Source organism: Amycolatopsis sp. NPDC052450 (assembly GCF_044547565.1).
In the GTDB taxonomy this organism is placed as follows: Bacteria; Actinomycetota; Actinomycetes; order Mycobacteriales; family Pseudonocardiaceae; genus Amycolatopsis.
In genome coordinates this window covers 266828-322283 of sequence record NZ_JBIUAQ010000002.1, presented here as the reverse complement: position 1 = coordinate 322283, position 55456 = coordinate 266828, and the positions used below count along the sequence as shown (strand labels likewise).

The 55456-nt window shown below is 69.1% G+C and carries 53 protein-coding genes and 2 pseudogenes (1 of these 55 only partly in view); 28 read left to right on the top strand and 27 right to left on the bottom strand.

Translation table 11 applies throughout. The features are described from left to right. Nucleotides 1-763: the 5' portion of a sensor histidine kinase gene (locus tag ACIHAO_RS06390; protein ID WP_396555071.1), read on the bottom strand. The gene continues 350 nt to the left of window position 1, outside the view; only the first 763 of its 1113 coding nucleotides appear in the window; the start codon lies at nucleotides 761-763; its stop codon lies beyond the left edge, outside the window. Nucleotides 764-956: 193 nt separating this feature from the next. On the opposite strand from ACIHAO_RS06390, the gene ACIHAO_RS06385 reads away from it, so the two are divergent. Continuing rightward, complete coding sequence (locus tag ACIHAO_RS06385; RefSeq protein ID WP_396555070.1) at nucleotides 957-1316, top strand: DUF6223 family protein; 360 nt, start codon at nucleotides 957-959, stop codon at nucleotides 1314-1316. Here ACIHAO_RS06385 and ACIHAO_RS06380 read toward each other — a convergent pair. Together ACIHAO_RS06380 and ACIHAO_RS06375 are read right to left on the bottom strand one after the other, a co-directional pair. After that, a complete protein-coding gene (locus ACIHAO_RS06380) occupies nucleotides 1267-1911 on the bottom strand; it encodes a carbonic anhydrase (protein WP_396555069.1) in 645 nt (214 codons plus the stop codon). The genes ACIHAO_RS06385 and ACIHAO_RS06380 overlap by 50 nt on opposite strands. Before the next feature lie 74 nt (nucleotides 1912-1985). Continuing rightward, on the bottom strand, nucleotides 1986-2435 hold the full coding sequence (locus tag ACIHAO_RS06375; protein WP_396555068.1) for a MarR family winged helix-turn-helix transcriptional regulator: 450 nt from the start codon (nucleotides 2433-2435) through the stop codon (nucleotides 1986-1988). 82 nt (nucleotides 2436-2517) lie between these two features. Between ACIHAO_RS06375 and ACIHAO_RS06370 the strand changes: the two genes are divergently transcribed. Continuing rightward, a complete protein-coding gene (locus ACIHAO_RS06370; protein ID WP_396555067.1) occupies nucleotides 2518-2988 on the top strand; it encodes a cupin domain-containing protein in 471 nt (156 codons plus the stop codon). A gap of 165 nt (nucleotides 2989-3153) precedes the next feature. Here the strand turns inward: ACIHAO_RS06370 and ACIHAO_RS06365 are convergent, their stop codons facing one another. Continuing rightward, nucleotides 3154-3687 carry a hypothetical protein gene (locus ACIHAO_RS06365; protein WP_396555066.1) on the bottom strand — a complete coding sequence of 178 codons (534 nt, stop codon included), beginning with the start codon at nucleotides 3685-3687 and terminating at the stop codon, nucleotides 3154-3156. Between the two features lie 164 nt (nucleotides 3688-3851). On the opposite strand from ACIHAO_RS06365, the gene ACIHAO_RS06360 reads away from it, so the two are divergent. Further along, complete coding sequence (locus ACIHAO_RS06360) at nucleotides 3852-6137, top strand: ATP-binding protein (RefSeq protein ID WP_396555065.1); 2286 nt, start codon at nucleotides 3852-3854, stop codon at nucleotides 6135-6137. Here the strand turns inward: ACIHAO_RS06360 and ACIHAO_RS06355 are convergent, their stop codons facing one another. Next, nucleotides 6138-6995 (bottom strand): dienelactone hydrolase family protein, encoded by an 858-nt coding sequence (locus ACIHAO_RS06355; protein ID WP_396555064.1) that lies wholly within the window; start codon nucleotides 6993-6995, stop codon nucleotides 6138-6140. It abuts the gene before it with no gap. A 183-nt stretch (nucleotides 6996-7178) separates the two neighbouring features. After that, nucleotides 7179-8369: an oxygenase MpaB family protein gene (locus tag ACIHAO_RS06350; RefSeq protein WP_396555063.1), complete on the bottom strand. Its 1191-nt coding sequence runs from the start codon at nucleotides 8367-8369 to the stop codon at nucleotides 7179-7181. Between the two features lie 261 nt (nucleotides 8370-8630). Between ACIHAO_RS06350 and ACIHAO_RS06345 the strand changes: the two genes are divergently transcribed. Further along, nucleotides 8631-9794 (top strand): TetR/AcrR family transcriptional regulator, encoded by a 1164-nt coding sequence (locus ACIHAO_RS06345; RefSeq protein ID WP_396555062.1) that lies wholly within the window; start codon nucleotides 8631-8633, stop codon nucleotides 9792-9794. Between the two features lie 10 nt (nucleotides 9795-9804). Here ACIHAO_RS06345 and ACIHAO_RS06340 read toward each other — a convergent pair whose 3' ends face one another. After that, entirely contained in the window at nucleotides 9805-10566 is a 762-nt protein-coding gene (locus ACIHAO_RS06340) for an IclR family transcriptional regulator (protein ID WP_396555061.1), read from the bottom strand. Nucleotides 10567-10621: 55 nt separating this feature from the next. On the opposite strand from ACIHAO_RS06340, the gene ACIHAO_RS06335 reads away from it, so the two are divergent. From ACIHAO_RS06335 to ACIHAO_RS06305, 7 genes are all read left to right on the top strand, one after another. After that, nucleotides 10622-11602, top strand: a complete 981-nt coding sequence (locus tag ACIHAO_RS06335) for a 2-dehydro-3-deoxygalactonokinase (protein ID WP_396555060.1) — start codon at nucleotides 10622-10624, stop codon at nucleotides 11600-11602. After that, nucleotides 11599-12195 carry a 2-dehydro-3-deoxy-6-phosphogalactonate aldolase gene (locus ACIHAO_RS06330; protein ID WP_396555059.1) on the top strand — a complete coding sequence of 199 codons (597 nt, stop codon included), beginning with the start codon at nucleotides 11599-11601 and terminating at the stop codon, nucleotides 12193-12195. Before ACIHAO_RS06335 ends, ACIHAO_RS06330 begins: the two co-directional genes overlap by 4 nt. An 11-nt stretch (nucleotides 12196-12206) precedes the next feature. Further along, nucleotides 12207-13355, top strand: a complete 1149-nt coding sequence (dgoD, locus tag ACIHAO_RS06325) for a galactonate dehydratase (protein ID WP_396555058.1) — start codon at nucleotides 12207-12209, stop codon at nucleotides 13353-13355. Nucleotides 13356-13360: 5 nt separating this feature from the next. After that, a complete protein-coding gene (locus ACIHAO_RS06320; protein WP_396555057.1) occupies nucleotides 13361-14680 on the top strand; it encodes an MFS transporter in 1320 nt (439 codons plus the stop codon). 100 nt (nucleotides 14681-14780) lie between these two features. Then, on the top strand, nucleotides 14781-16217 hold the full coding sequence (locus tag ACIHAO_RS06315) for an MFS transporter (protein ID WP_396555056.1): 1437 nt from the start codon (nucleotides 14781-14783) through the stop codon (nucleotides 16215-16217). 153 nt (nucleotides 16218-16370) lie between these two features. Continuing rightward, on the top strand, nucleotides 16371-16841 hold the full coding sequence (locus ACIHAO_RS06310) for a carboxymuconolactone decarboxylase family protein (RefSeq protein ID WP_396555055.1): 471 nt from the start codon (nucleotides 16371-16373) through the stop codon (nucleotides 16839-16841). Between the two features lie 25 nt (nucleotides 16842-16866). After that, nucleotides 16867-17301, top strand: a complete 435-nt coding sequence (locus tag ACIHAO_RS06305) for an ester cyclase (RefSeq protein ID WP_396555054.1) — start codon at nucleotides 16867-16869, stop codon at nucleotides 17299-17301. Nucleotides 17302-17304: 3 nt separating this feature from the next. Here ACIHAO_RS06305 and sigJ read toward each other — a convergent pair whose 3' ends face one another. Both sigJ and ACIHAO_RS06295 read right to left on the bottom strand, forming a co-directional pair. Beyond that, on the bottom strand, nucleotides 17305-18231 hold the full coding sequence (sigJ, locus tag ACIHAO_RS06300) for an RNA polymerase sigma factor SigJ (RefSeq protein ID WP_396555053.1): 927 nt from the start codon (nucleotides 18229-18231) through the stop codon (nucleotides 17305-17307). A 96-nt stretch (nucleotides 18232-18327) separates the two neighbouring features. Next, nucleotides 18328-19146: a hypothetical protein gene (locus tag ACIHAO_RS06295; RefSeq protein ID WP_396555052.1), complete on the bottom strand. Its 819-nt coding sequence runs from the start codon at nucleotides 19144-19146 to the stop codon at nucleotides 18328-18330. Nucleotides 19147-19688: 542 nt separating this feature from the next. On the opposite strand from ACIHAO_RS06295, the pseudogene ACIHAO_RS06290 reads away from it, so the two are divergent. Both ACIHAO_RS06290 and ACIHAO_RS06285 read left to right on the top strand, forming a co-directional pair. Continuing rightward, nucleotides 19689-19916 (top strand): annotated as a pseudogene (locus ACIHAO_RS06290) (response regulator transcription factor); the annotation flags it as partial. A gap of 10 nt (nucleotides 19917-19926) precedes the next feature. After that, on the top strand, nucleotides 19927-20802 hold the full coding sequence (locus ACIHAO_RS06285; RefSeq protein WP_396555051.1) for an alpha/beta fold hydrolase: 876 nt from the start codon (nucleotides 19927-19929) through the stop codon (nucleotides 20800-20802). A 15-nt stretch (nucleotides 20803-20817) separates the two neighbouring features. Here the strand turns inward: ACIHAO_RS06285 and ddaH are convergent, their stop codons facing one another. The 6 genes from ddaH to ACIHAO_RS06255 form a co-directional block, all read right to left on the bottom strand. Next, complete coding sequence (ddaH, locus tag ACIHAO_RS06280; RefSeq protein WP_396555050.1) at nucleotides 20818-21618, bottom strand: dimethylargininase; 801 nt, start codon at nucleotides 21616-21618, stop codon at nucleotides 20818-20820. Between the two features lie 24 nt (nucleotides 21619-21642). After that, on the bottom strand, nucleotides 21643-22305 hold the full coding sequence (locus ACIHAO_RS06275) for a DUF6875 domain-containing protein (protein WP_396555049.1): 663 nt from the start codon (nucleotides 22303-22305) through the stop codon (nucleotides 21643-21645). Further along, nucleotides 22302-23681, bottom strand: coding sequence for an FAD-binding oxidoreductase (locus tag ACIHAO_RS06270; protein ID WP_396555048.1), 1380 nt, complete (start codon nucleotides 23679-23681; stop codon nucleotides 22302-22304). The genes ACIHAO_RS06275 and ACIHAO_RS06270 overlap by 4 nt, the downstream gene beginning before the upstream one ends. Further along, on the bottom strand, nucleotides 23681-24004 hold the full coding sequence (locus ACIHAO_RS06265) for a hypothetical protein (protein WP_396555047.1): 324 nt from the start codon (nucleotides 24002-24004) through the stop codon (nucleotides 23681-23683). The genes ACIHAO_RS06270 and ACIHAO_RS06265 overlap by 1 nt, the downstream gene beginning before the upstream one ends. Then, a complete protein-coding gene (locus ACIHAO_RS06260; RefSeq protein WP_396555046.1) occupies nucleotides 23997-24398 on the bottom strand; it encodes a cupin domain-containing protein in 402 nt (133 codons plus the stop codon). Before ACIHAO_RS06260 ends, ACIHAO_RS06265 begins: the two co-directional genes overlap by 8 nt. Before the next feature lie 107 nt (nucleotides 24399-24505). Then, nucleotides 24506-25144 carry a LuxR C-terminal-related transcriptional regulator gene (locus tag ACIHAO_RS06255; protein ID WP_396555045.1) on the bottom strand — a complete coding sequence of 213 codons (639 nt, stop codon included), beginning with the start codon at nucleotides 25142-25144 and terminating at the stop codon, nucleotides 24506-24508. A gap of 605 nt (nucleotides 25145-25749) precedes the next feature. Between ACIHAO_RS06255 and ACIHAO_RS06250 the strand changes: the two genes are divergently transcribed. From ACIHAO_RS06250 to ACIHAO_RS06235, 4 genes are read left to right on the top strand one after another with little or no spacing between them, the layout of a single operon-like run. Then, on the top strand, nucleotides 25750-27027 hold the full coding sequence (locus ACIHAO_RS06250; protein ID WP_396555044.1) for a SidA/IucD/PvdA family monooxygenase: 1278 nt from the start codon (nucleotides 25750-25752) through the stop codon (nucleotides 27025-27027). Beyond that, a complete protein-coding gene (locus tag ACIHAO_RS06245) occupies nucleotides 27027-28553 on the top strand; it encodes a class I tRNA ligase family protein (protein WP_396555043.1) in 1527 nt (508 codons plus the stop codon). Before ACIHAO_RS06250 ends, ACIHAO_RS06245 begins: the two co-directional genes overlap by 1 nt. Further along, nucleotides 28553-29587, top strand: coding sequence for an NAD(P)/FAD-dependent oxidoreductase (locus ACIHAO_RS06240; RefSeq protein WP_396555042.1), 1035 nt, complete (start codon nucleotides 28553-28555; stop codon nucleotides 29585-29587). The genes ACIHAO_RS06245 and ACIHAO_RS06240 overlap by 1 nt, the downstream gene beginning before the upstream one ends. A gap of 16 nt (nucleotides 29588-29603) precedes the next feature. Then, complete coding sequence (locus tag ACIHAO_RS06235; RefSeq protein ID WP_396555041.1) at nucleotides 29604-30908, top strand: FAD-dependent oxidoreductase; 1305 nt, start codon at nucleotides 29604-29606, stop codon at nucleotides 30906-30908. A 227-nt stretch (nucleotides 30909-31135) separates the two neighbouring features. Here the strand turns inward: ACIHAO_RS06235 and ACIHAO_RS06230 are convergent, their stop codons facing one another. From ACIHAO_RS06230 to ACIHAO_RS06210, 5 genes are all read right to left on the bottom strand, one after another. Then, nucleotides 31136-32392 (bottom strand): ATP-grasp domain-containing protein, encoded by a 1257-nt coding sequence (locus ACIHAO_RS06230; RefSeq protein ID WP_396555040.1) that lies wholly within the window; start codon nucleotides 32390-32392, stop codon nucleotides 31136-31138. Next, a complete protein-coding gene (locus tag ACIHAO_RS06225) occupies nucleotides 32385-33644 on the bottom strand; it encodes an acyl-CoA dehydrogenase family protein (protein WP_125795177.1) in 1260 nt (419 codons plus the stop codon). Before ACIHAO_RS06225 ends, ACIHAO_RS06230 begins: the two co-directional genes overlap by 8 nt. After that, nucleotides 33641-34957, bottom strand: coding sequence for an acetyl-CoA carboxylase biotin carboxylase subunit family protein (locus ACIHAO_RS06220; protein WP_396555039.1), 1317 nt, complete (start codon nucleotides 34955-34957; stop codon nucleotides 33641-33643). Before ACIHAO_RS06220 ends, ACIHAO_RS06225 begins: the two co-directional genes overlap by 4 nt. Further along, nucleotides 34954-36213, bottom strand: a complete 1260-nt coding sequence (locus ACIHAO_RS06215; RefSeq protein WP_396555038.1) for an MFS transporter — start codon at nucleotides 36211-36213, stop codon at nucleotides 34954-34956. The genes ACIHAO_RS06220 and ACIHAO_RS06215 overlap by 4 nt, the downstream gene beginning before the upstream one ends. Nucleotides 36214-36964: 751 nt before the next feature. Then, nucleotides 36965-38089, bottom strand: coding sequence for a S1 family peptidase (locus ACIHAO_RS06210; protein ID WP_396555037.1), 1125 nt, complete (start codon nucleotides 38087-38089; stop codon nucleotides 36965-36967). A 208-nt stretch (nucleotides 38090-38297) separates the two neighbouring features. Here ACIHAO_RS06210 and ACIHAO_RS06205 point away from each other — a divergent pair, with 208 nt between their 5' ends. The 5 genes from ACIHAO_RS06205 to ACIHAO_RS06185 are packed head-to-tail and all read left to right on the top strand — an operon-like array spanning nucleotide 38298 to nucleotide 43971. Then, on the top strand, nucleotides 38298-39947 hold the full coding sequence (locus ACIHAO_RS06205) for a fatty acyl-AMP ligase (RefSeq protein ID WP_396555036.1): 1650 nt from the start codon (nucleotides 38298-38300) through the stop codon (nucleotides 39945-39947). Further along, nucleotides 39940-40203 (top strand): acyl carrier protein, encoded by a 264-nt coding sequence (locus ACIHAO_RS06200; protein ID WP_396555035.1) that lies wholly within the window; start codon nucleotides 39940-39942, stop codon nucleotides 40201-40203. The genes ACIHAO_RS06205 and ACIHAO_RS06200 overlap by 8 nt, the downstream gene beginning before the upstream one ends. A 5-nt stretch (nucleotides 40204-40208) precedes the next feature. Further along, on the top strand, nucleotides 40209-40520 hold the full coding sequence (locus ACIHAO_RS06195; RefSeq protein ID WP_396555034.1) for a hypothetical protein: 312 nt from the start codon (nucleotides 40209-40211) through the stop codon (nucleotides 40518-40520). Further along, nucleotides 40520-43549: a WXG100 family type VII secretion target gene (locus ACIHAO_RS06190; RefSeq protein WP_396555033.1), complete on the top strand. Its 3030-nt coding sequence runs from the start codon at nucleotides 40520-40522 to the stop codon at nucleotides 43547-43549. Before ACIHAO_RS06195 ends, ACIHAO_RS06190 begins: the two co-directional genes overlap by 1 nt. Before the next feature lie 20 nt (nucleotides 43550-43569). Then, nucleotides 43570-43971 carry a hypothetical protein gene (locus ACIHAO_RS06185; protein ID WP_396555032.1) on the top strand — a complete coding sequence of 134 codons (402 nt, stop codon included), beginning with the start codon at nucleotides 43570-43572 and terminating at the stop codon, nucleotides 43969-43971. Between the two features lie 67 nt (nucleotides 43972-44038). On the opposite strand, the gene ACIHAO_RS06180 is transcribed toward ACIHAO_RS06185, so the two are convergent. Then, nucleotides 44039-44863, bottom strand: a complete 825-nt coding sequence (locus tag ACIHAO_RS06180; RefSeq protein ID WP_396555031.1) for an arylamine N-acetyltransferase — start codon at nucleotides 44861-44863, stop codon at nucleotides 44039-44041. 79 nt (nucleotides 44864-44942) lie between these two features. On the opposite strand from ACIHAO_RS06180, the gene ACIHAO_RS06175 reads away from it, so the two are divergent. Beyond that, nucleotides 44943-45536: a TetR/AcrR family transcriptional regulator gene (locus tag ACIHAO_RS06175; protein ID WP_396555030.1), complete on the top strand. Its 594-nt coding sequence runs from the start codon at nucleotides 44943-44945 to the stop codon at nucleotides 45534-45536. Between the two features lie 12 nt (nucleotides 45537-45548). Here ACIHAO_RS06175 and ACIHAO_RS06170 read toward each other — a convergent pair whose 3' ends face one another. Beyond that, entirely contained in the window at nucleotides 45549-46610 is a 1062-nt protein-coding gene (locus ACIHAO_RS06170) for a hypothetical protein (RefSeq protein WP_396555029.1), read from the bottom strand. Between the two features lie 81 nt (nucleotides 46611-46691). Then, nucleotides 46692-47647, bottom strand: a pseudogene (locus ACIHAO_RS06165) (zinc-binding dehydrogenase). A 76-nt stretch (nucleotides 47648-47723) separates the two neighbouring features. Between ACIHAO_RS06165 and ACIHAO_RS06160 the strand changes: the two are divergent. After that, the gene (locus tag ACIHAO_RS06160; protein WP_396555028.1) at nucleotides 47724-48344 is read left to right on the top strand and encodes a TetR/AcrR family transcriptional regulator; all 621 of its coding nucleotides are present in this window, start codon (nucleotides 47724-47726) and stop codon (nucleotides 48342-48344) included. 1 nt (nucleotide 48345) lies between these two features. Here ACIHAO_RS06160 and ACIHAO_RS06155 read toward each other — a convergent pair whose 3' ends face one another. Beyond that, on the bottom strand, nucleotides 48346-48987 hold the full coding sequence (locus tag ACIHAO_RS06155) for a TetR/AcrR family transcriptional regulator (RefSeq protein ID WP_396555027.1): 642 nt from the start codon (nucleotides 48985-48987) through the stop codon (nucleotides 48346-48348). Nucleotides 48988-49049: 62 nt separating this feature from the next. Between ACIHAO_RS06155 and ACIHAO_RS06150 the strand changes: the two genes are divergently transcribed. Further along, on the top strand, nucleotides 49050-49409 hold the full coding sequence (locus ACIHAO_RS06150; RefSeq protein ID WP_396555026.1) for a nitroreductase/quinone reductase family protein: 360 nt from the start codon (nucleotides 49050-49052) through the stop codon (nucleotides 49407-49409). 92 nt (nucleotides 49410-49501) lie between these two features. Next, a complete protein-coding gene (locus ACIHAO_RS06145) occupies nucleotides 49502-50671 on the top strand; it encodes a serine hydrolase domain-containing protein (RefSeq protein WP_396555025.1) in 1170 nt (389 codons plus the stop codon). A 78-nt stretch (nucleotides 50672-50749) separates the two neighbouring features. Here ACIHAO_RS06145 and ACIHAO_RS06140 read toward each other — a convergent pair whose 3' ends face one another. Beyond that, nucleotides 50750-51664, bottom strand: a complete 915-nt coding sequence (locus ACIHAO_RS06140; RefSeq protein WP_396555024.1) for a LysR family transcriptional regulator — start codon at nucleotides 51662-51664, stop codon at nucleotides 50750-50752. A gap of 72 nt (nucleotides 51665-51736) precedes the next feature. Here ACIHAO_RS06140 and ACIHAO_RS06135 point away from each other — a divergent pair, with 72 nt between their 5' ends. Next, nucleotides 51737-52705 (top strand): DMT family transporter, encoded by a 969-nt coding sequence (locus ACIHAO_RS06135; protein WP_396555023.1) that lies wholly within the window; start codon nucleotides 51737-51739, stop codon nucleotides 52703-52705. Here the strand turns inward: ACIHAO_RS06135 and ACIHAO_RS06130 are convergent. Beyond that, entirely contained in the window at nucleotides 52619-53092 is a 474-nt protein-coding gene (locus ACIHAO_RS06130; protein WP_396555022.1) for a universal stress protein, read from the bottom strand. The genes ACIHAO_RS06135 and ACIHAO_RS06130 overlap by 87 nt on opposite strands. 7 nt (nucleotides 53093-53099) lie before the next feature. After that, nucleotides 53100-54677, bottom strand: coding sequence for an MDR family MFS transporter (locus tag ACIHAO_RS06125; RefSeq protein WP_396555021.1), 1578 nt, complete (start codon nucleotides 54675-54677; stop codon nucleotides 53100-53102). An 81-nt stretch (nucleotides 54678-54758) separates the two neighbouring features. On the opposite strand from ACIHAO_RS06125, the gene ACIHAO_RS06120 reads away from it, so the two are divergent. Beyond that, complete coding sequence (locus ACIHAO_RS06120) at nucleotides 54759-55340, top strand: TetR/AcrR family transcriptional regulator (protein WP_396555020.1); 582 nt, start codon at nucleotides 54759-54761, stop codon at nucleotides 55338-55340. Nucleotides 55341-55456 lie beyond the last annotated feature (116 nt).

Genomic DNA, 55456 nt, shown 5'->3' with positions numbered 1-55456 from the left:
CCCGGTCCACCAGGTCGGCGATCCGGTCGAGTCCGTGCGGCGGGTTCGTCTCGTCGTCACGCAGGGCTTCCAGGGTCGCCCGTAATTCGCGGGTCGCTTCCCGGCCAGCCTCCCGGATCGCCAGCAACGATTCCGGCACCGGCTCGCCCCGTTTGGTCGCCAGGTGGACGGCGACTTCGGCCTGCACCTTGATGACGGAGATCTGGTGGGTGAGGGAATCGTGCAGTTCCCGCGCGATGTGCAGCCGCTCCTCGTCGGCCCGGCGCCGCGCGGCCTCCTCCCGGGTGCGCTCGGCCTCGTCGGCCCGGCGTTCGGCCTGGCGCAGCGCCTCGCCCGCCGCGCCGGCGGCGATCAGCCAGGCCAGCTGGAGAGTGTCCCGGCTTTGGGTGAGCGCGTCGCTCACGGTGGTGGCGTTGCCGGACACCAGGATCACCAGTGGGAGCGCGCCGACCATGAGCAGCGATCCGGCCACGGCGACGATCCAGTGACCGGCCCGGACGGCGGCGTAGACGGCGACCAGAAAGGCGATGATCGGCACGGTGGAACCGGCGGCCTGGTATCCCAGCGCGCACACGCCGGTCACGGCCAGCACCGTGAGCGGAGCCCGGCGGTGCGCGGCGAGCGCCAGGCCACCGGCGGCCAGCAGCACGTAGCCCGGCGGGTCGAGACTCGCGGAGGAGCCGGACAGTTCCGTGACCAGGAGAACCGCCGTCACCCCGGCGGCGATCGCCCAGTCCCAGATCCCGATCCGGCCCTTGCTCATGCGTGCACACTAGCCAGCCGTCCGGCCGCGCGACTCCTCCGCGGGGACGATCCCCGGCTACCGCGCACGCGGTAGTCCCGGAGCTTCTACGGCGTCGGCGGCAGTCCGGATTGTCTGCGTCCACGGGACGACCGGAGGCAGGCGGACGGACACCATCGACGGGGCATCCAGTCATCGAGCGAAGGAGTACCCCATGTCGGTCCACCAACTACTGGCCGCGAACGAAGCCACCGGCGCCTACCTGACCGCCGGCCGTCTCTGGTCGCTGGTGGCCGTGCTCGCCGGCCTGATCGGGGTGATCGCGGGCGGCCTCGCTCGCTTCCGTTCCGGCGGCAACCGGCGCGGAGCGTTCGTGGCCCTGACGGCGGGCCTGCTCGGCATGGCGGGCGGCGGTTTCGTGGTGGTCGCCGCCAAGGGTGGCCCCGGCACCGGCTACGGAATCGTCGGCGGCTTCATCGCACTGGCGATCGGACTGCTCGCCGCGGCCCTCGGCGTCCTCAGCCTCAAGCAGGCTGGACGTCCGCCGGTCGCTCGCTCAAACCACGGGTCGTGACGACGCGCGCGTTGCCGTCGGCCAGGTGATAGGACAGTCCGACGACGGCGGTTTCCCCGGCGTCGATCTTGTCGGCGAGCAGCCGCGAACGGTCGACCAGGAGGTCGACGGTGTGCCGGATGTGCTCGTCGATGATCTCGTCGTCGCCGGTGAGCCCGGCGGCGCGGGCGGCGAGGACGCTCGGGGTGACCCGTTCGATGACGTCGCGGACGAAACCGTTGGTGCCGAGTCCTTCGGTCAGCGCCGCGCGAGTCGCGGCGACGGCGCCACAGGAGTCGTGGCCGAGCACGACGACCAGGGGACAGTCGAGAATGCTGACGGCGTATTCGATGCTGCCCAGCACCTCCGAACCGGCGACGTGCCCGGCGGTGCGGACGACGAACAGGTCGCCGAGCCCCCGGTCGAAGATGATCTCGGCGGCGAGCCGCGAGTCCGAACAGCCGAAGAGGACAGCGAACGGACGCTGTCCCGGGGCTGTTTCGGCGCGGCGGACGGCGTCCTGGTTCGGGTGCTCCGGGGTGCCGGCGATGAAACGCCGGTTACCGGCGAGCAGAAGGTCGAAGGCCTCGGAAGGGCTCGGCGGCGCGTCGCTCATGAACCGGAGATTACCGGCTGTCGCCGCGGGTGGCAGAGCGTGTGGTCCGGCTCATAACGGCCCGCCGCCTCGCGTCACTGATCGAGCCTGCCGGCGACGGCGCGCATGGCGCGGCCGACGGCCTGGAGGTCTTCCGGCGCGATCACGTCCACGAAGTGTTCGCGGACGGTGCGGAGGTTGTCCGGTGCCGCGCGGCGCAGGGTCTCGTGCCCTTCGTCGGTGAGCCGGGCGCGCACGCCGCGGCCGTCGTCGGCGGTCGATTCCCGCTGGACGAGGCCGCGGGTCTCCAGCCCGCTGACGCGATGCGAGAGCCGGCTGCGCGAGTAGTACGCCGATTTCGCGAGGTCCGCCATGCGCATCGACCGGCCGGTGGCTTCGGACAGTCGCACCAGGAGTTCGAACTCCGCCAGGGAAAGCCCGTGCTCCTCGCGCAGCCGCCGGTCGAGAAGGTCGATGAAGCGCACCGATCCTTCGATGAACGCCCGCCAGTCACGCTGCTGTTCCGTGTCGAGCCAGTTGGTCACGGCCACACCGTAACAGTTGACGCCTTCAACCACTTCGGTCTAGCTTGGTTGAAGACTTCAACCAGATGGGGAGCGAGACACGATGGCGAACGAAGCCTGGGTGATGCAGGAGAAGGACGCGGAGGTCATCGAGAAGCCCGCGTTGTGGTTACTGGCCGACGGCGAGCACACAGGCGGATTCCTCGGCGCGAACCGGCTGTCCCTGCGCGCCGGGGAACCCGGCACGAAACCGCACTATCACCGGAAATCCGCCGAAGCCTTCTACGTGCTGGAGGGCGCGTTGCGGATGCTGGTGGGCACCGAGACGATCACGGTCGAGCGGGGTGGTTACGTGGTGGTCCCGCCGGGTGTCCGGCACGCTTTCGCCGCACCGCCGGACGTCGACGCGGACGTCCTCATCACGCTGGCGCCCGGCGTCGAACGGTTCGGCTATTTCCGTGTCCTGCCCGAGATCCTGCGCGGGAACGTCGCACCGGAGGAGGTCGAACGCCTTCACGAACGGTATGACGTCCACTTCGTCGACGCGCCGGAATGGGACGAGCGCGGCCGCTAGTGTCGCGTGACCCTGCTTGCCTTACGCCGCTGCGGCCCACGCGGCCCCTGGCTGCGCCGGAGAAAAGCCCAAGTACATCCAGTACGAGCTGCTTTTCTCCGACTTGCCAGGAACCACGTGGATCCACAGCGCCGCAAGGCAGCAGGATCACGCGACACCAGCCGTTCAGTTCGGCCGGACCAGGCGCGGGAACCCGGCCGCGTGGAGCCGACGGGTGGCTTCGTCGTCGATGCTGACCCTCCTGACCGAGCCGGCACCCAATCCGGTCATCACCATCGCGACGAGCATGAGGGGGGCCAGCACCGTGCGCACGAGCATGGCCCAGCAGGCCGCCGCGCCGATCCGGCCGCCGTCCTTGAGCCGGACGAGCCGGGTCCCGGTGAGGGCGGCGCCGAGAAGGCGGCCATTGCCGAAGAACAGGCCATAAAGCACCGGAACGGCGATCAGCAGCCCGAGCAGCGTCAGGAGCGGCGCCTCGTCGGGCAACGCGCTGTTACGGGTGGCCACCGCGAACACGATGAAACCGAACGCCGCGATCAGCAGATAGACGGCGAAGTCCACGAACCAGGCCGCCAGTTCCGCCCAATCACTCGCCGAGACATAGAGAGTCCCGTCGTCGAACGCGCCGAGTCGTTTCGCGACCTTCGGGCCGAATACGTCTTCGACCTGCTCCTTGGCGACGTCCAGCCGTCCGGTCATGGCGTGCCCCCACCTGCCTCAAGTCGTCGCCGCGTGCGCGGACACTATGCGGGAGAGCCCGGGCTGTGGTGTGAACAGCCCACAGTGACCGCTCGTTCCGGGATTCGCCCGTGCGGCGGACATGCTTCGATATGAGCCCGGCGGTTTCGCGGGTGAGGAGGTCCATGGCGAGCGGAAGTGAGGTCCACCGGCGGCCGCTGACGAGTTATGTCGGCCGCGCGGACGACGAGAACGAGGTACGACGGCTGCTCGGCGCGGGACGTTCGGTCACCTTGACCGGGGCGGGCGGCGTGGGCAAGACACGGCTGGCCGCTCAGGTGGCCAGTTCACTCACCCGGGCCTTCCCCGGTGGCGTGGCGGTCGCCGGATTGGGGGAGTTGCGGGACGAACGTCTCGTCGCGCGCACGGTCGCCGACGCCCTGGGCCTGCACGACACGGCGGGGCGGACCGACCTGGAGGCGCTGGTGTCGTACCTGCGTCCCCGGCGGTCGTTGCTGGTGCTGGACAACTGCGAACATCTCCTCACCGGAAGCGCGGACCTGGTGACGGCGTTGCTGCGTGACTGTCCGGACCTCGTGGTCTTGGCCACCAGCCGGTGCTCGCTGGGGATCCCCGGCGAGCACGTCCTGTCGATCCCGCCCCTGGCCGTACCCGGCGAAGAGAGCATGACCTCCGCCGAAGCGCTCACGTTCGGCGCGGTGCGGCTGTTCGCGGAGCGCGCCGCCGTCGTCGTGCCCTCGTTCGAGGTCACCGAAAGCAACGTCGCGGACGTCGTCGTCCTGTGCCGGCGGCTCGACGGCCTGCCGCTGGCGATCGAACTCGCGGCCGCCCGGATCCGCGTCCTGTCGCCGTCGCAGATCGCGGCCAGGGTCGAGGACGACCTGGGTGTACTGGCCACCGGTCTCCGGGCGCCCGTCGAGCGGCATCGGACGCTGCGCGCCACCCTCGACTGGAGTCACTCCCTGTGTACCGCGACCGAGCGGACCGTCTGGGCGCGCTGTTCGGTGTTCGCCGGGCAGTTCGACCTGTCCGCGGCCGAGGACGTCTGTACCGGAGACGGCGGGCCGGCCGCCATGGCCGTGCTGGACGCGGTGGACGGCCTGGTCGACAAATCGGTGCTGGCCCGCGTCGACGGCACGGACAGGGTGCACTACCGGATGCTCCGGCTCATCCGCGAATACGGCGGCGGGCGGCTCGCCGATTCCGGTGACGAGCTCGCCATCGCGAGGAAGCATCGTGATCACTACGCCCGGCTGATCGAACAGGCCGCCGGCACCTGGTTCGGACCGGGGCAGGACGAGGCGTACGAGCGCCTGATCGCGGCGCACGCCGACATCCGCGAGGCGCTGTCATGGTCGCTCCGCACTCCTGGGGAAAGCCCGGTGGCGTTGGAGATGGCCACCGGCGTGATCGAGTACTGGGTGGCCCGCGGCGCGGCCTGGGAAGTGCGTGACTGGATCGATCGGGCCCTAGACGCGGTCTCACCGGATACCCCTGGCCGGGCCCGTGGCCTGGCGATCGCGGCCCTTTGCGCCGCGCTGCACGCGGATCTGCCGCGTGCCCGGCGGCGGCTGACCGCCGCCGAGGCGATCGAGGACGACGAAGCCGTGCCGTACATCGCCCACGCGCGGGCCTTCGTGCGGATGCTGGCCATCGAATCGAACTCGATGACTCAAGCGGCGGAGGCCGTGCGGATCTTCGGTGAGCGAGGCGATGTACGGCGCCAGATGCACCCGATGTTCCTTCAAGGGGTCGCACTGGCTTACCTGGGCGACCTCCCGGGAGCGCGGGCGCTGCTGGGTTCGATGCGCTTGCTGTGCGAGGAAGCCGGGGAGTTCCGGTATCGCTCCATGGCCCTGTTCGGGCTGGGGGTCGCCGAGATCTGCTTCGGCGGCGATCTCGACGACGGCGAACGCTTCATCCGTTCCGCGCTGGAGATCGACCTCCGCACGTCCGACGTGCTGTCCGCGGCGTACCGGGTGGACGGTCTGGCCTGGGTTTCCGCGCGGCGCGGGGAATGGGTCCGGGCGGCGGAGCTGTTCGGCACCGCCGCCACGCTCTGGGACCGCTGCAACGCCGTGCCCGACGTGGCCGTCACCGCGACGCACACGACGTTCTCCGAGGCCACCCGGAAAGCCTTGGGAGCCGAGAAGTTCGACGCCGCGTTCGCCGAAGGACGCCGTCGGAACCCGCACGACGCCCTGGCAGGCCCGCGGGTACGCCCGGAAGTCCCGTCCGGCGTCCTCCCGCCGCTGACGCCGCGCGAGTCGGAGATCGCGCGGCTGGTCGCGGCGGGGCTGAGCAACCGGGAGATCGCCGCGCGACTGGTCATCGCGCGGCGCACGGTGGAGACACATCTGCAGCACATCGCGCACAAGCTCGACTTCGCCAACCGGACGCAGCTGGCCGTCTGGGTCGAGCAGCGAGACGCCGCCCGTAGGACGCGGTGATCAGTCGATCGGGCAAGTTCCCCGGTATACGGCGATCTTCGGATCGTTCGCTGGAAGCGGGCACAGGAACCGGTCGTACCTGGTGTCGTCGTCCACGAAGCGTTTCATCCACGAGATGCTGTACTTCGCGATGGTCACGTTCGGTTTCGTCGGCACCAGATGGCCCGCCCCGGCCAACAGCACGTACGCCTTGTCCAGCGACTCGGGAAGGCTTTGGTAGAACGGGCGGGAATAGGTGCCGTCCGGCGCGATGAAGTCGTTCTGCGCACTGACGACGAAGGTGGGGACTTTCAGATCCGAGAACGTCGTGTTCGGATTCCAGCCCGTCAACGGGATCGCCGCCTTCAACGCCGGTGCCTTCTGTGACGCGATCAAGGCACCGCCGCCGCCCATCGAGTGGCCCATGACGGCGAGCCTGTTCCGGTCGACGCGGCTCTTGGCCTGACTCGTTTCGGTGACGTAGCGCAGTGCCGCGAGCAGTTGCCCGGACCGGTTGTCCGGGGTGTCCAAGGTGCTCTTCGTCGAGAACGTGATGACGACGAAACCCTGGGAGGCGAGGCGCGGGCCGTACCACGCGATCGCCGCCTCGGATTCCAGGAAGCCGGGGGCGATCGCGATCGCGCCGAACGTGCCCTGACCGGTGTCGGTCGGATAGTGGATCGTCCCGGCGCCGAAATCCTGTCCGGCCGGGACCTTCTCGGTGGCGATCTCGAACGATCCGCGGTCCGCTTCGATCGTGGCCGTGGTCGGCTCAGGGCCGCGGGCGTAAGGACTTTCCTCGGCGGCGGCCGGCACCGACACCAGGAGTGCGGTCACCGCGCCGACGACCGCCGCGGTCCATTGTGGTCCACGCTTCATCGCGCTTGTCCTCTCGGGAGAACCGTTCCGAGGATGGAACGGTTTCCCAGATATAGCGGGACCGCGGCCGGGCGCGCGTCGTGGAAACTACTGAGAGGTGACGGCCTCCTCGGGTCGCTTTCTCGAAATTGTCACGCGAAGGGGAATTCCGCGACGTGCGGGTGTCATGCCGGTGAGATCGGTTCAGGCTCCGGGCCGGTTCCCGGTGGGGATCGTGATGCGGGTCGTCGTCGGTGAGGTCCCCTTGTTGAGGAACAACATCGCCAGCGCGCGCACCATCTGGTCGAACAGGTGGAAGCCCGCGGGCATGATGGGGATCAGGCCTTCCCGGAACGCGATGTAGGCGGGCCACGTGGTGCGGATGAGGGCGGCGGAAGCGTAGTCGCGGCGCAGGCCGAGCCAGTCGCCGATCGCGTCGCTCAGCACGTACCGCACGAACTCGTTGAGGAATCCGCGCGTGACGCCCAAATCGACCTGCGCGGTCAAGCCGAGCAGGTCTTCGGCGAGTTCCTTGCCTTCGTGCGACGGGGAAAGGATCGGGGTGAGCACCTGCGCCGACTGCGCGTGCGCGGCGGCCCACGTCTGCGGGATGAACTCCTCCCGCACACCGAGCAGATGGATGGCGACCTGCCACATGTGGAGGAAAGCGGCCTCGTCCGCGGCCGACATCGGGACCTTCCATTCGCGCAGCTTCCGGTGCACGAAGGTGCCGAGACTGTGGAAGGTGACCAGGATGTCGCCGTTGCTGATCGGGATCCGTTCGTCCGCGACGGCCTTCCAGTGCGCCGACTGCGGCAGCAGGTGACGTACCGCGGCGTGCACCAGCCGCGTCTTGTTGGCGGTGACCACGAACTGGCCGCCGGGCTCGAAAGCGTTGAGGTCGCTCAGGTCGTAGCCGAAAGTGAAGGTCTTGGCGGCGCGGTCCTGCATGTCGGCCCCGCCCGCGGACCAGTAGACGGATTTGGCCTCGCGCGGGATGACCGTGCTCATGATGCCGCTGCCGAGCCCGTACAGCATGAACAGATAGGTGTCCTTGCGCCGGTTGAAATCGGCCGCGCGGCGCAGCTTCGCGGGATCGGCCCAGGACGGCAGCTTGTTGACGCGCTGAAGGTATTCCGCCAGATCGGCGGGAAGGCCGCCGGGCAGCGGATCGTTGTTGTCCACCCACGGACCGATCGCGGCGTTGACCGACGGAACCTGGCCTGCTTCGAGGACCGCCGCCATGATGCGGTCGATTTCGTCGTCCCAGACCCACCAAGGATCGGCGGCCGACCCTGCCCGGGTCTCGCCCCAGGCGGGCGCGACGCTCGCCGCGCCGACAAGGCCCAGTGCGACGCCGAGGGACAGGACGTTCCTCCTGCTGAGATCGCTCATTTACTTACCTAACTTCCTTGGTAGGTTCGGGACGCTTCCGGCGCGTCCGATGAGTGATTCCTGATTAACATAACGAAGCGGTCAGGTGGTCGGCAAGGGAAGCGCCGACCTGAATCGGTCCCCTTCGGCCGAGGTCGGACCCGTTCGGCGTTCACGGACCTGGATGCCGCGTGTCACGCGGGAGCCGAAGTGTGGTGATCCGGTTCGTGGTTGACTTCCCCGCATGGCCCTGTTCCCGCCCGCAGCCGTCCGGATCCGGCGATGAGCGCCGACTCGACCGCGGCCGTCCGGCCCCGCAACCGCAAGCAACTGATCGTCGACGCGGCCGGGCGGATCTTCAGCGAACACGGGTATCACGCGGCTTCGATGGAGGAGATCGCCGCCGACGTGGGCATCACCGCGGCGGCCCTCTACCGGCACTTCCCGAACAAGTACGCGCTGTTCGCCGCGTGCGCGAACGTGATGGCGGACCGGCTCGCCGCCACCCTCGACGAGGTGCCGCCCGGCGCGCCGGTGGCGGACGTGCTCGCCGCCGTCACCCAGGGGACGGTGACCCACCGCGCGTCGAGTGGCCTGTACCGCTGGGAGTCCCGGTATCTCGACAGCGACGACAGGCACGCGCTGGGGGAGAAGTTCGCGAGGGTCGTCGACCGGGTGACCGAGGCGGTGCGGCGGGAGTATCCGCTCCCCGGCCCGGGATTGCGGGCGGTGGCCGCGCTCGGGGTGATCGGGTCGATCACGATGCACCGGACGTCGATCGCCCAGCGCCGTGTCGAAGAGGTGCTGGTGGAGTCCGCCCTGCGGGTGGTCGCGACCGACCCGACGACGAGCGTCGCGGGCGCGGGCGCCGTCGAGCTGCCGTCTCGTCCCGTGCCACGCACGCGGCGTTCGGAGATTCTCGCGGCCGCCATCCCGCTGTTCGAGCGGGATGGCTTCGCCAACGTGACGAACGGGCGGATCGCCGAAGCCGTGGGGCTGGTCCCGTCCGCGCTCTACCGGTATTTCCCCGGCAAGGCCGACATTCTCGCCGCCGCCTGTCTCCAGGCCGCGGGGATACTGACCCAAGCGGTGGAACAGAACCTTCACGGGGTCGACGGCCCGCACGACGCCCTGCTCGCGCTGGCGCGGACCTATGTGGCCTACAGCTTCGAACACACCGCGCTCACCAGTGTCGCCAACGCCGAACTGGCGGGTCTGCCCCCGGCTCTGCAGCGGCCGTTGGTCAGCGCGCAGCGTGAGCACATCGCCGTCTGGGAACAGCAACTGCGATCGGCGCGGCCGGAACTCGATCAGCGTCAGGCGAGGGTGCTCGTGCACGCCGGTTTCGGCGTGGTGGTCGAAGCAGGCCGGAGGGTGCGGTGGGAGGACGTCGCCGCCAACCGTGACGCCGTCAGCGCGCTGCTCGTGGGCGCCTTGGGGGTCTGACGCCCGGCTGTCAGGGTTCGCGGTGGCCGAGGCCGGCGGAAACCTGTTGCGCCGCACGGCCGACGACGCGGTTCAGGCCGCGCATCCGGGCGGCGGGCATGTACGGCCGGGTCGCCGAAACGCTGATGGCCCCGGCGATCGCGCCGGTGGCGTCCCGGATCGGCGCCGCGACGCAGCGGATCCCCGGCTCGTTGTCCTCGAGGTCCATCGCCACCCCGGCCTCCGCGTACTCGCGCATCCGCGCCAGGAACGCGTCGAGGTTCTCCGGGTGTACCCGGCCCGGTTCCGCCGGGGTTTCGGCCAGGTACAGCTCCCGCCATTCCGGCGAGGAGTCCAGCAGGAGCGCCATGCCGACGCCGGTGCGGGTCAAGGGCATCCGGTGCCCGATCCGGGAGCGCATCTCCGCGCCCCGTGTACCCGGCAGCTTGTCCAGGTACAGCACCGAATCCCCGTCTCGGACGGCGAGGTGCACCGTGTCGCGCAACTGGGCGGCCAGTTCCTCCAGCACCGGCCGGGCGACCACCGGCAGCGGACTTCCGTGCAGGGCCTGGAAACCCAGTTCGATCAGGGTGGGACCGAGCGTGTACCCGTCCCGTCCGCTGCGCAGGTAGCCCTCGCTCACCAGCAGCTGGACCAGCCGGTGCGCCGTGCTGCGGCCCAGCCCGGTGCGCTCGACCAGGGTGCGGAGATCGGTCGCGCCACCCGCGACGGCGCGGATCACCGCGAGACCGCGGGCGAGGGTCTGGGTGCCGGGCGGAGCTGGTTCGGACATGCCCGAATCCTACATATAGGGACGGCGATCGCATTATCGGGAACGCCGCCGCACGATGTCGCTCGTGACGGACATCGGACCCGCCTTGATCGCGCTCGACTGGGGAACCTCCGGTCAGCGTGCCTGGCTGCTCGGCAGGACCGGCGAGATCCTGGCCGCCCGCGACACCGGGCGCGGACTGCTCACCACGACCGAGGACGTGGACCCAGGTGACCCGCGAGCCAGGGCCGCCGCCTACGAGTCGGCCTTCCGGGAGACCTGCGGCGACTGGCTCACGGAGTTCCCCGGGCTGCCGTCCATCGCCTCCGGCATGGTGGGCAGCGCGCAGGGCTGGGCCGACTCCGGCTATCGCACCGTCCCGGCGAAACCGGATTCCTCCTCGCTCGTCCCGGTGTCCCATCGCGACGGCGTGCTCCATCTCGTGCCGGGACTGCGGATCCCGTCCGGTGAGCGCCCCGGTGACGTGATCCGCGGTGAGGAAACGCAACTGGCCGGCGTGCTCGAAGCGCTCGGCGAACCCGCCGGGCCGCTCACGGTGGTGCTGCCCGGCACGCACAGCAAATGGGTCCGTGTCGAGAACGGGCTCGTGACGGACTTCGCCACCGCGATGACCGGCGAACTGTACGGATTGCTGACCACGCACGGCATCCTCGCCCGCACGGCCGCCGGTCCGGTCCCCGACGACGAGGCGTTCTCGCGGGGGTTGACCGCGGGACGGCGTTCGCGGGGGCTCGCCACCGAGGCGTTCGGCGCCCGTCCTCTCGTGCTCGACGGCGTACTCGAACCGGCGTCGCTGCCGGACTACCTCTCGGGAGTGCTGATCGCCGACGAGGTTTCCCATCTGCTGCGTGACTCGGATACCCGCGTGGTGCTGTGCGGAGCGAGCGAACTCTGCCGTCGCTACGCCGCCGCACTCGCCGAAAGGGGAGTGGAGGCGACCGTGCTGTCCGAGGAGATCACCGCCAGGGGGCTGTGGCGGATCGCGAAGGCCGCCGGACTGCTCGAAGACCGTCTCGAAAGGACAGTGAAGCCGTGACCGGTTTGATCGCGATCCTGCGCGGAGTGATCCCGGCCGAGGTCGTCGGCATCGGCAGGGCGCTCGTCGACGCGGGCTTCCCCGCCATCGAGGTGCCGCTGAATTCGCCGGAACCGTTCGAGAGCGTCCGCCTCCTCGCCGACGCGTTCGGACAGCGGTGCGTGATCGGCGCGGGCACCGTGCTCACCACCGAAGACGTCGGGCGGGCGCGCGACGCCGGCGCGCGGATGATCGTGGCGCCCAACGGCGATCCCGCGGTGATCTCCGCCGCCGTGGCCGAGGGCATGACGCCGTATCCCGGCGTGGCCACGCCCACCGAAGCGTTCGCCGCGCTGGCCGCGGGCGCCCGGCACCTCAAGCTGTTCCCCGCCGGCGCGGTCGGGATCGAAGGGATGAAGGCGTGGCGCGCCGTGCTGCCGCGCGAGGTCGGACTGCTGCCGGTCGGCGGCGTCGACGCGACGAACCTGGCGGCCTGGGCCGCCGCCGGTGCGGCCGGGGCGGGGCTGGGTTCCTGCCTCTACCGGCCGGGCGACAGCGCGGACGCGGTCGCCGTCCGTGCTCGCGAACTCTCCGAAATCTGGCACCAGGACTGAGGAAGAAACCGATGAAGATCGTGTCAATGACGACATATCAGGTGCCGCCCCGCTGGTCTTTCCTGAAGATCGAGACCGACGAGGGCGTCACCGGCTGGGGCGAACCGGTCCTGGAGGGCCGGGCCGCCTCCGTGGCCGCCACCGTGGAGGAGCTTTCCGATCACCTGATCGGCAAGGATCCCTCGCGGATCGAGGATCTGTGGACGGTCCTCTACCGCGGCGGGTTCTATCGCGGCGGTGGCCTCCACATGAGCGCGCTGGCAGGCATCGACCAGGCTTTGTGGGACATCAAGGGCAAGGCGCTCGGCGTGTCGGTCCACGAACTGCTCGGCGGCCGGGTGCGCGACCGGATCAAGGTGTACTCCTGGATCGGCGGAGACCGTCCCGCCGAGACCGCCCGCGCCGCGCGTGAGGTGGTGGACCGCGGGTTCAGCGCGGTGAAGATGAACGGGACCGAGGAACTGTCCTATCTGGACACCTGGGACAAGGTGGACCGCTGTGTGGCCAACGTCGACGCCGTCCGCCGGGCGGTGGGCCCGAACATCGGCATCGGGGTGGACTTCCACGGCCGCGTGCACAAGCCGATGGCCAAGGTCCTGCTGCGCGAACTGGAGCCGTACCGGCTGATGTTCGTCGAGGAACCGGTGCTGTCCGAGCACGTCGACGGCTTCGCCGACGTCCTGCGCAACTCGCCGATCCCCATCGCGCTCGGCGAACGGCTGTACTCGAGGTGGGATTTCAAGGCGGTCCTGGCTTCGGGCGCCGTCGACATCATCCAGCCGGATCCGTCGCACTGCGGCGGCATCACCGAAGCGCGCAAGATCGCGCACATGGCCGAGGCCTACGACGTCGGACTGGCCCTGCACTGCCCGCTCGGCCCGATCGCGCTGGCGGCCTGCCTGCAGATCGACGCGGGCTGCTACAACGCCACGATCCAGGAACAGAGCCTCGGCATCCACTACAACACGAGCAACGACCTCCTCGACTACCTGGTGGATCCGTCGGTGTTCGCCTACGACGACGGGCAGGTCGCCATCCCCGCCCGCCCGGGGCTCGGCATCAAGATCAACGAGGAGTACGTCGCCGAACGGGCGGCCGAGGGTCATCGCTGGCGGAATCCGGTGTGGCGGCACGCCGACGGCTCGTTCGCGGAATGGTGAGCGCGATGATCACCTCCGTCCACACAGGACTCGCCACTCGGCCGTCCCGGTACCGGGTGCTCATCGCGGTGATGCTGTTCATCACCGTCGTCATCAACTATCTGGACCGCTCGAACCTGTCGATCGCGATGCCCGCGATCGCCGGCGAACTCGAGCTGTCCAAAGCGGAACAGGGTCTGCTCCTGTCGGCCTTCGGCTGGACGTATGCCGCGTTACAGCTTCCCGGCGGCTGGCTGGTCGACAAGATTCCGCCGCGGCTGCTCTATCCGGCCTGCCTGATCCTGTGGTCGCTCGCGACCTTGTTCATGGGGGTGTTCGGCGGGTTCGTGGCGCTGATCGCGTTGCGGCTGATGGTCGGTGTCTTCGAGGCGCCCGCTTATCCGATCAACAGCAAGATCGCGACCGTCTGGTTCCCGGAACGCGAACGCGCCACGGCGATCGGTTTCTACACCTCCGGCCAGTTCATCGGCCTCGCCCTGCTGACGCCGGTGCTGTCCTGGTTGCAGACCGCGCTGTCGTGGCACTGGGTGTTCATCGCCACCGGCCTGGTCGGCATCCTCTGGGCGGTGCTCTGGTACGCGAAGTACCGTGAGCCGCGCGATTCGCGGGCCAACGAGGCCGAGGTGGAGCTGATCCGCTCCGGTGGCGGCCTGGTGGACCTGCCGAGCGAGCGGCCGGAGCGGGCGCGGATCACGCGTGCGGATCTGGCGACCGTGCTGGGCAGCCGGAAGCTGTGGGGAATCTACTTCGGACAGTTCTGCCTGACCTCGACGCTCTGGTTCTTCCTCACCTGGTTCCCGACGTATCTCGTCGAATACCGGGAAATGGACTACATCAAATCCGGCTTCCTGGCGTCGTTGCCGTTCATCGCGGCACTGATCGGTGTGCTGGCTTCCGGTGTGCTGTCGGACTTCCTGGTCCGGCGCGGCGCGTCGCTCGGGGTGGCGCGCAAAGGCCCGATCATCGCCGGGCTGCTGCTGAGCACCGTGATGGTCGCGGCCGGGTTCACCGACTCGACCACGCTGGTCATCGTGATCCTCTCGGTCGCCTTCTTCGGAAACGGTCTCGCGTCGATCACCTGGTCGCTCGTCTCCGCGCTGGCGCCACGACGGCTGCTCGGGCTGACCGGCGGGATGTTCAACTTCATCGGGAACCTGTCGTCGATCGCCACCCCGATCGTGATCGGCCTGATCGTCACCGATGACAGCTTCGCGCCCGGCTTCGCCTACATGACCGTGATCACGGTCGCCGGGATCCTGTCGTACGTCTTCCTGGTCGGCAAGGTCGAACGTGTCGCGGAGCGGGGTGTGACCAGCACTACATAGATACCCCCTAGGGGTACTTGCGCCACACACGTCCAGCGGCCTAGGTTCATCTCCGTCAGATACCCCCTAGGGGTAATTAGGTCTCGAAAGGACGGAAGTCATGGCGGAGACAACCCCGGACCCACGACGGTGGTGGGCGCTGGGACTCATCGCGTTGGCCCAGTTCATGGTCATCATGGACACCTCGATCATCGGCGTCGCACTACCCGCCATGCAGCAGGACCTCGGGTTCTCCCCAGGGGATCTGTCGTGGGTGTTCAACGCCTACGTCATCGCGCTCGGCGGGCTGCTGCTGCTCGGCGGACGCCTGTCGGACCTGTTCGGCGCGCGGAAGATGTTCACCGCGGGCTGGGTGGTCACCCTCGGCGGCTCGGTGGTCGCCGCGGTCGCGGGCACCGCGTGGGTCGAACTGCTCGGCCGGGTGTTGCAAGGCGCGGGCGCGGCGCTGATCGCGCCGTCCGCGCTGACCCTGCTGATGATGCTGTTCGGCGCGCGTCCGCGTGAGCTGACGAAGGCGCTCGCGCTCTACGGCGCGGCCGCTCCCGCCGGTGGTACCGCCGGGGTGTTCCTCGGCGGCGTGATCACCGAGTGGCTGTCGTGGCCGTGGATCTTCTGGCTCTACGTCCCGATTTCCCTGGTCGCCATCGTGGCGACGGGCAAGCTGATGCCGTCCGCCCCCGCCCGGCGTGGCTCGGTCGACCTGGCCGGCGCCGTCGCGGCGACCGCGGGTCTCGGGCTGACCGTGTTCGGCGTCGTGCGGGCACCGGAAGCGGGCTGGGCCGCGGCGGGCACCTGGGGTGCGCTGGCAGGCGGTATCGCACTGCTCGCGGTGTTCGTGCTGATCCAGCGCAAGCGGGAAGTTCCGCTGGTGCGGCTCGGGATCTTCCGGACGCCGAACCTCGGTGGCGCGAACCTCGCGCAGTTCCTGCTCGGGGCGGCGTGGATCCCGATGTGGTACTTCCTCAACCTGTACCTGCAGCAGGTCCTCGGGTACGGGGCCTTCGCCGGCGGTGCGGCGTTGCTGCCGATGACGGTGCTGATCGTGGTGCTGATGGTCGCGGTCGCGCCGCGGTTGATCGGCCGGTTCGGGCCGAAGAAGATGATCATCGGCGGCCTGTGGGCGCTCGCGGCGGGTCTGGTGTGGCTGTCGTTCGTCAGCCCGACCGGCAACTTCGTCGTCGATGTCCTGCCCGCGTCGCTGGTCGCGGCACTCGGCCAGGCGCTGGCGTTCATCCCGTCGCTGGGCACCGCGATCTCGAGCGCGAAGCCGGAGGAAGGCGGGCTCGCGTCGGGCATCGTGAACACCTCGTACCAGATCGGGTCGGCACTCGGTCTCGCCGCGATGACCGCGGTCGGCGTGTCCTTCGGCGCGGGGCGGATCGGTGACCCGATCGCGTTGACCGGCGGGTACTCGGCGGCGTTCCTCGGGGCCGCGGGCATCGCGATCGCGGGCGGCTTCCTCGCCATGACCACCCTGCGCGCTCCGAAGCCCGAGCCCAGTGACGCCGGCGGAGGTGAACCGGCGGTGCTGCGATGACCGGCTGTATCCCCGTGTGGAGGGCGAGACCGTTCCAGGTCCGCCCTCCACACGGCGTTTCGGCACCTGGACGAAAAGTGTGTGACGGCCTCACATCTCGCTGGGCTGCTTCGTCGGATGGGCAGAACACCCCTTACGGCAAAGGAGATCGCGATGAACGCCCGGCTCGACTATTTCGGCAACCCGGTCGGTGGCAAGTTCCTCAAGGCCCTCGTCTCGGCGAACAGGGCGCTGGTCGACTCGCCGCTGCCGCTCACGATCCAAGAGCTGGTACGGATGCGCGCGAGTCAGATCAACGGATGCGCGGTGTGCCTGGACATCCACACCAAGGAAGCCGCCGCCGCCGGCGAGACGGACGTGCGGATCAATCTGGTCGCGGCGTGGCGGGAGGCGACCGTCTTCACCGAACCCGAGCGGGCCGCGCTGGAGCTGGCCGAGCAGGCCTGCCGGATGGCCGACGGTGGCGTCGTCACCGATGAGGCGTGGGCGAACGTCGCCAAGCATTTCGACGAGGACCAGCTCGCCGCGCTGGTGGGCGTGATCTCGCTGATCAACGCCTTCAACCGGTTGAACGCCATCGTCCAGAACCCCGCCGGGGACTACCGGGTCGGCCAGTTCGCCTGACCGGCCCATACGACTTGGGGAAGACATGACCATCACAGAGACAGCGCGCAACCGGGCGGCGTTCGCCCGCTTCCACGACGCGACCAACACCGGCAGCGTCCAGCTCATCGAGAAGACGATCGACGACGTCGTCGCTCCGGACGTGGTGTTCCACGCGCCGGTGCCGATGGACAAGACAGGGGCGGAGGCGCTGAAGCAAGTGTGGACGGTGCTGCTTCGCGCCTTCCCCGATCTGCGGGTCACGGCCGAAGACGTGCTCGCCGACGGAGACAAGATCGTCTGCCGGAACACCGTCACCGGCACCCACCAAGGTGAGCTCCGTGGCCTGCCCGCCACCGGAAAGACGGTCTCCTACGGCGAGATCTTCATCTTCCGGTTCACCGGAGGGCGGATCACCGAGATCTGGGGCGTCGTCGACGTCCTCACCCAGCTGCGGCAGCTCGGCGCCCTCCCGGCGTAGCGGTCACACGTCTGTCCAAGGCCGGAGTTTCTCGGGATTCCGTACTCCCCAGATGTGCCGGATCCGGTCTTCGGCGACGTGGAACGCGAATACGGCGACGGTCAGCTCGGCCTGCCGGAGCACCAGGCCGGGCCGGCCGTTGACGGTCTGCTCCAGAAGTTCGAGGCCGGACGTCTTCTCCGCCACCGACATGAGATAGGACGCGACCTCCTCGCGGCCTTCGAACGGGTGCAGCGCGGCGCTGACGAGTCCTCCGCCGTCGCCGACCGCCCTGACGTCGGGATCGAGGAGACCGATGAGCGTTTCGATGTCCTTGGCCTCCCAAGCCTTCTTGAAATCCTTGATGAGATCGGCCTGCCGGGCGATCGGGGCCGCGGAAACCCGGGTCGCCCGGATGCGGCGGCGCGCCGAAGAGGCGAGCTGACGGCACGCGGCCGGGGTGCGGCCGACGATCTCCGCGACCTCGGCGAAGGCGTAGCGGAACACGTCGTGCAGCACGAACGCGACCCGCTCGGCCGGGGTCAGCGATTCGAGTACGACGAGAAACGCCATGTTGATCGACTCGTCGAGGGTGATCCGGTCGGCGGGGTCGGTGGCCGGAGGCCGGCCGGTCGTCCACTCGACCCGCCCCGGCAACGGTTCGGGAAGCCATTCGCCGACGTAGCGTTCCCGTCGCGCGCGTGCCGAACCGAGGAGATCCAGGCAGATACGGCTGGCGACCGTCGTCAGCCAGGCGCCGGGAGACTCGATCGCGTCCCGCCGGGCGGGGGACAAGGCGTACCAGCGGGTGTAGGTCTCCTGCACCACGTCCTCGGCCTCGGACAGGGAACCGACCAGGCGGTACGCGAGCCCGATCAGCTGACGCCGCTCACTCACGATCGCCTTCAGGCCCGGATCGTGCTCTTGTTCTTGTTCGGATGGCTGGTTCACGGGATTCGCCCCCTTGTTCGCGTGCGCTGTCCCGGGTACGACGAGACACCGCCGCCGGATGTGAGGTCGCCTCACCTCCGGCGGCCTTCTCCGGGCCTACGCGGTCGCCATGCGGGGGAAGTCCTTGCGTTTGATCTTGGCGCGGCGCCCGTCCGGATGGTGGAAGACGACGCCTTCGGCCGTGTGCCCCGGAGAGAACCGGCTGTCCAGTGTGGCGAGGAAGTCCCGGAGTTCGTGGTAGCTGCGCGGTACCTCGGGCAGGGCGGGTGCCTGGAAGTCGAAGGGGACGCACCGGTGTTCTTCCAGCCCCAGGGGGTTGCCTTGGATACGGGGACCGAGCGCCTCGCTCGGATGCTCCCCGTCCGGCCAAGCGGAGACGTCGGTGTTCCCGGCCGCCGCGAGGATCCACTTGTCGTCGGCGGATTCGCTGTCGGTGTCGACGTACCAGCCGTCCACGATGCCCTGCTGTTTCTGCGCCTTGCTCGGATTGCGGCGCTTCTCGACCCGGACCACCTGACCAGCGCGCACGGTCAGCCGGACGTTGGTGCCGTCGAGCTTCTCGGTGCCGACCCCGGCGCCTTCGAAGACCCACGCGCACTCGGCGCGAGGTCTGTCGACGACGTGGAAGCGATCGTCGCGCTCGAAAAGCGTGGGGATCTTCTCCATGACGGTCTTCCCTTTCACGACTTGCCCGATGAGTTCCTCCGGAGTGATGGCGCCGACGGCCAGGCCGCCGGCGAGCGCCCGTATCAGCTCCGCCACGGGAACGTCGGCTTCGACCGCCACATGCTTAAGCGCCTTCTTCTCTTCCGGGGAGATCCAGGCGACCAGCCGCGACCATCCCTCGGGAGGCGTCCATCGGGCCGGCGCCGCAGGGTCCTTGCGCGGCCTGCCCCGTCCTCGTGCCTGCTCCACGGCCGAACCGTAGCCAGCCGCGAACACTTGTGTCAATTGGCATAACAGAAAATGATTCGAGGCCTGGCGTGGTGACGCTGGGTGAGGTGTGTGTGGAAATGGGGACGTTGAGTGTCCCTATTTCCACACACCCCCTCACGACAGGACTCCTGACGGCCTGATCGGCTCGGCAGGGCGGGACCGGGTGGATTTCGGGACCTCAGATGTCCTGAAATCCGCACATTCAGGGGCCTGGCGTGGGCGGGTGCTTGGGCCCGGCCGCGTGTCGCGAAAGCCACTTTCGGGACGCCTGGTGTCGTGAAAGTGGCTTTCGCGACGCGCAGCCGTTGAAGGCTGGTAGCTCCAGACGTGCGTGGCGATCCGGGAGGTTCCCAATGTCGCATTAGAGACGCCGGACCACCAGGGTGCCGGGCCAGCGTCGCTGGCAACGGCACCTTTCCCTTGCCCCTCAACGGAACCGTGTCCAGGGTCAGTGGGCTCCCGCCTCTCGGAGGATCTGGACGACGGTCGTCTGGCCCTTGGCCCTGGCGTGGGCGAGAGGGCGGCTCTTCGGGCACATGCGAGCCCCGGCACCCGCGTTGAGCCCGCGTGAGACAGAGATCGTGCAGTTGGTGGCGGAAGGATTGATCAACCGGCAGATCGCCGCGCGCCTGTTCATCTCCGAAGCAACGGTGAAGACACATCTGGTCCACATCTACGACAAACTCGGCGTCGACAGCCGTGCCGGTGCGGTGGCCGTCGCCACGGAACGGAGGATCATCCGCAACTGAAGGAGCACCCATGTTCCAGCCGCAGTTCGTGGACGTCGACGACGTCACGCTCCACCTCCAGGCCGGCGGTCGCGAAACCGGTCCGGCGGCGCTGTTCCTCCATGGCTGGCCCGACCTCTGGTTCACGTTCGAGCCGCAGATGACCGCGCTCGCCGAGCGGGGTTACCGGGTGCTCGCGCCGGATCAGCGAGGCTACGGCCTGTCGTCCAAACCCGGCCTGGTCGCCGACTACCGGATGCCCGAGCTGGTCAAGGACATCGTGTCGCTCATCGAGCGGCAGGACGCGGCGCCGGTGCATCTGGTCGGGCACGACTGGGGCGGGGCGGTGGCCTGGATGGTGGCGATCGAGCGACCCGACCTGGTCCGGTCGCTGACCATCGTCAACTGCCCGCATCCGCATGTCTTCGCCGAGGCGCTGATCCGCAAACCCGCCCAGCTGCTGCGGAGCTGGTACATGGTGGCGTTCCAGATCCCCGGCCTGGCCGAGACCGTCCTCGGTGCCCGTGACGGCGCGGTTCTCGCGGCGATGCTGAAACACGGCGCCCGGCTGAGCGACGCCGACGTCGACCGGCATCGCGCCGCCTGGCGCCGCTCAGGCGCGATCCAGCGGCCCCTGTTCTGGTACCGCGCGCTGTTCCGGACGATCTCGCCGTTCGATCGCGCCGCGCGCGCCGAACTCGACCGGCCGGTCGACGTGCCGACCCAGCTCATCTGGGGACGACGGGACGGCGCGTTCAGCACGCGTCTCGTCGAACCCAGTGCCGCCTTGTGCGACGAATCCGAAGTGCACTGGCTCGACGCGAGGCACTGGCCGCACCACGAAGAACCCGAGCGTGTCACCGAGTTGCTGGAAACCTGGTTCGCGCGGCACGCGGACCGGACCTGATCCGGCCGGCGTTCCTCATGGGGTGGCGGGGCGGAGTTCCAGCGTGCAGCATTTGACGCTCCCGCCGCCCTTGAGCAGCTCCGAAAGATCGGCGCCGATCGGTTCGAAGCCGCGCTCGCGCAGCTGTGCGATCAGTCCCGTCGCGGCCTGCGGCAGGACGACGTGCCGCCCGTCGGAGACCGCGTTCAGGCCGAACGCCGCGGCGTCGGTGGCCGAAGCGGTGATGGCGTCCGGGTACAGCTCTTCGAGCCGCTGCCTGCTTTCTTCGGTGAAGGCCCGCGGGAAGTACATGATCAGGTTGTCGTCCAGGACGGTCAGGGCGGTGTCCAGATGGTAGTAACGCGGGTCGGTCAAGGTCAGTCCCACCACCGGCACCCCGAAGAACTCGGCGCTCTCGTCGTGTGCGCGGCGGTCGGTGCGGAAACCCGAACCCGCCAGGATCCGGGAGCCCGCGACCAGGAAATCGCCTTCGCCCTCGTTGTGCCATCGGGCCTGCCGCACGTCGCGGTAACCGTGCTCGGTGAACCAGTTCAGGTACGCCTCGGACTCCCGGCGGCGGTGCCGGTGGTGGAAGTGCGCGACCAGCACCTTGCCGTTCACCACGGTGGCACCGTTGGCCGCGTACACCATGTCCGGCAGACCCGGGACCGGATCGAGCAGGTCCACCCGGTGGCCCAGCTCGACGTAAAGGTCACGCAGCCACTCCCACTGGGTGATCGCGAGCCGGGTGTCGGTGGGTTTTCCGGGATCCATCCAAGGGTTGATCGAGTACTCGACGTCGAAGTACGCCGGCCGGACCATGAGGTAGTGCCGCATGAGAGTGTTCTCCCCCGGGGGTGATCAGGCTGTCTGCAAGGATTTCTTGGTGCCCACCAGCCTGCTGACCAGCTGGTCGCGGATGCGGGGCGGGATGTCCGGGGCGAACCGCCGGAGGTAGCTCTCGGCGTGCACCGCGTCGTCCATCAGGAACGGCAGGTCGAAGACGACCAGTTTGCGGATGGCCAGCAACGGCACCGGCGCGCGCAGCGCCTTGAACTTCTCGTTCCACAGGCCGGGCTGTTCGCAGACCGGATGGAACTGCCCGATCATCAGGCCGTCGTTGACGAACTTGTCCTTCGCCTCACGCTGCAGATCGTCCAGCCCCGTCGCGTCCTGATAGTCCAGTTGTGGCAGCACGAGGAGGATCGTCAGCAGTTCCCGGTCCGCGGGCGAGGTCCTGGCGGAAAGCCTTTCATACCAAGAACGCAGGCTTTCGATCGCGTCGCGGACGTCGGTCTCGCCGTTCGTGGCGGTCAGCGCCGCCAGATGAAAGAGTCCTTTGTGGATCGACGGTTGCGTGTACGGGCACACCGGTCCGTTCCGGCCCAGCTCGGGATGCGGCGACACCAGGTAGCGGCCCGCCCAGGCCAGGATCTCCTGGGCGTAGGGCCGATGCTCCGCCGGCATGGCGCCGTTCTCGACCTCGGCCGCCGTCCAGATGAGGACCTTGTCGTCGCCGATCATGATCCGATGCTTTGCGAGAAGGTGAAGACGCCGTCGGGATCGAACCGATCCTTGATCGCCTTCAGTCGTGGGTAGTTGACGCCGTAATAGGCGGTGCGCCAGTCTTCGAGATCCGGGTCGATGAAGTTCTGGAAGGCGCCGTCCGTCACATACGGCGACAACGCGTCGGCCAGTTCCGCCAGCCAGCGGAGGTTGGCGTCGACCACGGCCGGCTCGTCGTTCTCGGCCCACGAAGTGTCCATGGACAACAGGAAGAGCGCGTTCCGGTGGGCGAACGCGGTCTGCGTCGCGCCCACCCGGTTGATCGCGCCACCCCAGGAGAACAGGGCCGCGCCGCCACCGTCCGGGTTGCCGCTGGGGGGCAGGCGGTCGACGAACGACAGCATCGTGGCGATCGCCTCGTCGGGCAGCGGCTCGGTGACGATGTTGGTCCGTACCGAGAACGCGCCTTCCGCGGTCTCGTGCAGCAGATCGTCCTTGGCTTCCCAGAAGGTCCGGTCCGCGAGATCCATGCGGATCGGCCGGGCCACGGACAGTACGGGGTCGAGGATCTCCCGCAACTCCTCGGCCGTGCCGAGATGCTGCCCGATGGCCGACACGACGGCGTCCGACTCGCCCGACTTGCTGACGCCGATCCGGACCGCGAATTCGTCCGGTGCTCGCCGCGCGACCTCCTGCAGCACCGAAAAGACCTTCGGCGCGTCGGCGCGGTCCCACAGCAGCAGGTAGCTGGCGCAGTCCGCCACCGGTCTCGCCTGGAAGGTGAAGGACACGTTGATCCCGAAGTTCCCGCCGCCGCCACCGCGGCAGGCCCAGAACAGGTCGGCGTTGTTTTCCGCGTCGCACCGCAGCACCTGCCCGTCCGCGGTCACCACCGTGGTCGCCACGAGCGCGTCCGCGGTCAGCCCGAGTGCGCGGGAGGTGGCCCCGCATCCGCCGCCGAGGGTGAGGCCCGCGATACCGACCGAGGCTCCGTTGCCCAGCGCGAAGGCCATTTCGTACGGCTGGATGGCGGCGTAGACGTCCGCCATCCGCGCGCCGCCCGCGACCGTCACGAGCCCTGTCGACCCGTCGGCGGACACGGAGTTCATCGGGCCGAGGTCGATGACCAGGCCGGTGTTGACCGAATGGCCGGCGTAACTGTGCCCGCCACAACGGGCGACGACGTCGACGCCGGTGTCGCGTGCCCACTCGATGGCGGTTCGTACGTCCGCGGTGTTCGCCACGGAGACGACACCGCGTGGGGTGATTTCCGCGAACCGTTTGTTGAACGGCACGCTGGCGTCGCGGAAGCCGGCCTCTCCTGGCCGCCGCACGCGGCCCGCCACGGCGTGGTCGAGGCGTCGCCAGTCCGCGTCGGATGGGCTGCGGGACACTAGCTCACCTCGTCGAGGTAGGAAACGCCGGTGGCGGCGTGCGGGCCGTAGCGTTCCCACATCTCACGCAGGCGGAGGTGGCCGTCTTCGGTCACCTCCGGCGTGTTCACCGTGTGCCCGCAGATCACCTCACCGGTGGCGAGCACCAGCGTGTATCCCAGGTGCAGGGCTCCGTTCTCCCGCTGAGCGCCGGTGATCGACCCTCGCCGCACCTCACCCCCGGCGAACTCGGACCAGACGACGTCGCCTTCTTGCCGGTACACGGCGATCACTTCGGTGTCGCCGCCCGCTTTGCGGAATTTCCGCCCGTCGTAATCAATCATGGGACTCGGCCCGGGAGATCTCGTGGGAGACGAACTCGTCCGACATCGCCCGGTCCCACCAGATCGCGTAGTAGGAGAAGTCCTCGTCGTGATCGTTGACGAGGTTGTGTTCGATCCCCGGTTTCAGGAATACGAGGTCGCCGGCCACGAACTCGTGCCGCTTTTCGCCGGCGATCACCGCGGCCTTTCCGGCCATTCCGATGAAGATCTCGTGCTCGTGGTGAGCGTGGGACACCGATACGTCACCGGGGCGAAGGACACACCAAGCCCCTCGAAACGGTGCTGTCAAACCGTTCCACGGATAAAGCAGCTTCATCTCCAAGCCGTAGGCCCGCGTCAGGTCCTCGTGTTCCAGCCTGCGGATGTCCACGACAGCGAGGTCTTGGTCAGTCACATCCCACTCCGATCAGCATGCTTTCCTTCTCCGGCGTTCGGTGCTGATCGAGGCTATGTTCGGCCGTCTTCCCGGAGATAGGGGAACTATTCCCGATTACCGGTGAATCAGCCGCGGCCGAGACCGGCATCCCGCGCCAGCACGATCGCCTGTGCCCGGTCGGCCACTCCGAGTTTGCCGAAGACCGCGGAAACACGATTGCTGATGGTCTTCTGCGCGAGCGCCAGTTCGCGGGCGATGGCGCCGTTCGACTTTCCCGCGGCGACGCGGTCGAGTACTTCCCGTTCTCTGGTCGTCAGCTGGGGAAAGGGGTACGGTTCCGGGCCGCCGGCCGACCGCATCAAGGCGCTGAACCGGCAGGCGATCGCCTTGCCGACGATCGCCTCGCCCGCGGCCACGACCTGCACGCCGCGCACGACCTGGTCCAGATCGGTGCCCTTGATCAGATATCCGCGCGCGCCGGCCTGGATCGCCGATCTGATGGCGGTGTCGTCGTCGGCCGTGCTCAGCACCAGGATCCGGGTGTCCGGTGCGACGCGGGACACCCGGCTCACCACGTCGATGGCCGCGGCCTCGCCGAGCTGAGGGTCGACGACCAGTACGTCCGGCCGGTGCCGGAAGGTTTCCGCGATCGTGGCGTTCGCCGTGGCCGCTTCACCGATGACGACGATGCCGTCGACGAGTTCGAGCGCGGAGCGGACCCGGTAGCGAACGGCCGGTTGACTGTCGGCGAGGAAAACCGTCACCCATTCGGTGTCGGTAGTTTCTTCACCCCTGTTTTGTTCGGGCAGCAGGCGCGCGGTGCGCCGCTGGTCATGGAGTTCCGCCGGCCACAAACGGGCGGTGTTACCGACACTGACGTGATTGTTCATCATTTTCCCCTAAGCCTGCCGCTACTGAGCCTGCCTGATCGGCTCCGTTCGGTGAAGTGCGACGAAGGTGCCTGCTCGACCGTGCCGGGGATGAGGCTCGCCGGCCGCGAGAAGAGTCTATGCACTAGGTATCGAACGGATCCATACGACCGTTATGGACAATTGATCGCAATCAATTTTTTCGCCGGTGCGGACCTGGGCGGTCAAGAGGGAAGAAGCGGCGCGCTTTCGGTACTCGGCCGAATGCGGCAACGTGACGCTACCTTATGGGGCAGACGGCGGAGCCTCTTGGGGTAGCGGAGAGGCTGACCAGGTGGTCTCTCTGGAAAAGGGGAAATTCCCCTATCGCCGGGCGATCTTTTGTGCAGAAGCGGATGACCTTGCCGAGATTCCCCGTCCGGCGGGAAAAGCGACCCTGTCGCCGGGGAAATGCCGATCCTTAGTGTCGGCAACCTATTCTGGACGAACGGGGTGTATCTGTGACTGAAATACAGGTGGGTTTGCTGGCGATCGGCGCCGGACCGGCGAACCTGGCGCTCGCGGTGGCCATCGAGGAGTCCGGGAATCCGGAGCTCGCCGAGCAGACGCTGCTGCTGGAGCAGAGCCCGGACATCAAATGGCAACGTGATCTCCTGATGCCGTGGGCGCGCAGCCAGGTCTCCTTCCTCAAGGATCTGGTGACCCTGCGCAACCCGCGTAGCAAGTTCTCGTTCCTCAACTTCCTGTACCAGGAGAACCGGCTCGACGAGTTCGTCAACCTGGGCACCTTCCACCCCTTCCGCTGGGAGTTCTCCGACTACCTGCAGTGGGTCGCGAAGTCGCTGGACAAGGTCCGCATCCGGTACGACGCCAAGGTCCAGCGCATCGAACCCGTGCGCGGCACCGACGGATCGATCACCGGCTGGACCGCGACGCTCGCCGGAGGGGACACGATCCACTGCCGCGACCTCGTCGTGGGCGGCGGCCGGGACGCGAACGTGCCGGACGTCTTCGCCGACCTCCCGGCCGATCGGATCATCCACAGTGCCCAGTACCGGCGCCGGATCGCGAAGCTGCCGCCGGACGCCCCGCTGCGCGCCGTCGTGGTGGGCGGGGCGCAGAGCGCGGCCGAGATGTTCATGGCACTGCACGACAATCTGCCCAACAGCACCCGCACCATGATCGTGCGGTCGATCGGCCCGCAGAACTACCAGACCAGCAAATTCGTCAACGAGCTGTTCTTCCCGTCGTTCGTCGACCGCTTCTACGACAGCCCGGCCGACATCCGCGAACAGATGCTGGACGAGATGCGCCTGACCAACTACGCCGGGGCGGCCCCGCCGTTCCTCGACCACATGTACACCACGCTGTACCAGCAGCGCGGTCTCGGCGTGCAGCGTTCGCACGTGCGCACCCTGACCGAGGTGGTCGGCGCCAGGATCGAAGACGACGAGATCGTCCTCGATCTGCGTGACCGGACCAGCGGCAAAGTCGAGGCGTTGCAGTGCGATCTGGTGCTCCTCGGCACCGGCTACGACCAGCGGATGCCCGCGATGGTGCGCGACCTGGCCGACAGCGTCGGCCTCGAGGAGATCTCGGTCAGCCGTTGCTACCGGGTCGATCTCGGCGATTCCGCTTGGGGCGCGGTGTATCTGCAGGGCGTCAACGAGGCGACGCACGGTATCGCCGACTCGTTGATCAGCGTGCTCGCCCACCGTTCCCGTGACATCGTCGGCGATCTGCTCGCCCGCCGCGGCGCCGAGTCGAGGACCGCCTGATGAACCGGCTGGTGGTGATCTCGCCGGCCCCGACGGCGAACGGCGACCTGCACCTCGGCCATCTCGCCGGTCCGTTCCTGGCCGCCGACGTCTGCGCCCGGTACGCCCGCGCGACCGGCACGGAAGCCCTTTACGGCACCGGCATGCACTTCACCCAGAACTACATCGTCACCGCTGCCGCGCGGCTCGGCGTGACACCGGAAGACCTGCGGGAACGCTCCGCGGAGCAGGTGTGGCAGACGTTGACCGCGATGGGCATCGAGGTCGACGGGTTCGGCTGTATCGGTGACAGGTTCACCAAACTCGTCATGGACTTCTACGATCGCCTGCACGGGATGGGCAGGCTCGAGCTGCGGACCGTGCGTTTCCCGTTCCTGCCGAGCACCGGCGAGTACCTGATGGACGCCTACGTCACCGGCGGCTGCCCGTTCTGCCTCGCCGACGGGTACGCCGGGATCTGTGAGAGCTGCGGGCTGCCGGTCGCCCCCGGCGACCTGATCGAGCCGCGTTCGACGCTGCGCCCGGACGAGAAGCCGGAATACCGGGAGGCGGACATCCTCGTCTTCCCGGTGGAGCGGTACCGCGCGGACCTGGAGGCGTACTTCGCCCGGATCCCGATGCGGCCCGGTATGGCCCGGCTCATCGAGTCCGCGATGGCGGGGCCGCTGCCGGACTTCCCGATCACCCAGCCGACGTCGTGGGGTATCCCGGCGCCGTTCCCCGAGGTGCCGGGGCAGGTCATCTATCCGCATATGGAGGGCATGCCGTGGAGCATGTTCACCACCGCGCTGGCCGCCGAGAAACGCGGCGCGGTGCTGACCGCGGACGACGAGCTGTGGCAGGCGGACTCCGGTTCGACCGTGGTGTACTTCCTCGGCCTGGACGCGACGTACCCGTTCGCGGTCGTGGGCACGGCGATGCTCACCGCGCTCGGCGGCCACGTGCTGCCGGCGCAGTACGTCACCAACGAGTTCTACGAGCTGGCCAACGAGAAGTTCTCCACCAGCCGCGGGCATGTGGTGTCCGGCCGCGAACTGGCCGCCGAGGTGCCGCGCGACCTCATCCGCTTCCACCTCTGCGCCACCAGCCCCGAATACCAGCGCACCGACTTCACCCACGAGGCGCTGCTGCGGGTCAGCGAGACCCGGTTGACCGGACCGTGGAACCGGATCGCGGCGGTGGTCGACGAGTGGGTGGACCGCGGCTCGCTGCCGGTCTCCGCCGACGCGCGGCGGACGGCGAAGCGGATGACCGAGCGGTTCGCCGACGGCTACGGGCTCGAGCGGTTCAGCTTGACCGCCGTCGCGTCGACGCTCGCCGAGCAGCTGGGGCGGCTGGACCGGCTGGCCGCCGCGACGACCGCCGAGACCGCGGGCGACCTCTGCCACCAGGTGAACGTGTTCCTGCGTTGTGCCGCTCCGATCCTGATCGATCTCGCCGCGGCCGCGCTGCCCGACACGACGTTGCCAGGGCAGGTGGACGCGGACACGGTCGTCGCCGAGAAGTTGCCGCGGCTGGCCGTCTGATGGCCGCGGTCGCCGTCGTCGGCGCGGGGGTGACCGGGTTGGTGACCGCGATCGGCTGCGCGCGGGCGGGCCACCGCGTCACCGTGTTCGACCGCGGTCCCGTCCCGAATCCCGCGTCGGCGTCGTCCGACCAGCACCGCGCCCTGCGGGTGCTGCGTCCGGACGACGTCGACGGCACCCTGCGGATGGCCGAGGCACGCCGTCGTTGGCTGGAGCTGGAATCGTTGCTGCGGACGGAGATCTTCCGGCCGGTCGGCGTGGTCACCGCGGGCACTCCGGACGAGCTCGCGTCGGTGTTCGACACGGCGGGCCGCGCCGGGCTTCCCGCGGCCGCCGTGTCGCCGGACGCCTTGGCGCCCGTGGTGTTCCCCGCCGGGACCGCCGGGGTGCTCGACGCGGGCGCCGGCGTGCTGCTGGCGGAACGGTTCCTGCGCGCGGCGGCCGAATGGCTGGCCGCGCATCCCGCGGTGACCTTGCGGCCGCGATGCGCCGTCGTCGATGTCGGCGACCATCGGGTGGCCGCGGCCGACGGGACCGTGGTGGACGCGGATCTCGTGCTGGTCGCGGCGGGACCGGGGAACACCGAACTGGTCGATCAGCCGGTCACGCTGTACCGGCAGACCATGGTCTACCTGAGGCCGCCGCGGGAGCTGGCGGGCTGGTGGACGTCGGCCCCCGGCGTCGGCCGGATCGGTGCGGCCCGCACGGCCTGGCTCCTGCCACCCGGCGGGGGCACCCTGCTCAAGATCAGTTCGGACGCGGTGTGCCGGGAGGTCGTGGCCACCACGGAGCGGGAACGCGGGCACTGGGCGGATCGGCTGCTCGCCGAACCGATCCTCACCGGCGCCGCGGACTATGCCGTCGTCGCCGTGCGGGACTGCCACTACGCGGCCGATCCCGTCGGCGGCGGCCCGATGCTGGTCCGGATCCGTCCGTCGGTGTGGTCCCGTCCCGCCTGCGGTGGCACCGGATTCGCCACCGCGCCGCTCGTCGCCGAGGAGATCCTCGGCGCTGTCATGGAGGTCAAGGCTTGAACAAGGGGAGTGCATAGTGGAGTTCACGATTGTGGGCGCCGGGATGGCGGGCGCGTTCCTGGCGCTTTCGCTGGGCAGGCAAGGGCATACGGTCACGGTGTACGACCGCAGGCCGGATCCCCGCGAGACCGCCAGCGCCGCCACGTCCATGAATCTCGGGCTTTCCCGGCGCGGCCTGGCGGCGCTGGATCGCCTGGGGTTGTCGGACGAGGTGAGACGGCTCGTGGTGCCGATGCGCGGACGGATGCTGCACAACCCCGATGGCGGGCTGCGGTTCTCGGCCTACGGCGAAGGCGGCATCCTGGCCATCCAGCGCCAGGACCTGAGCGCCGTCCTGGTGGACGCGGCCAGCCGCGTATCCGGGGTGAGGTTCGTTTTCGACACGCGGTGCACCGGCGTGGACCGTGACCTGCCCTCGGTGTCCTTTGTGGACCCCGACGGCCGGGCGCTCGTGGTGAAGCCGGATGTCGTGGTGGGCGCGGACGGCGCGTTCTCGGCCGTCCGCCGCTCCATGCACCACGAACAGCGCGCGGAGTTCTCGCAACGCTACCTCGAATGGGGCTGGCGGGAACTCCACATCCCGGCGGCCGCGGACGGCGGTTACCGCATGGCCGACGACGTCTTCCATCTGTGGCCCCGCGGCGACATCATGATGTTCGCCCACCCCAACCGCGACGGTTCCTTCACCTGTTCCTGTGTCCTGCCGTTCCACGGCCCCCACGGTTTCGACTCGCTGAGGACCGCGGAGGACGTGGAATCCTTGTTCCGCCGCCATTTCCCCGACGTCCTGTCGCTGGTCCCCGACCTCGGCGAGGAGTTCCTGCGGCGGCCCACCTTCAATCTCGTCACCGTCAGCACGGCCCCGTGGATCCACGAGGGGAAGGTCGTGCTGATCGGGGACGCCTGCCACGCCGTCTACCCGTTCCTGGCCCAGGGCATGAACTCGGCCTTCGAGGACGCGCTGGAACTGACGGACAGCCTCTCCCGCCACCCTGGCGACACGGCGGCGGCGCTCACGAGGTACTACACCCGCCGCAAGCCGAACACCGACGCGCTGGCGGACATGTCCCACCGCAACTTCGCCGAACTCCGCGACACCGTGCGCTCGCCGGCGGTCCGCCTGGAACGCGCCTGCGACACCGTGCTGGAGAAAGTTCTCCGGCACCGCTGGATGCCGCTGCACGCGATGATCACCAACACCACCGTTCCGTACGCCAAGGCTCTTCAGCGGGCGACCCGTCAGCACCGGATCCTGAAGTACTCGGGTGCCGCGGTCGTCGCGGCCGGTGCCGCCGCGGTGGTTCGCCGTCTTCGGCGCTGACCGTCCACAGTGGAAGCGCGTGAAGGCCCTCTTCCCTCGGCTGAGCCGAGGGAAGGGGGCCTTCACACGCTCAAGTTGTGACTGCCGGGCGGGGACGTTTCCGTTCCGTGAAGGGCCCCTTGAGGGACCCAGAGTCCCTCAAGGGGCCCTTCACGGAACGACGATCCGGAGTCGGCAGAAAGCCCCCCGACCGGACACTCATCCGAGCGCCGGGCCTTCACGCGTGTTCAGTCCTCTGACGTGACTTCGATACGGATGAGGCCCGCGGCCTTTTCCGCGCGCTGCAACGCTTCGGCGGGGCTGTCCGCGACGGCCATCACCAAACCCGTCCGGTCCCACGAGCTGCGCAGCCCGGTGAACCGGTGGCCCGGCTTGACCTGGATGTCCACCAGGAACACGCCTTCCACCTGCCTGGCCTGCTCGAGCCCGAGGACGGCGTCGATCACGCCCGGCTCCATCGGGACGAACCGGACGGCGGCGCCGCCCTTGGCGCGGCGAGGCAACTCGGGCAGCATCTCACCGCGCATCATCGCCACGTAGGAACGCAACAGCTCCATCGAGTAGGCGCGGTCGATGACCTCCATGATCCCGTCACCGGCGATCCGGCCGGCGCATTCCACCAGGTACGGCCGTCCATCGGAGACGATCCACTCGCAGTGCAGGATGCCGTCGGCGAATCCGACGGCCTCGACGACCTGACAGGTCAGTTCCGCGAGCTCCTCGGTGAGGTCGCCGGGAATGTCGGCCGGCACGATATGGGCCAGCTCGACCGGCCGCGGGCCGGGATAGAGCTGTTTGCCGGTGACGTTGGCGAACAGCTGCCGCCCGTCGCGGACGAGCATCTCGACGCTGTACTCGGGTCCTGGCACGTACCGCTCGACCAGCATGGACAGTTCCATCGGCCGGTCGGGGACGAAGATGCCCTCGTCCTGTTCGACGCAGCTCGCCCATGCCTGGCCGACCTCGGCAGGGTCACGGATGATCTGCGTGCCGACCGCGGCCTGCCGGTTCGCCGGTTTGAGCACCACCGGGCCGGGATGGGCGCGAAGGAACGCCAGCACGTCCTCCGGAGAGGACACGGTGGCGCTCTCCGGATTGGCCAGCCCGGCGGCCGCGCTGACCTTCCGCAGCATCGCCTTGTCCCGCAGGATCTGCGCGGCCCCCAGGGTCGCGCCCGGCAGGCCGTAACGTTCGGCGAGCCGGGCGGCGAACGGGGTGGCGTACTCGATCAGCGGGATCACCGCGACCGGGTCCAGATCCGGATGGGCGACGTAGAACTCGTCGGCGGAGCCGGGCCGGGCGTGTTCCCAGCCGATCAGTTCACCGACCAGGGGAGACCCGGCCAGCCTCGTGCGCAGATCCCGTTTCCGGATGACGTCCGGCTCCTCGACGAGGACGACCGAACCGTCGGGTTCGGTGCCGGTCAGTGCCATCAGCACCGGCGTCACGAACCCGACGATCAGGATGGGCCGCTGTTCACGCATCGGACTCGGTCTTGGGCTTGTCGACGATGCCGAGCATGAACCGCATGGACGGCTTGGCACCGACCAGATGCGCGCCGACCGTCTGGGTGACGCGGTCCCGCGCGGTCGGGTGCATGGCCATGGTCATCGAGTCGCGCAGCCACCGGTTCATCGGGTCGCCCGACCGGATGGCCGCGGTGCCGAGCAGGTCGCAGAGCCGCTGCACGACCCGCTTCGACATCTGGAAGGCCTGCCAGCCGGTCAGCGCCGGGGCGACCCGCTCGTCGGGAGTGAGATCGTCCAGCGTGCCGGTGCCGTCGGCGGTGACCTCCCATTGACGCTGCAGCGCCTGGTAAACGCCGGCCCGTGTCGTGCTGTAGTCGGCCTCGCATTCGGCGAGGGTGATCTGGATGCGCTCGTTGTCCTTCCAGGCCACGCCGCTCATCCGCCACGGCGAGCCCTTCAGCATGTCGACCCGTTCCATGGTGAGGCCGCGGACGTAGTCCAGCGCGGCCCTCGCCACGCCGAGCGGGACGCCGCACATGCTGCGCTGGATCACGTCCGGCTGCACCAGCGGTCCATTGGGGACCTGCGGGTTGTCGAACGTCAGGGTGTGGTTCTCCGGGACGAACACGTCCGTGATCGTGTAATCGCTGCTGCCGGAGCCGCACAGGCCGAGGGTGTACCAGTTGTCGACGGATTCGATCTCGTGGCCGGGCACCATGAACAGCCGCGACTCGTGCGGATTGCTGCCGTCCGGGCTGGCGTAGGGCTCACCGTTCTCGAACACCATGGCCCCGGACGCCACCCAGTCGGCGTGCGTCGAGCCGCTGCCGAAACTCCAGCGGCCGGTGAGCCGGTAGCCGCCGGGAACACGTTCCGCGTGCCCCGTCACGGGGAGCACGCCGGCGGAGTGCATGTCGATGCTGGTGAACATCCGGCGGGCTTCGTCCTGGTCGAGGAAGTTGGCGTGCAACCCGATGTCCGAGCCGAGTTTGGCGCACCAGCCGACGGACGCGTCGCCGTACGAAAGCGCTTCGATCACCTCGGTCTGCTCCATCGAGGTCATCTCGGGGCCGCCCCAGTCGCGGCTGAAACCGATCCGGAAGACACCGGCGTCACGCAGCAACTCGACCACGTCCGCGGGCAGGCTCCGGTTCTTTTCGATCTCCGCCGCCCGCTCGCGCAGGATCGGTGCGAGCGCCTTCGCGTTCGCGAGGATCTGCGCGCCGGTCAGCGGCCTGTCGGTGCGGACGGGTTCGGTCATGGTCATGCGGAAACTCCCTCGTGTTCGTCGACGTCGAGCAGCCCGGCGGGCATCTCGAACGCGGTACCGGGTGCTGGTGGGTCCACCGGATCGGCGTCGACCCGCACCAGTGCGGCCGCCGCGTCCAGTCGCCGGGCGCAGGTCTCCCGGTCATCGGCTTCGCACACCACGAACGAATGCCGGGCGATGTAGCCGCCGGGCGGCAGCCGCAGGGTGCTTCCCGGGTCGACCATCGGCGACGCGACGACCAGGCCCGGCGCTTCGGCGGGGACCGTGACTTCGTGGACCAGGCAGTCGTGATCCGGGTAGCCGAACCGGATCCCGGCGACCGCGTGCCGGGTCGGGGCGATGACCGGCCGTCGCCCGGTCGCCACGGCGAACAGGATCTCGCCGGGGTCGAGACCGGTGGCGGTCCGGCCGAGGAACGGGATCAGGTCACCGCCGAGGCGTCCGTTGATCTCGATGATCAGCGGGCCGCGGTCGGTCAGCCGGACCTCGGAATGGGTGATGCCGTCCTCCACGCCGAGCGCGCGATGCGCCCGCGCCAGGACGTCCATCAGTTCGGTGTCGTGCAGCAGCGGATCGCCGGCGTCGACGACGTGCCCGGTCTCCTCGAAGTACGGCTGGTCGCCGGTTTCCTTGCGGGCCACGAACATCGGCAGGTACTCGCCCTTGTACACGGCGGCGTCGATGCTGATCTCGGGCCCGGAGACGTAACCCTCCACGATCGCGCCGCCGCCGTAGCGGCTCTGGTCGACGGTGGCGGCGCCCATGGCGACCCCGAACGCCGCGTCCACTTCGGACTCGTCGGCGGCGTACACCACGCCGATGCTCGCGCCCATCGCCCTCGGCTTGAGCACCACCGGATACCCGATCCGGGCGGCGGCGGCACGGGCCTCGTCGAGCCCGGTGGTCAGGGCGTATCCCGGCTGCGGCAACCCTTCCGCGGTCAGCACGGTGCGGGTGCGGTTCTTGTCGCGGCAACCGCGGACGCCGTCCACGCTCAGCCCGGGGACCCCGAGTTCGGCGGCGAGTTCCCCCGCGGCGAGCACGACCGGCTCGTCCCAGCACATCAGGCCGGCGATCCGGTGCCGTCCGGCCACCTCGCGGGCGGCGGCGAGCATCTCGTCCGCGTCGAACACGTCCGTGTGGACGATCTCGTCGAAGTACGCGTGCTGCCAGGTGGGTTTGAGATTGTTCAGCAGCACCAGGCCGAGTCCGGCCTCGCGGGCGCATCGATGGATGGACGAGACCAGGTACTCGCGGTACAGCTTCAGTCCACTGCCGATGATCAGCAGGACACCGTTGGCTTCGTTCATGGTCGCTCTCCCACGACTTCCGGTTCGGGTTCGGCCACTTTTTCCACCACGGGTGGTGATTTGAGGCCGTAGATGTGCATCGATCCGGCGATGACGGACAGCACCGCGCAGAACCCCCAGAAACCCGGGCCACCGAATTCGCTCCAGAGGAACAGCCCCAGGACCGGCCCGATCGTCGCGGCCACCCCGGACAACGTCTCCTTGGTCGCGATGTAGCGGCTTCTCAGCTCCACCGGGAAAGTCGCCGGATGAGAGGCCGTGCTCGGTCCGTGGATCATCAGCCCGGACACCGCCAGCAAGGCTCCGGCGATCACGAAGAACTGATGCTGCGCGATCAGCCCGTAGAGCGCGAATCCCAGCGCACTCACCAGGTTGCCGAACAGACCGGCGAGATTCTTCGGGATCCGGACGATGTAGGTGGTGATCTTCAGTTCACAGGTGATCAGCACAACCGAGGAGATCACCAGCACCGTGCTGTACAGCCCCACCGGATAGCCCGCGTCGACGATGTTCAGCGGCAGCACCGCGACCCAGCCGGCGTAGATCATCATGCCGAACAGGCCCGCCACCAGATAACACAGGAACCGGGTGTCCCGGATCATCGTCGCGTACACCGCGCGAGCGCTCAGCGCGGGAGGAGCGTCGGCTTCGGCCTCGTGCGGGGTGTTGCTTCCCTTCGGCAGCAACACGAACGCCAGCAACGCCCACAGTGCCGCCGTCATCCCGTCCAGCCAGAACAGCAGATCCCAGTTCACCTGGATGACCACGGCGGCGATCAGCGGCGCCACGGCCGCACCGATGTTCAGCGCGATGCGCATCATCGAAAAGCCCATGACCTTGTGCTCTTCCGGCATGTACTCCGCGAGCAGCACCGCGGCCGCCGGCCGGTACGCCTGGATCGCCAGCCCGGACAGCGCGACCGCCGTGACCAGTGCCCAAGGCGTGCCCCGGACCAGCGGGATCGACGCGACGAGCGGCGCCGCGCACGTCATCACCGTCACGATCGTGGCGCGGCCACCGAACCGGTGGGTCAGCTCGCCGCCGAGCATGGCGCCGAAGATCGCCCCCACGCTGTACGCGGCGAGGCAGACCCCGGCGAAACCGACCGAGGTCCCCCGGAACGTCAGGTACAGGATCAGGAACGTCTGCACGAACGCGCCCAGCTGGTTGACCAGCACACCGCCGAGCAGATACCTGACGGGCGCCGGGGTCGACCGCAGTACCGCGAAGACGCCGGTCCTCGTGGCGCCGGTCATGCGGACCCGCCCGGCTTCGCCCGGCCGCCGATCGCCGATACGTCGACTTCTCGCTCAGTCACACATCCTCCAGAGTCGGATACCCGCGGTGGTTCACGAGACTTACCGGCGCGGGTCCAGTCCATGGGGAGGTGGTGCCGACGTGGCCGACCGGTGACCGAAGGCTAAGTTCGGATCTTGCCCGGCAGGTAGGGGAACTGTTCCCGTCGGTTCGGGAATCTCGCACGCGAGAAGGCGTGAGCGTCGGGGCCGAGAGGGTCACCAGCCGCGACGACTGCGCCTTCCTTGCGCCTAGTGTCCTGCGCCGGAAATTCGCGCCGTTAATCCGTATCGATAGCCGGCCGTTTCGCGCCTGGCCCGGGGGTATGAGGTGCGTCGCGAAAGCCACTTTCGCGACGCCTGGGGTCGCGAAAGTGGCTTTCGCGGCACGGTCACCCCATCCTTCGGCACCACGCCGAATTACCACACGAACTTCCGACTTGCGCCTAGGTACAGGAAGGAGTCCTTATGCGAGTCCCCGAGGAAGCGCACCGGTCCGTGAGGGCCTCCTTGCCTACCCTGAAGGTAGGGAAGGAGGCCCTCACTACCCGCCGATGTGGTCCCTGGTGGCGCTGGGACAACCGTGACGTCAACGGCGCGGCGCGATCACGCTCGCCTCGTCGAGGCTGGCCAGTTGCGAGGACGTGAACTCGACATCCAGCGCGCCGAGGTTGTCATCCAGCTGGGCGGGGGTGCCGGCGCCGATGACGCTTCAGGCGGTGACGAGCGACAGGCCGTAGGTCTGCAGGATCTCGTTCACCGGCTGGAACCAGGTTTCGCCGCCGGAACCGCAGTTGCCCCAGCCACCGGAGGTGACGCCCTGCGCCTGGTCACCGGTGATGAAGGAGCCGCCGGAGTCGCCGGGTTCCGCGCAGACGTTGGTGCGGGTCATCTGGTGCACCGCGCCTTGCGAGTAGTTCACCGTTTCGTTGTGCCCGAGCACGGTGCCGCAGTGCCAGTGCGTGGTCGAACCGGACCGGCACACCGAGGTGCCCACCGGCGCGACCCACGATCCGCGGACGAGCGCGTCGCTCACCGTGCCCCAGCCGAGTACGACCGGTGCGGTCCACCAGCCGTTGCCGATCCGGATGAACGCGTAGTCGTTGCCGGGGAAGGAGGAACCGGCGAAGCTGCCCATCGCCGATCCGTCCCAGCCGGCTACCGGGCTGCCGTTGCCGCCGCAGTGGCCGGCGCTGACGAATCCGCCGTGGACGGAGAAGCCGATCGAGCAGCGGGTGTTCCCGTTGATGTAGTACGGGTCGCCGCCGACGGTGCCCGCCGCGAACGGTTCGGCCTTGGGTGCGGTGACCACCGTGACCGGACCGGATTTCCTTGCCCTGGCGAGGAATTCGTCGACGTCGGCGCCGTGTGCGCCCGGGCGGACGGCGACCACGACACTGCCGCTGCGCGGGTCGGCACGCCAGCCGCTGACGGCCGCGGGGGCGGGCCGGGTCTTGGTCGAGGAGTCGACCTCGGCCTTCGCCGCGTCGAGCCGGGCCGCGCTGATCGCGACCGCGGCGGGTTCGGCACCGGCTTGCCGGACGGCGGCGGCCGCCGCGGGATCGGTCACCCCGACGACGAGTTCGCCGCGCGCCGGATCGAACCAGGCGCCGCCGAACGCCGCACCGGCGGCCCGCTGGGCGCCGGGCAGCACCCGGGAGGCGGTCATTTCCTGGGTGAGCCGGGTCGAGGCCTGCGCGGCGGTGAGCCCCAGGTCCCGCTGCATGGCGGCGATCAGTCCGGGGGAAGCCTGCGCGATCGGGGCGAGGGCGGCGGAAGTGAGACTCGCGGTCAGGACGGCGGCGCCGCCGACTGCCAGGGCGATTCTTCGACGCATGGTCTAGTCCTCCAAGGCCGGGGGAAAGAAACACACTGCTCGCCGAGTGTGCGGCCGAGGTCGGTGAAAGGGCGAGAAATGTCCGGTCTTCTGTCCGGAATTCACAAGAGCGAATACCGGCGGATCACGCCCGGGATTGTCTACTTAGGACGGTCGGTCACGCGGGCCCTCCGAGCGCCCTCCCGGTGGTTCCAGTACGTTGCCGGATATGACCGCGTCGCCGGAGGATGTGCCGGAACAGGTGCTGCGCACCTCGATCGTCGAGCGGCTGTTCGCTCGCGAAGCCGACCCGCGCCCGCTGTTCACACATCAGGACCACGGCGCCGGTCTGGACCACACGGTCACCTGGACGGAGTTCGTCTCCCGGGTGCGAGTGGTCGCCGGGGCGCTGCGTCAGGTCACACGGCCGGGTGATCGCGCCGCCGTCCTCACCGGCCAGGACCTGAATTACCCGTTGGCGTTCTTCGGGGCGCTCGCCGCCGGCCTGGTGGCCGTACCGCTGATGGCTCCGGGCAGCCCTGCCCAGCGAGGCAGGCTCACCGGTGTGCTGGCGGACTGCGACGCGAGGGTGTGGCTGACCTCCGCTGCCGCCGCCGTGAAGGTGCGCGAGGTCGGGACACCTGAGCAGCTGATCGTGGTCGACGAACTCTCCGGGCCGGGCATCGATCCGCTCCCCGTCACCTCCGAGAGCCCCGCCTACCTGCAGTACACGTCCGGGTCGACCCGGGAGCCCGCCGGTGCCGTCATCCCGCACCGGGCGGTCGCCGCGGCGTGCTGGCAGGCGAGCCGCGCCTACGCCGTCGACGAGAACACGACCTGCGCCGGCTGGATCCCGTTCTTCCACGACATGGGCCTGATCCAGCTGCTTTGCCTGCCGGTCCACGCGGGAGCGCGAGCGGTGTTCATGTCGCCCGCCGAGTTCGTGCACCGGCCCGCGCGATGGCTCCGTCAGCTCGCCGATCACCCGGCCGTGTTCACCGCCGCGCCGAACTTCGCCTTCGACCTGGCCGTCGAAGCCGCCGGCGAGGCAGGGGACGAGCTCGACCTCTCCGACGTCCGGGTCGCGCTCAACGGTGCCGAGCCGGTGCGGCCGCGTACGGTCGCGCGGTTCCTGGAAGCCTTCGGCCCGCGCGGATTCCGGTCTGAAGCGCATCGTCCGTCCTATGGCCTGGCCGAGGCCACTGTGTACGTCGCCAGCGCGGGGGCCGAAGGGCCACGGGGCGCGGTTTTCGACAGGGAGGCCCTCGCACAGGGCCGGGCGATCGAGGTGCCCGACGGCCAAGAACTCGTCTCGGTCGGCCGTCCGCTCGGACAGCGGGTGCGGATCGTCCGCGACGGGGTGGCACAGCCCGACGGCCTCGCCGGGGAGATCTGGATCCACGGACCGAACGTCGCCGCGGGGTACTGGGGCCGCGGCGACGAGGCCGCGTTCGCGGGCGAACTCGACGGCCTCGGCGGCTGGCTGCGCACCGGTGACCTCGGCGTGTTCCACCGCGGCGACCTCTACATCACCGGCAGGCTCAAGGACCTCATCGTCATCGACGGCCGCAATTTCCATCCGCAGGACATCGAAGCGGTGGCGGGGGAAGCGCATCCGGCGATCCGCCGCGATCGTGTCGCCGCCTTCGGAATCTCGGACGAAATGGGCGAAGGGGCGATGGTGGTAGCCGAATGGGCAAAGAACGCCGAAGCCGATGTCAAAGAAGTCACCAGAGTGGTATTGCGCGCGGTGTCACGGGAACATGATCTGACGTTGCGATCGGTACGTCTGGTTCCCTCCGGTGACCTTCCGCGCACTTCCAGTGGCAAGGTCGCGCGTGCGGCGGCGAGGGCGCGTTATAGTCGGCCCCGTGGGTGATCACCGCGCGGAGGTCGTGAAGGTCGTCAGCGAGACTTTTCGGCTTGATCCCGCCGAAATCGAGTTCGACGCACCACTCGAAGAGCTGGGCATCGACTCCAAAGGACGGATAAGACTCCTATCGGCGCTGGAGATCTACCACGACGTGAGGATCGATCTGGACCAGCTGGACCGGTTCACCGACATCGGGTCGGTGGCCGAAGTCCTCGCAGAGGCACTCGGCGGAAATGCCGGCGAATCCGACGAAAGGCGCTGAAAAGAATGAGCGGGGGCTTCACCGCGGCGACCGAGGCGCTTTCTTCGGCGTCGAAGAACATCGGAAAGCTGACCGAGCAGTTGCTCGAGGACAATCCGGATCTGTCGAGTACGCCGGTGAACGCGGCCGGCTTCGGCCAGGCTCACGGCGACCACGCGAAGAAGTACACCGACGGGGTGGCGGCGTTGTGGGCGTCGGTCCAGGGGTACAGCACCACGCTCGGCTCGTTCGGCACGAACCTCGGCACCGCCGGCACCGCCTACGGCACCAATGAGGACGAGCAGAGGAACAAGATCACCGAGACGGGGATGCGCTAGTGGCCACCGAAACCACCTGGACCGACGTCAAAGCCGTCCTCGACGACCCGGCCGTTCCCGCCGAGAAGAAGACCCAGCTCATCGGCTCGTGGATGCGGACGCATCCGGCGCCCCCGCCGTGGACGGCGGACCAGGAGCCGGAGGAGATCAAGCAGAAGCGCAAGGAAGCCGAGAAGTACATGGCTTCCTACAACGCCCATCCGTTCCTGCCCTACGACGACGACGTCGACAAGGTCTTCAAGGAGGCGAAAGGCGCGGGCGATCAGGCCAGCTTCAACCGTAACGCGGAGAAGAAGGCCGTCGACGAAGGCAACAAGAAACTCGACGGCACCAAGGAACCCACCGCGGAAGGCGCCGGGACCAAGACGTCGGACGAGATCTTCGACGCCGCCGTGCCCGCGCTGAAGGTCTTCGAGACCTTCGGCTCGTTGCTGGCGAAGCTCCCGGAAGACTGCCGTGGTACCACTCGCGCGCTCGACTTCGAGAAGGACATCAAGAAGCCGTTCGACGAGCAGCGCGGCATCAGCTTCAAGAACTTCGTCGACGACGCCGCCCACTTCAAGACCGGGTCGACGACCATCGACAAGGCCATCGACGACACCGGCTCCCAGCTGAACACCCTTTACGGGACCTGGACCGGAAAAGCCGCGGACGCCTCGTCGGAGAACTACAGCGAGAAGATCCTCCCGAAGGCCAAGAAGCTCTCCCAGACGCTGAACAACGCGAGCGAAGCGACGCTGCACACCACCGCCACGGTGTTCAAACTGTGCAAGGGCAAGGCCGACACGGTCATCGACCTCTACAAGGAGATCGTCGGCAAAGCGGACTTCCCGATGGCGCAGAAGGTCATCGCCATCGCCGCCGGTGAGAAGAGCGGCAAGGAGGACCTTGGCGCTATCGCGGGCTGGATGGACGTCAACTTCGGCTCCAACCTGGTCCAGCAGTTGAACAACGACGGCTGCTGCGACGACGACGAGTTCAAGAAGGCGGGCCAGGACCTCGCCAAGCAGTGGATCCAGCGGCAGTTCATCCCCGAGATGTGGACCATCATCTACGAGGGATTCGCCAAGTCCTGCAAAGAAACCAAGGATTTCGTCAACCAGGCCTACGACGAGCTCGACAAGGTCATGGGCAAGGTCAAGAACGAGTTCGAAGGCGCCGGTGACAAGGGCGGTGCCGGTGGCGCGGGCGGTCCCGGTGGCACGGGTGGCGGACCTGGCGGCACGGGCGGCGGTCCCGGTGGCAAGGGCCCGGACTTCACCGGTGGACAGGGCGGTCCGGGAGGAGGCCCTGGCGGCGGTACCGGTGGCGGCCCGGGTACCGGTGGCGGTACCGGCGGCGGCCCGGGCACTGGTGGTGGGCCCGGTGGTGGGCCGGGCAACGGCCCGGACTTCACCGGCGGCTCCGGCGGTGGACCGGGTGGCGGCCCTGGCGGCGGCCCGGAGGGCGGCTCGGGCAGCGGTCCGGGTGGCGGCTCGGGCCCGAGTGGGTCGGGGCCGGGCGGTTCCGGCCCGGGCGGTCAGGTCAAGCCTCCGCCGGTCCCCGAGGTGAACATTCCGGAGGGCGGCACGGGCGGAACGCCGGGCGGCTCCGGCGGCGGCCCCGGTGGCGGTCTCGGCGGCGGGCCGGAGGCGAACAAGGACCAGACGTCGCCCTCGGGCTCGGTTCCGCCGCCGTCGAACGGCGACGAGCAGAAGGCCGCGGCCGAAGAGGCGAAGAAGCAGGCCGCCGCGGCGGCCGAGAACGCGAAAAAGCAGGCGTCCGAAGCGCTGGGCAAGCTGGGTGACGGTCCCACCGGTGCCGACCTCGGCGGTTCCGGCGGTTCCGGTCCTGGTGGCGGCACCGGTGGTGGCCCGGGTGGTGGCGGCAACACGGACGCCGCCGCCGAGGCCAAGGCGGCGGCCGAGAAGGCCACTGAGGACGCGAAGAAGCAGGCATCCGAAGCGCTGGACAAGATGGGCGACGCCCCCGGCGGCCTTGGTGACAGCGATTCGAAGGACACCGATTCCAAGACTGCCGACGAGAAGGCCGCGGAAGAGGCGAAGAAGAAGGCCTCCGATGCCTTGGACAAGCTCGACGACGAGCTGCCCGGAAAAGACGGCGACAAGCTGACCGGCGACAAACCCGGCGAAGACGGCGACAAGGCCGAAGACGGCGAACGCGAGACTCTCAAGGTCAAGCAGGGCGACACGACCTTCGAGATGACCGAGCCGGACAAAGACGGCGAGATGGAGATCAAGGTCGGCGACGGTTCCGGGCCCGCCAAGGACTTCAAGCTCGACTGGACCGGCGACGGCGACGAGTCCAAACTGGGCTCCACTCCGGGGCCGGACGACGGCAAGCCGGACAAGGACGACGTCCACCGCCCGGGTCCGGACGGCAAGATCCACATCCAGGACGGCGATGTGAAGATCACCGCCGAACGTCCCGACGGACCGTCCGGGCCGACGGTCGTCACCGTCGACGACGGCACCGGCAAGCCGACCACGTACACGCTCGGCGAGGAGAAATCCCTCGCGGACAAGGCCGCGCAGCCGCTCACTCCCGTCACCGGCACGACGCAGCCCGAGCCCCGTCCGGCGTTCACCCCGCACGAGGGTGGTGGCGGAACGGTGCCTGACGGCATCGCCGCCGGTGACGTCAGCGGTGGCGGTTCCGGTGGCGGGGGCGGCGGAAGCGCTTCGATGCCTGCAGCTCCTTCAATGCCTTTCGAAGCCGCGACGGGCCAGTCGTTGTCCGAGGGGCTGCACACCGGCGGTGGCGCGACCCACCAGCCGCAACCCGTGGCTTCGGGTGCGCCGTCGGCCCCGATGGGCGGACCCGCCGGCCAGTCGTTCGGCGGTGGCGCGATGCCGCCGATGGGCGGCATGGGCGCCGGTGGAGCGGGCGGTGCGGGCGGCGACCAGGAACGGAGCAACCGCGCGTACCGGATCGAGGGTGAGGTGTTCGACCAGATCAACGAACCCACCGGCCGGATCACCGGCTCGCTGCTGGACGATGAGGATCAGTCGGTCACCCGTAAGCGGTGAGCCGGGGCAGGGGAGAACAGATGAGCGCCGATGACACCACCGGTATGAAGGCGACCCTGGATGGCCTCGTCCGCGAGCAGGCGGAGCGCCGGGCGCTGCGGGATCAGCGCGCCGGCGAGATCAAGGCCAGCGCGCAGGAGTTCATGACCAAACAGGTCCAAACCGCCCAGCGCTACGTCGAGCACCGGCGGGAATTGGGGCAGCGCAAGACGAAGTCCGGCTGGAGCACCGACCGGTCGCACGCGGAGCCGGGTGCCGGGTCGGCGTTCGGAGACGACCCGGTGGACATGGCGGCTCCGTTCGCTTCGGAGGCGCCGCCCGCCCCCGCCGGGCGGGACACCCCCCGGCGCGCTCCCCGCGCACGTCCGGCACCGGCGGACGACGAGGACGACGCCTTCCTCAACAACCGTTGGCGCGACTGAGGCCGTGAGTGGCAAGGGTCGTGGTTCGGGACCCGGCCGGCTCCCGAACCACCACCGCAGCGCGAGGTCAGGCTCGCGCGACGTGCGCCTGGATGGCCAGCCAGACTTCGTGCTGCTCTTCGGTCCTGGCCCACAGCGCCGCCAGCTCGTCAGCGCTGAAGTCCTCCAGCGGGATACGGAATTCCCGCAGTGTCTCGGCGAATTCGTCGAGAGTGGACAGTGTGCTGCGGTCGGCGTCGCCGCGCTTGACCGTGCGGGCGCGAAGGGCCAGCTCGCGGCCGTCGCGATGATGTTGCGCCACGAGCACTTTGGCGAGCGCGGAGTCCGGCGAGGTGTTTCGTGCCCGTTCGGCGAACTCGGTGATGTCCCGGGGTGCGGTGCGGAAGTCGGACGAGTCGATCGTGCCGCCCGGATGGTGGTGCATCCGCCAGGTTCGGTCGTCGAGGCGTTCCATCCGGAACTCCAGTTCTCCTTGCCAGTGCGTGCCCTCCCGTAACGGCAGCGGCTCGAGGAACGCGTCCCCGATCCCGGTGTCGGCGAGCCAGGATTCGCCGTCGACGTCGACCAGCAGGGCGATGTGGTTGCCCCATTGACCCTCGCCACGGGTCGCGCGCAGGACGGCGCCTTCCACGATGGTCACGGTGAACCCGGCGGCCCGCAGCAGAAGTGCGAGCGCGCCGTTCATTTCGTAGCAGAGCCCGCCGCGGCCGCGGCGCGCGAACTTGTCGATCAGCGCCTCCGGGGTGAGCGAGATCGGCCTGCCCAGCTGGACGTCGAAGTTCTCGTACGGGACCCGCAGCCGCCACGCCCGGTGCAGGTTCCGCAGCGTGGCGAGATCCGGCCGGACGGGGTCGCGGTACTCCAACCGGTCCAGGAACGCGTCGATGGTCATGGGCTTCTCCTCCAGAAGTAAGACTCACTCTAAAATTAGAGTAGCTCTAATTTTGGTTCGGATCCAGTAAGCTGTCGTCATGAGCGAACCGGTGGGCTTGCGGGAACGGAAGAAGTGGCGCACCCGGAAGGCGTTGATCGAGACGGCGTACCGGCTCTTCGAGCAGCAGGGATACGACCGGACGACCACCGCCGAGATCGCCGCGGCCGCCGAGGTGTCGACCGCGACGTTCTTCAATCACTTCGCGACGAAGGAAGACCTGGTCCTTACCGACGACGGCGAGCACATCCTGCGCGCGGGGCTGGACGTCCTCGCGGCGCGCGAGGCGGGCGAGGCGGCGCCTCGGCTGCTGCGGCGCGCGATGCTCAGGATGCTCGCCGAGGCGGGGGCCGGGCCGCGCGATCCGGCGGCCGAGCCGGAGCGGATCCGGCTGGACCTGATCACGTCGGTGCCGTCGTTGCGCGCGACGATGCTGCGGCGCGCGTTCGACGCTCAACAGCGGCTTTCGGCCGCGCTGTGCCAAGCCTGCGAGGGCGAACTCGACGAGATCGACGCCGCGGCGGTCGTCGGCGCGGTCACCGGCGCGGTTTTCGCCGCCGGGCGAACGGCCCTTCGCCTCGGGACGCCGCTCGACGAGGCGATGCGGCGCGCGATCGACCTCGCGACCGCTTGACGCACCGTCGAATCACGTGCGGTGCCAGGCGATCCCGCGATAGGTGGAGGTGTCCGCGGCGAAGCCGTAGCCGATGATCACAGTGCCGCAGGCGTTGATGTGCTGGGCCACGATCGCCGTGATGCCGCGAGGCGACGGAAGTGGGTACGGTGTCGCGTCGGCGTCCCAGCGGACCGGGCGCACCGTTCCCTCGCTCCCGGATTCGCCGACGACCGTCCCGGCTTCGTCGATGTCGAAACACGTGCTGGCGAGGTCCGGCGGCAGGGGCCGGAGCACGGTGGGCCGTCCGTCGCGATCCCAGCGCGCGCAGGTGCCGTGCCGGTCCGGCGTCACACCCCAGCCGATCGCGACACCGTGTCCGGTGATCCGGACGACCTGTCCCGCGCGGAACTCCGGTTCCCCGGTCAGCAGGACGGTGCCTCCGTCCCGGTTCCACACGACCCCGTCGCCGAGGATGGCGCCGGCGTCGGTGATACCGCAGGCCGTCGCACGGCGGGGCGGGGGCAGTTTGCTGATCTTCCCCGAGGGCGTCCAGCGCACCGCGGTCCGGAGCCCCGTGCCGTTCCTGGCCGATCCGACGACCTCGTCCAGCCCGTTCAGGTCGTGAGCCTGGGTCTCGCCTCCGCCCGGCAGAGTGCCGAGTTCGACGGCCTCGCCGCCGGGTTCCCAGCGCAGCGCTCGCCAGCGGTAGCCCGGCCACATCACGTTCCCCAGTATCGATCCGCGTTCGTTCACCCGGCACGCCGTACCGGAGACCATGCCGGCGGCGAGTTCGAGCGCGTGCACCCGGCCGTCGGGCAGCCAGCGCACCGGCCGGAGGTGTTCGCCGAGGTAGAGCGAGCCCGCGATGACGCCCGCGGCGTTGACGCTGACCGCCCGGCCGCCGGAAAAGCCGTCGAGGACCGGCAAGAGGGTCGGACTTCCATCGCGATCCCAGCGCACCGGCCGCGACCCCGACTCGCCCACGATCGTCCCGGCGTCGTTCACGCAGTACGCGCCGGTGCCCTCGTCGTCGGAGAGCGGCCGCAGGCCGACAGCCGTGAAGCGGGCTCCCTCGGTCATCGGATCGGGCACGAGTGGGCAGCCTAGTGCGAGCGCGCACGCAATGGGGAAAAGTGCACTGACCGGGTGACGCGCACTCCACAAAGGACAGGACTACGGCGTCAGCACGATCCTGCCGAACACTTCGCCGTCGTCCATCTTCCGGTGCGCCAGCACGGCTTTCTCCAGCGGAAGCACCTCGTGTACCACCGGGCGCAGCTCACCACGGGCCGCCGCGGCGAACTGGTCCGCCTCCACTACGCGCCGATCCGCCTCCGGGATCGAATCCGCGCTGAACGCGGCGAAGGAGAGGGACTTCCGGAACGTCGCCATCAGCTTCGAGTCGAAGTCCGCCGGTGGCATGCCCGCCACCACGCCGACGAGCACCATCCGGCCGTTCGGATTCAGCCTGTCGAAGAAGGAAGGCATGGCCACACCGGACACGATGTCGATGATCACGTCGTAGCCCGCGGGCCCGTCCCCGCCACCGGAACGGTCGAGCACGTGGGTCGCACCCAGTGCGCGCAGGCGGTCGCCGCGTTCGGCCGAGGACGTCGTGACCGCGACGGCGCTCGCGCCACCCGCCGCCGCGAGTTGCACCGTCATGATCCCGATGCTGCCCGCCGCCCCGCGCACCAGCACGGACTCGCCGGGGGCGAAATGGGCGTGGGCGAGACCGAAATGGGCCACCATGCCGGAGGTCCCGAGCGCCACCGCGTCCGTGGCGGACAGGTCGCCGGGGAGGGGCAAGACCTTCTCGACCGGGAGGGCCGTCCCCTCGACGTAGCCGCCACTCTCACCGGTGAACGCCCAGACGCGCCGCCCGGTCCAGGCCGGATCGACCCCGGCGCCGACCGCGCTGACGGTGCCAGCCACCTCGTTGCCGGGAACATGTCCTTCCCGGAAGCCGAAACCGGCGAGGGCCCCGCTCCGGATCACGGTGTCGACGCCGCCGACGCCGATCGCTTCCACGCTGATCAGCACTTCTCCCGCGGCGGGAACGGGAGAGGGTACCTCGATCACGGCAAGGCCCTCGGGGCGCCGAACTTCCGGATCTCGACTGCTCGCATCTTCGTCTCCTGGTCGTTGATCACCGGCGGCCGACGCTAACGGACGCCCCCGTCCGTTTTGGCTAAAGTGAGAGTGGTGACCAGTCGTTTGTCTCGGATCCCGCGCTCGGATGCCTTGGACAACCGCGAACGCATCCTCGAAGCGGCTCGCGCGTTGTTCGCCGCCGAAGGATTGAACGTGCCGATGCGGGAGGTCGCGCGCCGTGCCGAAGTCGGCCCCGCCACGCTGTACCGCCACTTTCCGACCAAGGAGATCCTGGCGACGGAGGCCTTCGCCGACCAGATGAGGATGTGTCACGTCGTCGTCGACGAGGGGCTCGCCGATCCGGATCCTTGGCGTGGCTTGTGTTCCGTGATCGAGAAGATCTGCGAGCTGCACTCGCGTGACAGGGGTTTCACCGCGGCCTTCGTGTCGGCCTTTCCCAAGGCGGTGGATTTCACCGCGGACCGCGACTACGCGCTCAAGGCGATCGCCGAGTTGGCCGGCCGGGCCAAGGACGCCGGGAGACTCCGCTCCGACTTCGTGCTCGACGATCTGATCCTCATGCTCATGGCCAACAACGGGATCCAGGCCGCTTCGCCCGCCGCGCAGGTCGCCGCGTCCCGGCGGTTCGCCGCGCTGGTGATCCAGTCTTTCCGGGCCGTACCGGAACAGGTGCCGCTGCCGCCGGTCGCGCGGCTGGCCCTCGTGATCTGAATCATTTCCGGCGGGCCTCGAGTCCGTCCAGGATGAGCTCCAGCCCGAAGGCGAATTCGCTCGTGTGGTCGTAGCCGGGCCGCATCGCGTGTCCGGAGATCACCTCGGCCAGATAAGGGAACTCGTCTCGCGGCAGGTTCTCCAGGATGTCGTCCGCCACCTTCGCGGGGTCGTCGCTCGACGGGAGACTCGACTCCTGCAACACGTATCCGCCGATGTAGCTGTCGATGAGAGAGACGGCGTGCACCGCCATCGGGAGCGTGAATCCCGCCCGTCGCAAGACACCCAGGACCGCGTCGTGGTGGCGCAGCGTCGCCGGCCCGGGATTGCGGCGGGAGTCCATGAGACCGAGTGCCCAGCTGTGCCGCGACAGGACCGCGCGTGCGGACGAAGCGCGTGCGCGGATCGCGTCGCGCCAATCGCCGTCTTCGGGGCCGGGCAGTTCGATCGCCGCGAACACCGCGTCGACGACGCCGTCGAGGATCGCGTCCTTGTTCGGCACGTGGTGGTACAGCGACATCGCCTCCACGCCAAGGTGCTGCGCCACCCGCCGCATCGTCATCGCCTCGACGCCGCCGCGATCGGCGACCTCGATCGCGGCTCGCAGTACGCGTTCTTTGGTGAGTGATCGGCGAGGCGGCACCTTGACAACCTTACAGGTGTAAGCCAGCCTTACGGACGTAAGGCCATCGAGAGGAGAGCCCGATGCCGATGCCGAGATGGTGGGGACACGTCAACAAACGGGTGTTCAATCCCCGCGCGATCGCCGGCGGGAAGTACCCGGTGCTGATCCACGTCGGCCGCGCCTCGGGAAAGACCCACCGCACGCCGCTCGACGCGCATCCCGTCGACGGCGGCTACCTGTTCGTCCCGGTGTACGGCCCGGACGCGGACTGGGTGCGGAACATCATGGCGGCACGCGAGGCGCGGCTTCGGATCGACGGGCGGGAAGTGGAACTCGTCGGCCCGCGGCTCGTCGGCGAAGACGAGTTCCCCGACGGTGTCGGTCGTCCGCCGAAACTGCTCCGCGTCACCGAATTCCTGCGGATGGACCTCAAACCCTGAGACGGCCCTGCCCGTGGTTCCTACTGTGGAGGTACGCGGCATCGTCCTTGAAGCTGATGCCAGACTAGGTGATCCTTCGTAGTTTTACCGGTATGAAACGGACTTCAGTGGTCATTGCCGCACTCTGCGCGGCTACGCTCATCTCCCCGGCCGCCGCGTCCGCGACGCCGTACTCGAAAAACACGTTGCACCGGACCCTGCAGCGCGACGCCGACACACTCGTGGAGAACGGTTCGCCGGGTGTCTTGGTCGAGCTGAGCGCGGCGAAGGGCAGTGTCAAGGTGCGCAGCGGTTACGGTGATCTGCGGACCAAGACCCCGGTGCCGTGGAACGGGCACTTCCGGATCGCGAGCTTCAGCAAGACCTTCTTGTCCGCGACGATGCTCCAGCTCGTCGGCGAGGGCAGGCTTTCCCTGGAAGACACCGTGGAGAAGTGGCTGCCCGGCGTGGTGCGCGGGAACGGCAACGACGGCGGGGCCATCACCGTCCGGCAACTGCTGCAGCACACCAGCGGTCTGCACGACTACATGGCCGAACTCGATATCGCCACGGAGAAAGGCTTTCTGCGCCATCGGTTCGACAGGCTCAGCGCGGCGGAGGCGGTGAAACTGGCGGTCGGCAAGCCGCCGGCGTTCGAGCCCGGGAAGAGCTGGGGTTACTCCAACACCAACTACGTCCTCGCCGGAATGGTGACCGAGAAGGTGACCGGCCGGGACTGGCAGCAGGAGATCGCCGACCGGATCGTCCGCCCGCTGGGCCTGCGTGAGACCTCGTTGCCGTACACGTCGCCGTTCATTCCCGCCCCGCACGCGCGAGCGTACGACCGCTTCGTCGTCGAGGGCTCGAATCCGCCGCTGCTCGGGCGACGGGTGGACGTGACGCTGATGAATCCGTCGATGGGCGGGGGAGCGGACGGGTCGATCAACAGCACCACCGAGGACGGCAACAAGTTCTTGCGGGCGTTGCTGGGCGGCAAGGTGCTCTCGCCGGCGATGCTGGCCGAGATGAAGAAGACCGTGCCCGCTCCGAGGCTCGGCGCGTACGGGCTCGGCTTGGTGAAGTCGACCGCCTCCTGTGGCGACTACTGGGGCCACGGTGGCGCGCTGCCCGGCTTCCTGACCGGCAACGGGGTGACCGAGGACGGCAAACGCAGCGTGATGGTCTCGCTGAACACGCTCACGCCGTACCACCCCGGCGCCGAACCGCCGGCGGGCAATCCGATGAACCCGGTGATCGAGCACGCGCTCTGCGGCCGCGGCTGATCCGCGTCGTGAAGGGTCCCTTTGAGACCTTCATCGTCTCAAAGGGACCCTTCACGACATCCCCACGACCGCGAAAGCTCACGAACCCCAAGTACGCGCCGCGTCCACCATCGCCCTGACGGATTCGGCGACCGCGGGCCGGGTCTCCCCTTGGGGCTGCACGGCGTAAAGCTGCCGGTGCAGGACGGGTTCGAGCGGCGCGCACACCACGGTCGGCGGCGCGATCGTGGTGGCCATACTCGGCACCAGCGTGACGGCGCCGAGCCCGGCGACGACGGCGAACTGGGTGCCGAATCCGCTGACCGTATGCCGCACCACCGGTTCGATGCCGCGTTCGCGCAGGGTGTGGCGGATCCAGGCGTTCGCCAGGGTGGGACGGGCCCACGCGACCCAGATCTCGTCCGCGAGGTCTTCGGCGCGCACCGAGTCCGCGTCCGCGAGGTGGTGTCCGGCGGGGAGGACGATCATCGCCGAGTCGTCGCGCAGGACGGTCCAGCGGGTGTCCGGTGGCCGGGTGAGCGGCAGGTTCTCCCAGCTCTCGACGACCACGACGTCGAAGACGCCGTCGGCGAGGGCGGGAAGCGCCACTTCCGGTTCGACCTCGTGCAGCCGCGCCTCGATGCCGGGGTGGCGCACGGCGAGGCCGGTGAGCGCGGGCGCGATGAACGTGTGCACCCCGGACGGGATGGCGCCGATCTCGACGACACCGGTCGTCGCCCCGGTGAGGGAGTCCAGATCGGCGCGGGCGGCGCGGAGTTCGGCGAGGACCCGGTCCGAGCGCTGCGCGAGCAGCAGTCCCGCCGGGGTGAGCCGGACGCCGCGGCCGTGCCGGACGAGGAGCGCGGTGCCCGCCTCCCGTTCCGGTTTCGTCAGCTGCTGGGAGATCGCCGACGGCGTCACGTGCAGCAGTTCGGCCGCCGCGGCGAGGGATCCCCGCCGCCATACCGCGTGCAGCATCCGCAGCCGTTCCACATTGGACAGATCGCCACTCATTAGCCGAGCTTAACCCCGGCGGTAAGAGGATCTCGCTGGTCCTGTCCGCTGTCGTGCGATCGAATCGAAGTCATGCGACACACCGGAATTCTCGCCGATCCGCGCCTGCAAGGAGTACTCGGAGCCCTCGCGATCGCCCTGTCCGCCCCGCTCGTCGCGCTGTCCGGCGTCAGTTCGACGACGGCGACGTTCTTCCGCTGCCTGTTCGCGTTGCCGATCCTCGTGCTGCTGGCTCGATCCCGGGAGCGGGGACACCGTCCCTCGCCTGCCGCGCGGCGGCGCCACGTACTGGCCGGTGTCCTGCTCGGGGTCGACATGGTGCTGTGGAGCGAGGCGATCCTCGCCGTCGGCGCGGGGGTCGCCACGGCGCTGGTCAACGTCCAGGTGGTCTTGGTCCCGCTGGCCGGGCTGCTGTGGTTCGGCGAGCGGCCGTCGCGATCGTTCTGGCTGTCGATCCCGGTGATGCTGGCGGGGACGGCGCTGGCCGGGGGACTGGCCGACGGCGGTGCCGCGGGGAGCGATCCCTGGTACGGCACGGTCATGGCCGTGCTGGCGGGCGTGGCCTACGCCGGTTACCTGATCCTGTTGCGCCGCGCCGGGACCGAACGCGGCGGCCGTACGACGATGCTCGCCACCGCGACCGCGGCTTCCGCGAGCGTGGGTGGCCTTTCGGGCCTGTTCGCCGGAAATCTCGACGTCACGCCACCGGCTTCGGCGTTGCTGTGGTTGTTCGTGCTGGCCGTGACCGGCCAGGTGCTCGGCTGGCTCCTGATCGGGAAGGCGCTGTCCGCCCTGCCCGCGAGCGGCGGGTCCGCCGTGCTGATGCTGCAACCCGCCGCCGCGATCCTGTTCGGGGCCGCCCTGCTCGGCCAGTGGCCGACACCGTGGCAACTGGCGGGCTGTGCGCTCGTCGTCGTCGCGGTGGGTGCCGTGTCCCTCCTGGGCGGCCGGTCGTCAGGGCACCACCAGCACCGGCCAGTGCCCGGTCCTGATGAGCTTGGTCGCGACGGAGCCCGCGAACCGGTGGCCCGCCTTCTGTGACGCGCCGACCACCACGGTGTCGACCTGGCCGCGGTCGGCGGTGTCGCGAAGCGCGGTGTACGGGTCGCCGAAGGTCTTCAGGAAACTGACCGGCACTTCGAGCTCCTCGGCCGCCGCGCGGATCTGCTCGCGAAGTTCGGCGTAGAGCTGCTGTGCGGTGTCGTGCTCCACCGTCGCCGCGACCGCCGGTCCGAGCGCCGGGCGGCAGACGAAGGCGACGATCAGCCTGCCGCTCTCGCGCCGCGCCATGCCGAACGCGAACGCCGCCGCCCGCATCGCCGTGTCGGAGCCGTCGACCCCGGCCAGGATGGCCCGCCCCGCGTGGTGCCGGGGCGGGCCGAAACGCTCCACAGTGGACTCGAAGGCCCTGGCGGCGTTCCCGTCCATCGCGCGCCTACCTGGTGACCCGGTCGGACGCCGGGGCTTCCGTCTTCGGCTCCACGTCGAGGGTGGTGCGCAGGGTGAGCGGCTTGAGCAGCAGCGCCGCGAGCACGCCCACGACGCCCACCGCCGCGGAGATCAGGAAGATGTGCGCGGTCGCGTCGCCGTACACGGTGTGCACGATCGTCTGGACCTCCGGCGGCAGCGCCTTGAGGTTCAGCGCGCTGACGCTTCCCGTCGACGCCTGGCCTTCCGGGACGTGCAAGGCGGCCGACAGGTCGGCGGTGACCCGGTTCGCGAGCACCGCGCCCAGCACCGAGACGCCGATGGTGCCGCCGAGCGACCGGAAGAACGTGACCGAGGCACTGGCCGCGCCCAGATCCCGCAGCGGCACGGTGTTCTGCACGGCGAGTACGAGGTTCTGCATCGTCATGCCGACACCGACGCCGACCACCGCCATCGCGATACCGACCAGCCACAGCGGCGAGGCGTGGTCGACCGTGCCCAGGCCGAGGAAGCCGATCACCAGGGTGATCGTGCCCGCCACGATGTACGGCTTCATCCGTCCGGTGCGGCTGATCAGGCGTCCGGAGACGGTCGAGGAGACGAGCACGCCCGCCATCAGCGGAATGGTCAGCAGACCGGCTTCGGTGGGGGAGTAGCCGCGGCCGACCTGGAAGTACTGGCCGAGGAACACCGCGCCGCCGAACATCGCCATCCCGACGGCGAGGCTCGCGACGATCGCCAGCGCGGGGGTGCGCTGGGTGATGATGTGCAGCGGGACGATGGGCTCGCGGACCTTCCGTTCCACCAGTACGGCGAGTACCAGGAGCACGACGCCGCCCACCACCATGAGGGCCGTCTGCCACGAGAGCCAGTCGAAGGTGTTCCCCACGAACGAGACCCAGATCAGCAGCACGCTCACGCCCGCGGCGATGAGACCCGCGCCGAGGTAGTCCACCTGGACGTTCTCCCGGCGGACGGTCTCCAGCTTCAGGGTCCGCTGCAGCACGATGAACGCCGCCACCGCGATCGGCACGCCGACGAAGAAGCACCACCGCCAGCCCAGCCACGGCACGTCCACGATCAGTCCGCCGAGCAGCGGGCCGCCGACGGTGGCGACCGCCATGACCGCGCCGAGGTAACCGTTGTAGCGGCCGCGTTCACGCGGCGGGATGATCGCCGCGATCACGACCTGGACCAGGGCCTGCAGGCCGCCGACGCCGATGCCCTGGAACGCGCGGGCGGCGATGAGCTGACCCGTGTTCTGGCTGAATCCGCTGATCATCGACCCGATCAAGAAGATCACGATCGCGACCTGCACCAGCGTCTTCTTGTTGAACAGGTCGGCGAGCTTGCCCCAGATCGGGGTGGTGGCCGTCGCCGCCAGCAGGGTGGCCGTGACCACCCACGTGTACTGCGTCTGCGTGCCGTTCAGCGAACCGATGATCAACGGCAGGGCGGTCGAGACGACCGTCGAGCTGATCATCGCCACGAGCAGCGCGAGCAGCAGTCCGGACAGCGACTCGAGCACCTGCCGGTGTCCCATCGCCCCCGGTGGTGCCTCCGCCGTCGTTCCCTCGGTCTTCATGGCGTCCTTTCGAGCGGCAATTGTTGCTCACTGTGCAAACTTGCACAGTGAGAACTTTATTCCCCTCGCTACGCTGTCCTGGTGGACACCCTCGACACGCTCCGCACCCGCAAGAAGGCGGCGACGCGGCAATCACTGCACGAGGCCGCGCTCCGGCTGGCGATGGAGCACGGTCTGGACGGTGTGACCGTCGAGGACATCGCCGACGCGGTGGGCGTGTCCCGGCGGACCTTCTCGAACTACTTCGCGAACAAAGAGGACGCGATCCTGCACGCCGACCGCGAGCGCACCGGGCTGCTGGTGTCGCTCGTCGAAGGCAGGCCGTCCGGCGAGAAGCCGTGGCAGGCGCTGCGCGCGGCGTGCCGGGAGCTGTACCGGGCGCATCCCGTCCCCGACCGCGAGTGGGTCGCGCAGCTACGGCTGCTGCGACGGCATCCGTCGCTGCTCGCACGGCAGGCCGGTGACCAGTTCGCCCTCGAACGCGACCTGATCGCGGTGCTGCTCGCCAGGGGGCATGGCCTCGATCAGGAGCTGGCCAGGCTCACCGCGGCGACCTTCCTCGCCACCTTGCGGACCGGGAACGTGCTGTGGCTGGAAGGCCAAGAGGATCAGCCGCTGCCCGAGGTCGTGGACCGGTTGCTCGGCCGCGTTCAGCTCCGCTGAGCGTGGCCTGGGCCGGTGGTCGTGGGGGGGGGGGGGGGGGGGGGGGGGGCCGGGCCGGCGGGCACGCGGCCGCGGGCGGCGGCGCCGCCCGCGACACAACAACACAAAAAACGCAA

Coding starts and splice junctions, on each gene's coding strand:
- ACIHAO_RS06385 (WP_396555070.1), top strand. CDS start 957: ATGTCGGTCCACCAACTACTGGCCGCGAACGAAGCCACCGGCGCCTAC.
- ACIHAO_RS06380 (WP_396555069.1), bottom strand. CDS start 1,911: ATGAGCGACGCGCCGCCGAGCCCTTCCGAGGCCTTCGACCTTCTGCTC.
- ACIHAO_RS06370 (WP_396555067.1), top strand. CDS start 2,518: ATGGCGAACGAAGCCTGGGTGATGCAGGAGAAGGACGCGGAGGTCATC.
- ACIHAO_RS06365 (WP_396555066.1), bottom strand. CDS start 3,687: ATGACCGGACGGCTGGACGTCGCCAAGGAGCAGGTCGAAGACGTATTC.
- ACIHAO_RS06360 (WP_396555065.1), top strand. CDS start 3,852: ATGGCGAGCGGAAGTGAGGTCCACCGGCGGCCGCTGACGAGTTATGTC.
- ACIHAO_RS06355 (WP_396555064.1), bottom strand. CDS start 6,995: ATGAAGCGTGGACCACAATGGACCGCGGCGGTCGTCGGCGCGGTGACC.
- ACIHAO_RS06350 (WP_396555063.1), bottom strand. CDS start 8,369: ATGAGCGATCTCAGCAGGAGGAACGTCCTGTCCCTCGGCGTCGCACTG.
- ACIHAO_RS06345 (WP_396555062.1), top strand. CDS start 8,631: ATGAGCGCCGACTCGACCGCGGCCGTCCGGCCCCGCAACCGCAAGCAA.
- ACIHAO_RS06340 (WP_396555061.1), bottom strand. CDS start 10,566: ATGTCCGAACCAGCTCCGCCCGGCACCCAGACCCTCGCCCGCGGTCTC.
- ACIHAO_RS06335 (WP_396555060.1), top strand. CDS start 10,622: ATGTCGCTCGTGACGGACATCGGACCCGCCTTGATCGCGCTCGACTGG.
- dgoD (WP_396555058.1), top strand. CDS start 12,207: ATGAAGATCGTGTCAATGACGACATATCAGGTGCCGCCCCGCTGGTCT.
- ACIHAO_RS06320 (WP_396555057.1), top strand. CDS start 13,361: ATGATCACCTCCGTCCACACAGGACTCGCCACTCGGCCGTCCCGGTAC.
- ACIHAO_RS06315 (WP_396555056.1), top strand. CDS start 14,781: ATGGCGGAGACAACCCCGGACCCACGACGGTGGTGGGCGCTGGGACTC.
- ACIHAO_RS06310 (WP_396555055.1), top strand. CDS start 16,371: ATGAACGCCCGGCTCGACTATTTCGGCAACCCGGTCGGTGGCAAGTTC.
- ACIHAO_RS06305 (WP_396555054.1), top strand. CDS start 16,867: ATGACCATCACAGAGACAGCGCGCAACCGGGCGGCGTTCGCCCGCTTC.
- ACIHAO_RS06285 (WP_396555051.1), top strand. CDS start 19,927: ATGTTCCAGCCGCAGTTCGTGGACGTCGACGACGTCACGCTCCACCTC.
- ddaH (WP_396555050.1), bottom strand. CDS start 21,618: ATGCGGCACTACCTCATGGTCCGGCCGGCGTACTTCGACGTCGAGTAC.
- ACIHAO_RS06275 (WP_396555049.1), bottom strand. CDS start 22,305: ATGATCGGCGACGACAAGGTCCTCATCTGGACGGCGGCCGAGGTCGAG.
- ACIHAO_RS06265 (WP_396555047.1), bottom strand. CDS start 24,004: ATGATTGATTACGACGGGCGGAAATTCCGCAAAGCGGGCGGCGACACC.
- ACIHAO_RS06245 (WP_396555043.1), top strand. CDS start 27,027: ATGAACCGGCTGGTGGTGATCTCGCCGGCCCCGACGGCGAACGGCGAC.
- ACIHAO_RS06240 (WP_396555042.1), top strand. CDS start 28,553: ATGGCCGCGGTCGCCGTCGTCGGCGCGGGGGTGACCGGGTTGGTGACC.
- ACIHAO_RS06230 (WP_396555040.1), bottom strand. CDS start 32,392: ATGCGTGAACAGCGGCCCATCCTGATCGTCGGGTTCGTGACGCCGGTG.
- ACIHAO_RS06225 (WP_125795177.1), bottom strand. CDS start 33,644: ATGACCATGACCGAACCCGTCCGCACCGACAGGCCGCTGACCGGCGCG.
- ACIHAO_RS06220 (WP_396555039.1), bottom strand. CDS start 34,957: ATGAACGAAGCCAACGGTGTCCTGCTGATCATCGGCAGTGGACTGAAG.
- ACIHAO_RS06215 (WP_396555038.1), bottom strand. CDS start 36,213: ATGACCGGCGCCACGAGGACCGGCGTCTTCGCGGTACTGCGGTCGACC.
- ACIHAO_RS06210 (WP_396555037.1), bottom strand. CDS start 38,089: ATGCGTCGAAGAATCGCCCTGGCAGTCGGCGGCGCCGCCGTCCTGACC.
- ACIHAO_RS06205 (WP_396555036.1), top strand. CDS start 38,298: ATGACCGCGTCGCCGGAGGATGTGCCGGAACAGGTGCTGCGCACCTCG.
- ACIHAO_RS06195 (WP_396555034.1), top strand. CDS start 40,209: ATGAGCGGGGGCTTCACCGCGGCGACCGAGGCGCTTTCTTCGGCGTCG.
- ACIHAO_RS06185 (WP_396555032.1), top strand. CDS start 43,570: ATGAGCGCCGATGACACCACCGGTATGAAGGCGACCCTGGATGGCCTC.
- ACIHAO_RS06180 (WP_396555031.1), bottom strand. CDS start 44,863: ATGACCATCGACGCGTTCCTGGACCGGTTGGAGTACCGCGACCCCGTC.
- ACIHAO_RS06175 (WP_396555030.1), top strand. CDS start 44,943: ATGAGCGAACCGGTGGGCTTGCGGGAACGGAAGAAGTGGCGCACCCGG.
- ACIHAO_RS06150 (WP_396555026.1), top strand. CDS start 49,050: ATGCCGATGCCGAGATGGTGGGGACACGTCAACAAACGGGTGTTCAAT.
- ACIHAO_RS06145 (WP_396555025.1), top strand. CDS start 49,502: ATGAAACGGACTTCAGTGGTCATTGCCGCACTCTGCGCGGCTACGCTC.
- ACIHAO_RS06140 (WP_396555024.1), bottom strand. CDS start 51,664: ATGAGTGGCGATCTGTCCAATGTGGAACGGCTGCGGATGCTGCACGCG.
- ACIHAO_RS06135 (WP_396555023.1), top strand. CDS start 51,737: ATGCGACACACCGGAATTCTCGCCGATCCGCGCCTGCAAGGAGTACTC.
- ACIHAO_RS06130 (WP_396555022.1), bottom strand. CDS start 53,092: ATGGACGGGAACGCCGCCAGGGCCTTCGAGTCCACTGTGGAGCGTTTC.
- ACIHAO_RS06125 (WP_396555021.1), bottom strand. CDS start 54,677: ATGAAGACCGAGGGAACGACGGCGGAGGCACCACCGGGGGCGATGGGA.